Consider the following 57671-nt stretch of genomic DNA (forward strand, 5'->3'; position numbering starts at 1 on the left):
GTGCGGTCTCCTGAATAAACCAACGGTTTAAGGTTGGATCCAAGAATACCCGTCATCCACGGCTTTTGTCAGGCGCCAAGGCGTCTTCGGCGCGCTGGATATCGGCCATGAACCCCTCGGCCGGCAATGGGTGACCCAGCAGGTAGCCTTGCAGCGCGTTGCACCCCAGCCGGGTGAGGAAACTTTGCTGCACATCGGTCTCCACGCCTTCGGCGACAATGCGCAGCCCTAGCGCCTGGCCGAGGGCGACAATGGCCGAGACGATGGCGGCGTCGTCGCTGTCGTGTTCAAGGTCGCGCACAAACCCGCGGTCGATCTTCAGCTCGTTGGCGGGCAACCGTTTGAGGTACATCAGGCTCGAATAACCGGTGCCGAAGTCGTCTATGGACAGGTCCACGCCCATGTCCGACAGTTGCTGCAGCACCGTCATGCTCGCATCGGCATCGCTCATGGCAGTGGTTTCGGTGATTTCCAGGGTCAGGCTGTTGGCCGGCAAGCGGTGACGCTCCAGCGCCTGCGCGACACTTTTAACCAACCCTGCATGGCAGAACTGCAACGCCGACAGGTTGACTGCAATGCGCCAGTCTTCATAACCCTGCGCGTACCAGACAGCCATCTGGCGGCAAGCCTCGTTGAGCACCCACTCGCCGATGGGAATAATCAACCCGGTTTTTTCCGCCAGCTCGATGAACATCGCCGGCAACAACAGCCCCTGTTGCGGGTGCTCCCAACGCAACAACGCTTCGGCGCCGACCGCAATACCGCTGAGCGCGTCGAACTTGGGCTGGTAGTACAGGCGGAACTGTTGGTGCTCAACGGCGTTGCGCAGGTCCTGCAACAACTGCAGCTGTTTGCGCGCATTGGTGTTCATCGACACATCAAAGAAGCTGTAACCGTTCTTGCCCATGCCCTTGGCGTGGTACATGGCGGCATCAGCGTTCATCAGCAGTTCCTGAGGGTTAACGCCGTTACCGGGGAACATGGCAATGCCGATGCTCGCGGAAATCTTCAGTTCATGCTCGGCTACCTTGAACGTACGGTTGATCAAGCCAACCTGGCGCTCGGCCAGGCCCATGGCGTCGTCCGGCTGGGTCAACTGCACCAGCAGCACAAACTCATCGCCACCGATGCGCGCCAGGGTGTCCTGGCTGCGCAGGTCCTCGCGCAGACGCAAACCCACCTCGCGCAGCAATTGGTCACCCATGTGGTGGCCAAATGCATCATTGACCGGCTTGAAACCGTCCAGGTCGATAAACATCAACGCAAAACAACCACCCTGCTCCCTGACCGCCTGTATGGCTTGTTGAATGCGGTCGGCGAGCAAGGTGCGATTAGGCAGCCCGGTGAGCATGTCATGCAGGGCCAGATGGGTGAGTTCCTGGTTGGCCAGGGTCAGTGAGTCTGCGAGCACGGCAGTGCGGGCTTCAAGCCGGGCGTCGAGCAATGAGGTCAATAACGCGATGATCAAGACCGCCAGCGAAGTGACCAGCACCAGGTTATCCAGGCCCTTGCCACTCAGTCCCGTCAGCGCGGCGCCGCAGAAACTGTTGTCATCAAAACGCGCGGCAGCCATGCCGGTGTAGTGCATACCAACGATCGCAATGCCCATCACCACCGCGGCGCCCCCCCGCGCCAGGCGTACGTAAGGCGTGTTGCGCCGTAAGTTGAAAGCGATCCACAAGGCCGCGCCGGACGCCAGCACGGCGATCAACAATGAGGCGCCAAACAGGGCGGGGTCGTAATCGATGCCCGGGGTCATGCGCATCGCGGCCATGCCGGTGTAGTGCATGCAGGCAATACCAGCCCCCATCACCAACGCGCCAAATGCCAACTGCCAAGCCGGCAGACGTGGCTGGCTGACCAGCCACAGTGCAAAGCCACTGGATAACACGGCGATCAATAACGACAGCGCGGTGATACCCAGGTCAAACCCGAGGGCAAAGGGCAGGCGCAACGCCAGCATGCCGATAAAGTGCATGGACCAAACGCCCACGCCCATGGCCAATGCCCCGCCGGTCATCCACATGTACGCTGCGCGGCCCCTGGCGGTCGCAATACGGCCGGCCAAGTCCAGCGCGGTATAGGACGCCAGGATCGCGACGCACAGGGAGATGACGACCAGAGAGGGGGAATAACTACCGATCAGCATGGGACTTCTCAAGACTGACGGGCCTGAAAACGCCCGTGCCAAGTGGCAAAGCCGGCGATTGTAGCGAGAATAATTATTGTCGGTTTGATTAATTATCACGGGGCCATTAGTGGCATTTTGACGCCAATCTACTGACCTTGAAATGCCACCTGCTTCAGCCCGCTGAGCAGGATCATCTGCTTGAAAATCAGGCCGTGGGCGATTGAACAGGCGCGGGCGGATTTTGATCAGCAATGTGCCGAGGAGTAACAAGTGCGGGCTGTTGTGGCGAGGGTGCTTGCTCCCGCTAGGGTGCGCAGCGCCCGCAAGTTTTATGGGGCTGCTGCGCAGCCCAGCGGGAGCACGCTCCCTCGCCACAGTGACAGTGCCCAGCCTTGATTGGGAAGGTGCTTGAGTTGTTTTTAAAAGCTACCCAGTCACTGCTTCTCAGCCAAAGACGTCTGCCCGTCCCAGCCGCCACCCAACGCCGCAATCAACTGCACACTTGCCACCAACCGCGTCTGCAACAGGGTCAAGACCGTGCGCTCATTGCTCAACGCAGTGGCCTGCACCGTCACCACATCCAGGTAGGCGATCAACCCGGCCTTGTACTGATTCTGCGTCAAGCGCAGGGACTCACGCGCGGCCTCCAGGGCTTCATTGCTGACCACCGCCTCATCTTCCAGCACCTTCAACTGCACCATATAGTTTTCCACTTCGCGGAAACCATCCAGTACGGTCTGGCGGTACTTGGCCACCGTCTCGTCATAAGACGCCACACTACGGTCGACCTCAGCCGAACGCTGCCCACCGTCAAACAAGGTCATCGCAAGCTTGGGCCCCACCGACCAGAACCGGTTCGGCAAACTGATCCAATCAGCATAGGTGCTGCTGGAGTACCCGCCCGCCAGGCTCAAGGTCAGGTCCGGGTAATAAGCCGCCTTGGCCACACCGATATTCGCGTTGGCCGCAATCACTGAGCGCTCCGCCGACGCAATGTCCGGGCGCCGCTCCAGCAATTGCGATGGCACACTCAGCGGAATCTGCGGCAAGGCAGGTATGTCTTTGCTCACCGCCAGATTGAAGTTGGCCGGCGCTTCGCCGATCAACACTGCGATGGCGTTTTCCAACTGCGCACGCTGCCAGATCAAGTCGATCAAACTGGCCTGGGTCGTCTTCAGTTGGGTCTGTGCCTGAGCAATCGCGGCTTTGTCGGAAACCCCCGCCCGGTACTGGTTTTCAGTCATCTTCAGGGAGCGCTGATAAGTCTCCAGCGTGGCCTGCAGCAAACGTGTCTGCTCGTCCATCACGCGCAGTTGCAGATAGTCCTGCACCAACTCCGACTGCTGGCTCAAACGCATCGCCGCCAGATCCGCGGAACTGGCCTCAGCCGTCGCCTCATTCGCTTCAAGACCACGGCGCAACTTGCCCCACACATCGGCCTCCCAACTCACGCCCAACTGGGTATTGAGCGTGTCACGAATACCACTGCTGGAACTGCTGAGGCTGGCGTTACTGCTGCCGGTGCCCTGACTGGCACGGGTTTTACCGGCACTGAAGTCCACCGTTGGGAAAAACGCCCCGCGTGCGCTGCGCACCTGGGCCTGGGCCTGGCGAAAGCGCGCTTCGGCCTGGGCCACGGTTTGGTTGGAATTGTTAAGGCGCGTGACCAGCTCGTTAAGTTGACGGTCACCGTACAACTCCCACCAGGCGCCACGGGCCAGGGAATCGCTTGGGTTGGCCTGACGCCAGCCCTGGGCTTGCTTGAACTGCGCGGGTTCGACCACCTCCGGGCGCTTGTAATCCGGGCCGATGGCGCAGGCGCTGAGCAAGGCGCCGCACAACAGCATCGTTACCCCCTTCACACCCTTGCCGATACGTGTGGCGTGGCGAGGTCGACTGTCTGGGGCCGCTGCGCAGCCCAGCGGGAGCAAGCTCCCTCGCCACAGTGTCTGGGCATTCGTTGAATCGGTCATAGCGCAGTATCCAAGGCAGCATCGGTACGCACGCCACGCCAGGCGTTGAAGCGATGGCGCGCGCGGTCAAGATAAAGGTAAACCACCGGAGTGGTGTAAAGGGTCAGGATCTGGCTGAACACCAGCCCACCGATAATGGTCAGGCCCAGCGGCTGGCGCATTTCGGCGCCATCGCCGGAACCGAGCAGCAACGGCAAGGCGCCGAGGATGGCGGCGAGCGTGGTCATCAAAATCGGCCGCAGGCGCAACAGGCAGGCGCTGCGGATCGACTCCAACGGGCTCATGCCATCGTGGCGCTCCAGCTGCAGCGCCAGGTCAATCATCAGGATCGCATTCTTCTTCACCACGCCGATCAGCAGGAACAGACCGAGCAAGGATATCAGGCTGAATTCACCGCCCAGCAGGTAGATCGACAGCAGCGCGCCGACACCGGCCGACGGCAAGGTCGACAGGATGGTCAGCGGGTGAATATAGCTTTCATACAGAATGCCCAACACCAGGTACACCGCCACCAGCGCGCCAAGAATCATGAACGGCTGGCCCTTCTGGGTCGCCGCAAACGCATCGGCGGTGCCGGCCATCTTGGCGATCACGTCTTCGGGCAAACCGACCTTGGCAATCGCCCGCTCGATAGCGGCCGTGCCCTGCTCCACCGTTACGCCGGGCGACATGTCGAAGGCAATATTTTCCGAGGCAAACTGGCCTTCATGGCTGACACGGTCGTCGGCCAGGCTGTTTTCGTAATGGGCAATGGTCGACAACGGCACCCGCGCGCCCGTGGAGGTGATCACCTGCATCTGGTTCAGGGTGATCGGGTCCTGGGCGTATTTCGGGTTGACCTCCATCACCACCTGATACTGGTTGAGGCTGTCATAGATAGTAGAAATCTGCCGCTGACTGTAGGCGTTGTTCAACACCGAGGTGACCATGCTCATGTCGATGCCCAGGCGCTTGGCCTGGTCGCGGTCGACCACCAGCGTCACCTGCGCCGCACCGCGACCTTCGCGGGCGTCGATGGCGGTCAGCTCCGGTAGCTCGCGCATGGCAGCGACCACTTTCGGGTACCACAAGCGCAACGCAGCCAGGTCGCCGCTTTGCAGGATGTAGGAGTATTGGGCGCTGGTCTGGTCACGGCTGCCACCAAATTGCAGGTCCTGGTCGGCCATCAGGAACAGCCGTCCGCCCGGCACCAGCGGCACTTCCTTGCGCAGACGCTCGATCACTGCCTGGGCCGAGAGCTTGCGTTCGGCAATCGGCTTGAGGCGCACCAGCATCACCGCATTGTTAGTGCCATTGTTGCCACCGATAAAGCCGGCCACGCTGAGCACCGCCGGGTCTTTGAGGACCGCCTTGCGGAAGGTTTCCATTTTTGGCTGCATCACATTGAACGACAGCCCATCATCGCCGCGCACAAAACCGATCAACTGCCCGGTGTCCTGCTGCGGCATGAAGGTTTTCGGCACCACCACGTACAGCGCGATGTTCACGCCCACGGTGATCAACAGGCTCAGCAGGGTCAGGCGGCGATGGCGCAGCACCCAGTCCAGGCTGGTGGCGTAGGCTGCAACCATGCGGTCGTTGACCTTCTGGCTCCAGCGCTGCAAACCGGTCATGTGCCCTTTGACGTGCGGTTTGAGCCAGCGCGCGCAGAGCATCGGGGTCAAGGTCAGCGAGACGATCAGCGACACTATGATCGCCGCCGACAAGGTGATGGAAAACTCACGGAACAGGTTGGTGACGATGCCGCCCATAAACAGGATGGACAGGAACACCGCCACCAGCGACACGTTCATCGACAGCAAGGTAAAGCCCACTTCCTGGGCGCCCAGGTACGCCGCCTTCATCGGCGGCACACCGTCGTCGATATGCCGGGAAATGTTTTCCAGCACCACGATGGCGTCGTCCACCACCAGGCCGGTGGCCAGGATCAACGCCATCAGCGAAAAATTGTTCAACGAAAAACCAAACAGGTACATCACCGCAAAGGTGCCGACCAGCGACACCGGCACCGCCAGGGTCGGGATCAACGAAGCGCGGAAGTTACCCAGGAACAGGTACACCACCAGCACCACCAGGGCCACGGCAATCAGCAGGGTCATCTCGGCTTCATGCAGGGTCGCGGTGATCACCGGCGAACGGTCCATGGCCAGGTTGAGCTTGACGCTGGACGGCAGCACCGCCTGCAACGCCGGCAACTGGGCCTTGATCTGCCGGACGGTCTCGATAATGTTGGCGCCGGACTGGCGGTTGATGACCAGCAGCACCGCCGAATCATTGTTGAAGAAGCCGCTGTTGTAGCGGTCTTCCACGCCATCGCTGATCTTGGCGACATCCCCCAGGCGCAAGGCCGCGCCGTTCTGGTAGCGGATCAGCAGCGGCTCGTAGTCCTTGGCCTTTTCCAGCTGGTCATTGGCCTGGATCTGCCAGTTACGCTCGCTGTCTTCCAGGGAGCCCTTGGGCCGCCGCTGGTTGGCATTGGCGATGGTATTGCGCACATCGTCCAGGGCCACGCCATATTGGTCCAGGGCCTTGGGTTCCAACTCGATGCGCACTGCCGGCAAGGAGCTGCCACCGATCTGCACTTCGCCTACCCCCGGCACCTGGGACAGGCTTTGCGAAAGAATGGTGGAGGCCAGGTCGTACAGTTCGCCCTTTTGCAACACGTCGGAGGTCAGTGACAACACCATGATCGGTGCCTGGGACGGGTTGATCTTCTTGTAGGTCGGCATGCTGCGCATGCCACTGGGCAGCAGGTTGCGCGATGCATTGATGGCCGCCTGCACTTCCCGCGCCGCACCGTTGATATCACGGTCGGAGTCGAATGCCAGAATCACCCGCGTAGAGCCCTGGCTCGACGAACTGCTCATGGTGGTGATGCCGGCAATCGCGCCGAATGAGCGTTCCAGCGGCGTCGCCACGGTAGACGCCATGACCTCGGGGCTGGCGCCGGGCAAACTGGCCGACACCACGATCACCGGGAAGTCGATCTGCGGCAACGGCGACACCGGCAGCAAGTTGAAGCTCACGCCACCGAGCAACATAATCGCCAGGCTCAGCAGCATGGTGGCTACTGGCCGGCGAATGAAAGGTCCGGACAGGTTCATGACTCAGCCGGCTCCAGGCTTTGTGGCTCTTTGCGCCAGCGACGGCCCAGGCGGTCGAAATACAGGTAGATCACCGGCGTAGTGAACAGCGTCAGCACCTGGCTCACCAGCAGGCCGCCGACCATCACCAGGCCCAGCGGTTGGCGCAACTCCGCGCCGGAACCCGTGGCCAGCATCAATGGCACCGCACCAAACAAGGCGGCCAGGGTGGTCATCAAAATCGGCCGAAAACGCAGCAACGCCGCCTGATAAATTGCCGTTTGCGGGTCCAGGCCCTGGTTGCGTTCGGCGTCGAGGGCAAAGTCGATCATCATGATCGCGTTCTTTTTGACGATACCGATCAGCAGGATAATGCCGATGATCGCGATCATGCCCAGGTCATTGCCACTGAGCAGCAACGCGAGCAAAGCGCCGACTGCGGCGGATGGCAGCGTGGAGAGAATCGTGATCGGGTGAATGTAACTCTCATACAACACGCCGAGCACGATGTACATGGTCACCACCGCCGCCAGGATCAGCAGCAAAGTGCTCGACAGCGAGGCTTCGAACGCCTGGGCCGCGCCCTGGAACTGGGTCTGCACGCCCACCGGCATGCCGATGTCCTTCTGGGTCTGGTTGATCAGCTCCACGCCTTTGCCCAGCGCGACGCCAGGGGCCAGGTTGAACGACATCATCACCGCCGGGAATTGGCCGATATGCGCGATTGCCAGTTGCGCCTGACGCTGCTCCACATGCGCCAGGCTCGACAACCGCACCTGGCCGCCGTCGGTGGTTTTCACATGGATCTGGTTGAGTGCCGCCGGCCCCAGGGTTTCACCGGACTGGGCCTGCAATACCACACGGTACTGGCTGGCCTGGGTGTAGATGGTGGAAATCTGCCGCTGGCCGAAGGCGTCATAGAGTGCGTCGGTGATGGTTGACACACTCACGCCCAGCCGCGAGGCGGCGTCACGGTCGATCACCAGGAACACTTGCAGGCCCTTGTCCTGCAGGTCGCTGGCCACATCGGTGAGTTCCGGCAACTGGCGCAAGGCGTGCACCAGCTTGTCGCTCCACAGCGCCAGCAGGTCGGCGTCCGGCGAGGACATGCTGAACTGGTACTGGGTGCGGCTCACGCGGTCTTCAATGGTCAGGTCCTGCACCGGCTGCATGAACAGGCGAATGCCCACCAGCTTGTCGATCTGCGGTTGCAGGCGCGTGATGACCTGGGCCGCGCTCACGTCGCGCAGGCCGTGGGCCTTGAGGTTGATCAGCAAACGGCCGCTATTGAGAGTGGCGTTATCACCATCCACACCGATATAGGACGACAGGCTTTCAACCGATGGGTCGGCCAGGATCACCTTGGCCAATTCCTGCTGGCGCTGGCTCATGGCGGCAAACGAAATCGACTGCGGTGCTTCCGATATGCCCTGGATCACCCCGGTATCCTGTACCGGGAAAAAGCCCTTGGGCACCACCAGGTACAGCACCACGGTTAGGCCCAAGGTGGCGATGGCCACCAGCAGGGTCAGCGGCTGGTGCTTGAGCACCCACTGCAATTTGCGCCCGTAGGCTTCGATCAACCAATCGATCCAGGCGCCGCTGGCCTTGTAGAAACGACCTTGTTCTTCTTCCTTGGGTTCGCGCTTGAGCAAGCGCGCGCACATCATCGGCGTCAGGGTCAGGGACACCACCAGGGAAATCAGGATCGCCACCGCCAGGGTGATGGCAAATTCGCGGAACAGCCGCCCGACCACATCGGCCATGAACAGCAGCGGAATGAGTACCGCGATCAGCGACAGGGTCAGGGAAATCAGGGTGAACCCGATTTGCTTGGCGCCCTTGAGCGCAGCCGCCATGGGCGTCTCGCCTTCCTCGATGTAGCGCGAGATGTTCTCCAGCATCACGATGGCATCGTCCACCACAAACCCGGTGGCGATGGTCAGGGCCATCAGCGTCAGGTTGTTGATGGAGAAGCCTGCCAGGTACATCACGCCAAAGGTGCCCACCAGCGACAGCGGCACGGCGATCGACGGAATGATCGTGGCACTGACCCGGCGCAGGAACAGGAACGTCACCATCACCACCAGGGCAATGGCGATCAGCAATTCGTGCTGTACGTCTTTCACCGAGGCCCGAATGGTCTGGGTACGGTCGGTAAGCACCGTCACATCCAGGCCCGCCGGCAGGTTATCGGTGATGCTCGGCAGCAGCGCCTTGATACGGTCCACTACCTCGATCACGTTGGCGCCGGGCTGGCGCTGGATGTTGAGCAGCACGGCCTGGTTTTCATTGGCCCAGGCAGCGAGGCGCTCGTTTTCGGCGCCGTCAACGATCTGTGCCACGTCTTTGAGGCGCAGCGGCGCGCCATTGTTGTAGGCCAATATGAGTTCGGCGTATTGCTCGGGCGAGACCAACTGGTCGTTGGCATCGAGCATCGATACCCGTGTGGGGCCGTCAAAGTTACCCTTGGGCTGGTTGACGTTGGAGGCGGCGATCAGGGTGCGCACGTCCGACAGGTTCAAGCCGTTGGCCGCCAGGGCCTCGGGGTTGACCTTGATACGCACGGCCTGGCGCTGGCCACCGGCGATGCTGACCATGCCGACGCCGCTGATCTGGGCAATTTTTTGCGCCATACGCGTGTCAACCAAGTCGTTGAGCTTGGGCAGCAACATGGTCTTGGAGGTAATTGCCAGGGTCAACACCGGGGTATCTGCCGGGTTGACCTTGTTGTACACCGGCGGCGCCGGCAAATCCTTGGGCAACAGGTTGGTCGCGGCGTTGATCGCGGCCTGCACCTGTTGCTCGGCGACATCCATGTTGATGTCGAGGTTAAAGCGCAGGGTCAGCACCGAGGCGCCGCCCGAACTGGTCGACGCCATCTGTGTGAGGCCGGGCATTTGCCCGAACTGACGCTCCAGCGGCGCAGTCACTGCGCTGGTCATCACGTCCGGGCTGGCGCCGGGGTACAGGGTCATCACCCGGATGGTCGGGTAGTCCACCTGGGGCAAGGCCGAGACCGGCAACAAACGGTAAGAAATAATGCCGGCCAGAACAATGGCCAGCATGCTTAGCGTGGTGGCAACCGGGCGAAGGATAAACAGTCGCGACAGGTTCATGAACCGACCTTTTGCGCCTTGCCGGCGTTAGCGCCGGTCTCCCCTTTCGCCGCAGGCTTGCCTTGCAGGTGTTCGGTCGGCGTGGTCGGCACTTCGCTGCTGTCGTTGACCACTTCAATGTCGCTGCCGTCCTTGAGGCGATCAGTGCCTTCCAGGACCACGCGGTCACCGGCCACCAGGCCTTCCTTGATGACGGTGTTATCGCCATCGGTATCACCGACCACCAACGGCTGCATCTTGACCTTTTTGTCACCGTCGAGCTTGTAGACGAAGGTGCCGCTGTTACCGAACTGGATCGCCGCGGACGGCGCCAGCACTACGTTGTGCAAGGTGTCGGCCAACAGGTGCACGTTAACGAACTGGTTGGGGAACAGCGCCTGGTCCTTGTTATCGAAACGGCCTTTGAATTTGAGTGTGCCGGTGGTCACGTCGATCTGGTTGTCCAGGCTCTGCAACACGCCGACCGCCTGCTGCTTCACATCGCCACGGTCCCAGGCTTCAACGGGCAGCTTGTTGCCGGCGTGGTAACGGGTGAGTACGGTGTCGAGGGTGTTTTCCGGCAGGGTGAAGACCACGCTGATCGGCTGGGTCTGGGTGATCACCGCCAGGAAGGTGGTGTCGTTGGCCGCCACCAGGTTACCGACGTCAACCTGACGCAGGCCGACGCGGCCGCTGATCGGCGCGCGGATCCTGGTGAATTCGAGGTTGAGCTTGGCGTCGTCTACCGCGCCCTGGTTGGTCTTGACCGTGCCTTGGTACTGCATGACCAGGGCTTCGGCGGTGTCCAGGGTCTGTTTGGCGATACTGTCCTGGGCATACAGGTCACGGTAACGCTGCACGTCAACCTGGGCGTTTTTCAGTTGGGCCTGGTTCTGCAAGAGCGTGCCTTGGGCCTGGAGCAAGGCGTTCTGGTAGCTACGCGGGTCGATCTCCGCGAGCAGGTCGCCTGCCTTGACCATCTGACCCTCTTCAAACGCGATCTTGACCAGCTCACCACCCACCCGGCTGCGTACATTAATGGTGTTGAGCGCGGTCACCGTGCCCAAGGCCTTGTAGTACACCGGGAACTCGCCCAGTACCGCTGGCGCTACGCGCACCGGGATCGGGCCGGTGGCCCCCCCGAAACCTGGGCGCGCCATCCCCGTCTTGCCGGTATGCCCGGCCGGTTTCTGCGCGCTGGCATCTGTATGGCCTGCGGGCCAGAATTTCCAGCACAGGCCGGCGATAACCAACAGCACGAGCAGGCCGAACAGCCAGCGGCGGGAATTGCGGGGGGAGGATTGCATGGAGTGATCAACCATTGGGCGCGAGAGCTTCTTCTTTGGGAGGCTGAAAGATAAGCACTGGGGCGCATTAAGAAAAGCGCCTTTACCGGCTATTTACCTTGGATTACAACTTTTAACTTCTGAGCTTAGTCCGTTGGCTATTTCGCTAAGCGTTTGAGCCGCAAATAAAAACGGCCTGGACTAGGCCAGGCCGCAATCTTGCATCAAGCGTGCTACTGCAAAATGACAGTAATGCGCCGAAACAGTTACTTCAAAACAGCCAGGGCTGCTTCGTAGTTTGGCTCTTGGCCGATTTCAGGCACCAGTTCGCTGTGCAGTACGTTGTTGTTTTCGTCCAGTACCACCACGGCACGGGCGGTCAGGCCTTGCAGCGGGCCATCGGCCAGGGATACGCCGTAGTCTACGGCGAAGTCGGCGTTGCGAAAGTCCGACAGGCTCAGCACGTTGTCCAGGCCTTCGGTGCCGCAGAAGCGCTTCTGGGCAAACGGCAGGTCAGAGGAGATGCACAGTACAACGGTGTTGCTCACGTCGTTGGCCTGGGCGTTGAATTTGCGTACCGAAGTGGCACAGGTCGGGGTGTCGACGCTTGGGAAGATGTTCAGCACTTTGCGCTTGCCGGCGAACGTTTCCAGGGTCGCCTCTGACAGGTCGACGGCGACAAGATTGAATTCTGGAGCGGTGGAACCGGTTTTCGGCAATTCGCCTTCAACCTGGACAGGGTTACCACGAAGGGTGACTTGAGCCATGAACGGAATCCTTATGCTGGGTTTTGGTTAAACGAATTCGAGAGGCCGAAGTTAACCACAAAGTGCAGTGACTACCTACCACCGGACACAAATTGTCATGCCCCGCAGGTGTGGTTTAATTGCGCGTTTTTTGCCCGCCCTTCAAGGATCTGCTTTAGATGAATCAGCCCGCCACCAAAGTCCTGGTCATAGGTTATGTCTGGCCGGAGCCCCGCTCCTCAGCCGCCGGCGGGCATATGATGCAGATTCTGCAGAGCTTTCTGGACCAGGGTTGGGACATTACCTTCAGCAGCCCGGCGACTATTGGTGAACACAAGGCCGACTTGCCTGCCCTGGGTATCGCCGAGTGCGCCATCGAGCTCAACAACAGCAGCTTCGACGATTTTATCCGCGCGTTAGCCCCGGATATCGTGTTGTTCGACCGTTTTATGATGGAAGAACAGTTCGGCTGGCGTGTGGAGCAATGCTGCCCCGATGCCCTGCGCGTGCTTGAAACCTCCGATTTGCAAAGCCTGCGCGATGCGCGCCATCAGCGTTTCAAGGCCCACCTCAAGGCTCACCCCGACAGTGACGACTTCAGCGCACTGTTCAAGCCGGCCCTGCAGGAAGCGTTCCAGTGGATGGCCGACACCGACCTCGCCAAGCGCGAGATCGCCGCCATTTACCGCTGTGATATCAGCCTGATGATTTCCGATGTGGAAATCCGCCTGCTCACCGAACAATTCAAGGTGCCGGCCGCCCTGCTCCACTGGTGCCCATTGATGCTGGAACCGCCGGTTGAAGCCTTTGCGCCGTTTGAAGACCGCGCGCACTTCCTGAGCATCGGCAATTTCCGCCACGCGCCCAATTGGGATGCGGTGCTGTGGATGAAGAGCAGTTTGTGGCCGTTGATCCGCCAGCAACTGCCGGGCGCACAGCTGCATATCTACGGTGCCTACACGCCCCCCAAGGCCACCGCCCTGCACAACCCGGCGCAGGGTTTTCACGTGATGAATTGGGCTGAAGATGCGCTGCAGGTCATGGCCGCGGCCCGTATCTGCCTGGCGCCACTGCGTTTCGGCGCCGGCATCAAGGGCAAACTGATGGATGCCATGCTCTGCGGCACGCCAAACATCACCACGCCGATTGGCGCCGAGGCCATGGGCGACGATCAGCCATGGCCCGGTACCATCGAGCAAAGTGCCGAGGCCCTGGCCGCTGCCGCCGTGGCGCTGTATCAAGACCGCGAGCGTTGGACCCAGGCCCAGCAAGACGGCCGCCGATTGCTGGCTCGGCGCTACGACCAGAGCCTGCATGGCCCCGCCCTGGTGGCTTGCCTGGAACACTGCCGCAGCCGCCTCGCCGCCCATCGCCGGGACAACTTCACCGGCAGCATGCTGCGTCACCATGCGCATAAAAGTACCCAGTACATGTCGCAGTGGATCGAGGCAAAAAACCGCAGCGTATAAAGGATGACGCTAGCGAGGTTGCGCGCAAGGGGGCATTATCCTACGCAGCAACCACAATAAAGCGACGGCAGCATGACCCGAGCAATGCGCATTACCGACCCTTCCTACGAGTTGATGGACGATCACAACGGTCTGTCCATCATCTATCGCCAGCATGGTTTCCCCTGCCCGTTGGTGCGCTGGCACTTCCACAAGGAATACGAGCTGCACCTGATCGTCGCCAGCTCGGGCAAAGTGTTTATCGGCGACTACATCGGTAACTTCTACCCCGAAAGCCTATTCCTTACCGGCCCCAACCTGCCCCACAACTGGATCAGCCAGGTGGAGGAAGACGAGGTGGTGCCCAAGCGCGACATGCTGGTGAATTTCACCGACGAACTGTTTGAACAGGGCAGTCCCGTGTTTGCCGAACTCAAGACGCTGGCGCCGATGCTGGAACGGGCGCAGTACGGCATCGAGTTCCGTTGCAAAAAAACCATCGCCCAAGCCATGACCCTGATGCAGCGCATCGAAGACGCCCAAGGTATAGCGCGCCTGGGGCACTTCTTTATTCTGCTGGAGGTGTTGAGCGCCTGTGAGGATTACCAACTGCTGTCCGGCGGGACGACACCGCAAGTGGCCGACGAGCACAGCATCGATCGCACCAACCGCGCGGTGGACTATATCTTTGCCCACTACGCCCGCGAATTGTCGCTGGAGGAAGTGGCGCAGTACCTGGGGATGAAGCCGACGTATTTCTCACGGGTGTTTAAACAAGCCACTGGGCGCACGTTTATAGAGTTTGTTAACCGGCTACGCATCAGCAAATCTTGCGAGCTGCTGGCCGATGGCGACAAAGCCGTGACGGATGTGTGCTTTGAGTCGGGTTTTAACAATATTTCCAACTTCAACCGGCGTTTTCAGCAGCTCAAGGGCATGACGCCGTCCCATTACCGACGTCTGGCGGTGCAACGGCTCACGGATCAGAACCTGACGCCGATAGGCGCTTAGCACTTCAATTCGAGGGCAGCAGGCCTTAATGGGCCATTTGCTGAGATACGCCTCCCGCCCGTCTCGTTTAAATCCCGCAATACAAGGGGCGGAACACATTCCTTCTCGCGACCAACAAGCTACCAGCCCGCAGCCTGACTGCTTGCTCACCCAACGTCGCCAAATCGGAATGCCCCATGAGAAGTTACCTGACGCACTCACCCCTGACCTTTGCTGCCCACCCCCCAAGCCCATCCCCTGCGCCCGTTGAGGGGCAACCGAATAAAGCGCGGACACGGCGCAGCACATCGGCTGACGTAATCTCCCTGGAAGTACAAAAAGCCGCCCAGACCTTGGTACGCCAGGCGGACGCCGACCTGGCCGGAAAATTCGCCACCGCCTTGATGGAACAGGTCAATTCAAATAGCACAGGCCGCCAGCAGCCCATCGCCTCCGGGGTAGTCTCTGCTATTCCCGCCAACTCCACGTTCGGACAACTCTGGGCACAGCTTACTCACACACTCAAGAGCGAGCCGTTTGCCACGTTTGCAAAAAATAACCACATTGATCTTTCAAACCTGAAAGTGACGCCCAGCGGCTGGCTGGATTGCACCGTTAACGGCAAGCGCAGGACCTTTTCCAATTACGAAACAGGCTTTGAGCAAGCCACTGTCGACGTTTTGATCGCTGCCCGCAAACTGAGCCCTGACAACAAGTCGTTTGTATACGTAGACGAACACAGCGCCACTACGCGTGCTGTCGGTAATTTTTACGGCGTACAGGTTCCCAATACAAAAGCCGCGACGCTCGCGGATATCCGTCAATTGCAGGAGAACATGAGGTTCCCCTCCGTGTTTTCTCCTGACGCCAACGCACCACGCCCCCGTCGACACGAATACCGGCACGCCAGGCAAATGCAGGACGAAGCAGAGCAGGACCTCGCACTTCAGATGGTTCGGGAGCCGGGGAAATTTCCTCCCCAGCAGGGTCAAGCTGGCATTCCTCAGCTCGCGCCGCCAAACCCTGCGCAACCGGCCACAACGCCGGCGCAAACGCCAACCGCCACCACTGACCCGGTGGCCGCCATTGCGCGCCGACAGTTTGCCGGTGAGCCCAATGTTTACTCGGTGGTCGCGCGCGCGCTAAGCGATAGGATAAAGGAGGCGGCCCCCGCACTGGACGTCGACGTCAACCAGATCTCTATCGAAACGCCCGATCCGGACACCCCTGGTGCATTCAAGCGAACACAATTAATGGCACGTGTCTTCGACTACTTGACGGGTGGGGAGGCCCCGCGCTTCACAGGCACCGATAGAGCTTTTGACACACGTCCTGATCTGCTGGCACGGACGGGCAACTCTGCCGACACCCCGCTCGATCTGGATTTGTCAGCGTTGAGCAGTATCATAAATGCATTGCCGGCTCGACTGAACCACTACTACGAAACGGCCATGGGTGAATATTGGGATAAGCCGGCCTTCGCTGGAGGCACTGATGCGGGTGCTGCCTTTACCGGCAGCCACAGGGCATTGGTTAGTCGAATTCTGCGAAGCAACTTGCAACTGGCCAGTCTGAAACAACCCGGCCTGGATGATGAGCAGCGCAAGACCATAGACATGGTCGCAAGACATCCCGAAGAAGCCACACGCCCCGCCCCAACTGACCCCAACTCATCAGGGGCCACCGTCTATAGCCTGGTCGGTACAGCGCCAAAGATGGTGATTCATCGCTACTTGGCGAACATAAATCGCGACATTCTTCTATTAGTGGAGCCCAGCGGGAAAATCACCCCGTTTAAGAGCTGGGATGAACTCAACAGCTTGGGTGCTCTGAATGACAGGCTGACCGGCAATATGTTCAGCGCCCAGGCCGACATCATCATCGATCAGCACCTGGGCGACAGTTTGTCTGCGCCTTCAACGCCCTCAGGCACAGACGACTCGACGAAGGAGACCATCCCTCTGCCCGACTGGATGAGCAAAGCCGGCGAAGCCGAACGTTTTGTCATGCATGAACTCAGCCTGGGATTGGCAAGCACTCACCAAACTAACCAAGGCCGCAGCTACAACAGCGGCATTGAGGACATTCGCAGTTTTGCGCAGCATCGATTTGACAGCCTGCCCGAAAACCAAAAGCTGACGGCGCACGCGGCCGCCAACCTTGAGGTGGTCTTCAAAGTGCCTTATGGAACGCTGAACTCCGGCTTCATTGACCGGCAAACCATGAGCCTGACGGACATGCTCCTCAATAACTTATCGGGGCTGCCTAATGGCCAGATAGAAGTCTTTTTCAAGACAGGGCTCAAAGATGAGAACGGTGCAGAAATAAAAGTCAGAGTGCCCACACTGGAAAAAGAAGGTGTGCTCAAGCAGCTAGTTGACGAGCTCGATATTGGCAAAACCTATACGGATTTGCTCAAAAAACAATTGCTCGACGACCCCAGCGAAAAAGCGCAGCGCCAGTCACTTTTCGCTCAGCAAGTGCCGCTCGAACTACAGTTCAAAGCCCTGGAACTGAGCATCAAGGGAGCGTCCGGTTTCAACGCAACAGGTTTCAGGTACATCCAGGAAGTGTTCAAGCCTGGCCTTGGCCCCAGGGTCGTTGATGGCAAGGAAATCGTCATCCGACCGCTGGCGTTTGATAATCAAGCCAATGGAAAGCCCGATGGGGTGGAAGGTGCCTATCTGATCGAACCCAAAGACACTACGACCGGCCCGCATATTCTGTATAGGCCGCTGATCAGCGATGCTCCGCTGCTGCAATTTCCAACCCGCCAGGCACTGCTGGAAGCCATACAGAACAAAGGCAAGCTGCAAAATGACATCCTCGCCTGGCTCCCGGATGAAAACACTCGAAAACTCTACAGCGGCGACGGTTTCAAGCATCCCAACCTGGTGATATTCGGTTTGAACCTGGGGTCCGTTCCCCTTAACAAGGCCCACCCTCTGGCCATCGATACCCGACTGCAGCAAACGTTACAGGAGGGAAAATTGCTGGAGCATCTGTACGAGGCCAATGCCCGGAACTTGATCACCCTGGCTGAGCACCAATCAACAACAGACGCTCAAAGCCGGTGGGCATCCCTCAAGGAGGGTGGTTTCCTGCTGCTCAATTCAGTGCTGCCTGTGCTGCGCGGCCCCGGCGCCATACTCGGCTTGATGATGCAGGCTCAAGGCATTATCAGCGACTTGGGCATCCTGCTCGACGATGACGCACAAAAGAAACAAGCAGCCCTGACCGATCTGCTGGTCAACCTGGCAACGTTGTTTATCCACTTCAAGGCACGCTCATTGTCGGAGCCCTCTTCCGTTACGTCGACAAGCCCGGCAACCGGCGCCAGCGTGATGGTAGATGAAGCAGTACCGCTCACCCCGCCCCTACAGCGCTTTCGGATGGGGGGGCCGCTGGAAAGGATCATACCTGTGGACGGGGAAATCCAGACCAACGTAGACACTTACAATCGTAAAGGCCAGGAAGTGAAGCGGCTGAATATCATTGGTCATGCCGCTAAGCCTGAGGGAGAGCAATCAGCGGTGATTGTCGCTGAAGGTGAACAAGTCTATACGGCTGAAAAACTCGATAATGAACTCTTTGGTCGGGGCATTAATATTCGAGATTACCCGGAAGTTCGCTTGCTGGTGTGCTACTCCGCCAAAGGGGGTGACAACTCTCTGGCGGCACAACTGCACTCGCTCACTGGCGTCCCGGTAAAGGGATATGAAGGCACAGTCGACGTAGGGTATATATCTGGTGTAGGCGTGGACCCGGAAGATATATACAAAACAGCCCTTGAAAAACTCAGAACCCAGCGTCCAGAATTTTCTGAAGCCGCCAGGAAAGAACTGGCAGAGATAGCGCTGAACAACCAATTAAGAGACATTGATATTTTTAACCATGTGGAAAAGAAGAGTGGTAAAAAAGTAAAAGTAAACTGGGGAACGCTTCAAAATCCAATCTATGAAGAGGTGTCAGTCGACTACCGTCCCAAGCGCTTCGGACCGTCAAAGACCCGAACAATTGCGGGCACTGCAGAGGTTCAAGACACCTCAAAAGAACTGCATAACATGGGTGAATATAAAGCCTTCAAGGCGTTGCCCGAGGCTGACAAACTGAAAAACAGCATTGCTTTTACGACCTCGGAAGACGGTCAGTATGAGTACTTTCTGGACCGGACAGTGGGCAGCACGGAAATCAGACTAAACATCATCGGGCATGGTGATAAAGGCGGCGCTACATTCAAAAGCGATCTGAAAGGCGCAGCGTCCCACTCGCCTGAAGCATTTGCAAAATTGATTGCCCCCATGCTGAAAAAGACCGGGGCTACCCATATCAGGATGATCAGTTGCAAATCAGGCAGCACCGGCTTTTCGGAAGAACTCTCAAAACGCTTGAACGTGCCCGTCAAAGCGCCTGTGGGCACCGTCACTCAATTTGAAGTCATGAAAGACAGGTACTGGATTCTGGAGAAATTCCCGAACCCACGTCGCCCGCACGATCATGAGTGGAAGACATTTACACCTGCCACACCGGCCTAGTAGACCTCAACGCGCCAGTCCCCACTTATGCCAAGCCGTTGAATCACCCGGTTCAAGCCCCTGGTGGTTCAGCGGCTGACCAGGCCGGGCGTTGCTGAAAGGTTTCATGCAATCGATTGCCGAGTGCAAAAAAGTATCAGCTCAAGTGTGCCCAAGGATTTGTCACACGCCCATTTCAAGGCTGTAATCAACGCACACTCTTCCTGACACCTTGTGGGAAGACACAACAACAATAACTGTCATTCTGTAGCCCTCTGGGCACGGAAATGGAGTGCGCGATGAAGTTCACAGCAAAAGCACTGCTTGTCTCCACCTGCATGACCACCTGCATGACCCTCAGCGCCGTCAGCTTTGGCGCGCAAACCCTGACCATTGCCACCGTCAACAACAGCGACATGATCCGCATGCAGAAGCTCTCGAAAACCTTCGAGACCGAGCACCCGGACATCAAGCTGAACTGGGTGGTGCTTGAAGAAAACGTACTGCGCCAACGCCTGACCACCGACATCGCCACCCAGGGCGGCCAGTTTGACGTGTTGACCATCGGCATGTACGAAGCTGCACTGTGGGGCGCCAAGGGTTGGCTGGAGCCGATGAAAGACCTGCCGGCGTCCTATGACCTCGACGACGTGTTCCCTTCGGTGCGTGACGGCTTGTCGGTCAAAGGCTCGTTGTATGCCCTGCCGTTCTACGCCGAAAGCTCGATCACCTACTACCGCACCGACCTGTTCAAGGGCGCCGGGCTGAGCATGCCCGAGCACCCGACCTGGACTCAGATCGGTGAATTCGCCGCCAAACTCACCGACAAGAGCAAAGAGCAATACGGCCTGTGCCTGCGTGGCAAAGCCGGCTGGGGTGAGAACATGGCGCTGATCACCACCCTGGCCAACGGCTACGGCGCGCGCTGGTTCGATGAAAAATGGCAACCGGAATTCAACGGTCCGGAATGGAAGGACGCGTTGAACTTCTACGTCGACAACATGAAGAAATCCGGCCCGCCGGGTGCTTCCAGCAACGGTTTCAACGAAAACCTCGCGCTGTTCAACAGTGGCAAGTGCGCGATCTGGGTGGACGCCAGCGTGGCCGGTTCGTTCGTCACCGACAAGTCTCAGAGCAAAGTCGCTGACAGTGTCGGCTTCACCTTCGCGCCGCACGAGAAGACCGACAAGGGCACCTCGTGGCTGTACTCCTGGAGCCTGGCCATCCCGACCAGTTCCAAAGCCAAGGATGCCGCCAAGGTGTTCACCACCTGGGCAACGTCCAAGGAATACGGCGAACTGGTAGCCAAGACCGACGGCATCGCCAACGTACCGCCTGGCACGCGCAAATCGACCTACAGCGACGAATACCTCAAAGCCGCACCGTTTGCCAAGGTGACCCTCGAATCGCTGAAAGTCGCTGACCCGACCAAACCGACGCTCAAGCCGGTGCCGTATATCGGTATCCAGTTGGTGACCATTCCTGAATTCCAGGCGATTGGTACCCAGGTCGGCAAGTTCTTCTCAGGCGCGCTGACCGGTCAGCAAACGGTGGACCAAGCCTTGACCGCCGCGCAGACCACCACCGAGCGTGAGATGAAGCGGGCGGGTTATCCCAAATAACTCAGCATCACCGCGATAAATGCTTTGTGTGGGAGCTGGCTTGGCTGCGATGCGGGCGACTCGGTCGGTCAGCCAGACCGATGTGATGCCATCGCAGGCAAGCCAGCTCCCACATTGAGCGCGCTCCGATTCTAGTTTTGCATGCCCCCGACTGGTCTTGATCCTAATGAATACAACACCCAAAAACCGCCTGGCCAACCCCGGCTGGTTCCTCGTCAGCCCCTCGGTGGCCATGCTGCTGCTATGGATGATCGTGCCACTGGGCATGACCCTGTACTTTTCGCTGATCCGCTACAACCTGCTCTACCCTGGCGAAAACCAATTCGTGGGGTTGGAAAACTTCACCTACTTCATCACCGACTCGGGCTTCCTGCCTGGCGCCACCAACACCCTGTTACTGGTGGGCAGCGTGTTGCTGATCAGCGTGGTGTTCGGCGTGTTGATCAGCGCGTTGCTGGAGGCCAGTGAGTTCCTGGGCCGCGGCATCGTGCGGGTGATGCTGATTTCGCCGTTCTTCATCATGCCCACCGTCGGTGCGCTGATCTGGAAGAACCTGATTTTCCACCCGGTGTCGGGGATTCTCGCCGCCGTGTGGAAGCTGTTCGGCGCCGAACCCGTGGACTGGCTGGCGCACTACCCATTGCTGTCGATCATCATCATTGTGTCGTGGCAGTGGCTGCCCTTCGCCATCCTGCTGCTGATGACCGCCATGCAGTCCCTCGACCAGGAACAAAAAGAAGCCGCGCGCCTGGACGGTGCCGGCGCCATCGCGATCTTCTGGCACCTGACCCTGCCCCACCTGGCCCGCCCGATTGCCGTGGTGGTGATGATCGAAACGATCTTTTTGCTCTCGGTCTTCGCCGAAATCTTCACCACCACCAACGGTGGCCCCGGCTACGCCTCGACCAACCTCGCCTACCTGATCTACAACCAGGCGCTGGTGCAGTTCGACGTGGGCATGGCCTCGGCCGGCGGCTTGATCGCCGTGGTCATCGCCAATATCGCGGCGATCATCCTGGTGCGGATGATCGGCAAAAACCTGACTGACAAGCCTTGAGGGCCGCGCCATGACGCTTCAACAATCCCGCCGCCTGCAAAGCCTGCTGCTTGGCACGTTGGCCTGGGCCATCGCAATCCTGATTTTCTTCCCGATCTTCTGGATGGTGCTGACCAGCTTCAAGACCGAAATCGACGCGTTCGCCACGCCGCCGCAGTTCATCTTCACGCCGACGCTGGAGAACTACCTGCACATCAACGAGCGCAGCAACTACTTCGCCTACGCCTGGAACTCGGTGGTGATTTCGTTCAGTGCCACTGCCTTGTGCCTGCTGATCTCGGTACCGGCCGCCTACTCCATGGCGTTCTACGAAACCCAGCGCACCAAGGGCACCTTGCTGTGGATGCTGTCCACCAAGATGTTGCCGCCAGTGGGCGTTTTGATGCCGATCTACCTGCTGGCCAAGAGCCTTGGCCTGCTGGATACGCGCATTGCGCTGATCATCATCTACACCCTGATCAACCTGCCGATTGTGGTGTGGATGGTGTACACCTACTTCAAGGACATCCCCAAGGACATCCTCGAAGCCGCGCGCCTGGACGGCGCCACCCTGTGGCAGGAAATGGTCCGCGTGCTGCTGCCGATCGCCAAGGGCGGCCTGGCCTCTACCGTGCTGCTGTCGCTGATCCTGTGCTGGAACGAGGCGTTCTGGTCGCTGAACCTGACCTCCTCGAATGCCGCGCCGTTGACCGCGCTGATCGCCTCTTACTCCAGCCCCGAAGGTTTGTTCTGGGCCAAATTGTCCGCCGTTTCGACCCTCGCCTGTGCGCCGATCCTGATCTTTGGCTGGATCAGCCAAAAACAGCTGGTGCGTGGCTTGTCCTTCGGCGCAGTTAAATAATAATTCCAAGCGGAGGCCCATCATGGCCAACCTGAAAATCAAGAATTTGCAAAAAGGCTTCGAAGGTTTCTCGATCATCAAGGGCATTGACCTGGAAGTGAACGACAAGGAATTTGTGGTGTTCGTCGGCCCGTCGGGCTGCGGTAAATCCACCCTGCTGCGTTTGATCGCGGGCCTTGAGGAAGTCACCGAAGGCACCATCGAACTCGATGGCCGCGATATCACCGAAGTCACCCCCGCCAAGCGTGACTTGGCCATGGTGTTCCAGACCTACGCGCTGTACCCGCACATGAGCGTGCGCAAGAACATGTCGTTTGCCCTGGACCTGGCCGGCGTCGACAAGAAGCTGGTGGAGAGCAAAGTCAGCGAAGCGGCGCGCATCCTCGAACTCGGCCCGTTGCTGGAGCGCAAGCCCAAGCAGCTTTCCGGCGGCCAGCGTCAGCGCGTGGCAATCGGCCGTGCGATCGTGCGTAACCCAAAGATTTTCCTGTTCGACGAACCGCTGTCCAACCTCGACGCCGCCCTGCGCGTGCAGATGCGCCTGGAACTGGCGCGCCTGCATAAAGAGCTGCAAGCCACCATGATTTACGTGACCCACGACCAGGTCGAGGCCATGACCCTGGCCGACAAGGTGGTGGTACTCAACAGCGGCCGAATCGAGCAGGTCGGCTCGCCGCTGGAGCTGTACCACCAGCCGGCCAACCTGTTTGTGGCGGGCTTTCTGGGCACGCCGAAAATGGGCTTCCTCAAGGGTAAAGTCACCCGTATTGAAAGCCAGGGCTGCGACGTGCAGTTGGACGCCGGCACCCTGATCAGCCTGCCATTGAGCGGTGCCAGCTTGAGCGTGGGCAGCGCGGTGACCCTGGGGATTCGCCCGGAGCACCTGGAAATTGCCTCGCCTGGGCAAACCACCCTGACCGTCACCGCCGACGTCGGCGAGCGCCTGGGCAGCGACACCTTCTGCCACGTCATCACCGCCAACGGCGAGCCGCTGACCATGCGGATTCGTGGCGACATGGCCAGCCAATACGGCGAAACCCTGCACCTGCACCTGGACCCGGCGCACTGCCATCTGTTCGACACCGATGGCGTGGCCGTGGCTCGTCCACTGCGCGCTGCCGCCTGATTTCGCGAGACTTGTGATGAAACTGAATAAACAGAACCTCACCCAATTGGCGCCGCAAGTAAAAATTCCGGCCTACGCCATTGCGAGCACCTCCCAGGGCATCGCGCATATCGGCGTCGGCGGTTTCCACCGTGCGCATCAGGCGTATTACACCGATGCGCTGATGAATACCGGCGCTGGCCTGGACTGGAGCATCTGCGGCGTCGGCCTGCGCAGCGAGGACCGCAAGGCCCGCGACGACCTGGCCGGCCAGGATTACCTGTTCACCCTGTATGAACTGGGCGACACCGACGACACCGAAGTGCGCGTGATCGGCGCCATCAGCGACATGCTGCTGGCCGAAGACGGCGCCCAGGCGCTGATCGACAAGCTGGCCAGCCCTGAGATTCGGATTGTCTCGCTGACCATCACCGAAGGCGGCTACTGCATCGATGACAGTAACGGCGAGTTCATGGCGCACCTGCCGCAGATCCAGCACGACCTGGCGCACCCTAATGCACCGAAAACCGTGTTCGGGTTTATCTGCGCCGCATTGACCCAACGCCGCACCGCCGGGACCCCGGCGTTTACCGTGATGTCCTGCGATAACCTGCCGCACAACGGCGCCGTCACGCGCAAGGCCCTGCTGGCATTTGCCGCCCTGCACAACGCCGAGCTGCATGACTGGATCAAGGCCAACGTGAGCTTCCCGAATGCCATGGTCGACCGCATCACGCCGATGACCAGCACCGCCCACCGCCTGCAACTGCACGATGAGCACGGCATCGACGACGCTTGGCCGGTGGTGTGCGAGCCGTTTGTGCAATGGGTGCTGGAAGACAAATTCGTTAACGGCCGCCCGGCGTGGGAAACCGTCGGTGTGCAGTTCACCGATGACGTCACGCCTTACGAAGAAATGAAGATCGGCCTGCTCAATGGCAGCCACCTGGCCCTTACCTACCTGGGTTTTCTCAAGGGTTATCGGTTTGTGCACGACACCATGAATGACCCGGTGTTTGTGGCCTACATGCGTGCCTACATGGACCTGGACGTCACGCCAAACCTGGCGCCGGTGCCGGGCATCGATTTGACCCAGTACAAGCAGACGCTGGTGGATCGTTTTTCCAACCAGGCGATTGCCGACCAGTTGGAGCGTGTATGTTCCGATGGCTCGTCGAAGTTTCCCAAGTTCACCGTACCGACCATCAATCGCTTGATTGCCGATGGGCGTGAGACTGAGCGCGCGGCGTTGGTTGTCGCCGCCTGGGCGTTGTACCTCAAAGGCGTTGATGAAAACGGCGTGACTTACAAGATCCCCGACCCACGCGCCGAGTTCTGCCAAGGGCTGGTGAGTGACGATGCGCTGATCAGCCAGCGCCTGCTGGGTGTGGAAGAGATTTTTGGCAAGGCTATTCCCAACTCGGCTGAGTTTGTGGCAGCGTTTGAGCGTTGCTTTGTCAGCTTGCGCGACAACGGCGTCACCGCAACACTGCAGCAACTGCTGAAAACACCCGATTAAAAATGTGGGAGCTGGCTTGTGTGGGAGCTGGCTTGCCTGCGATAGCATCACCTGGGTTTGACTGATAGACCGAGGTGCTGGCATCGCAGGCAAGCCAGCTCCCACACAGACCAGCGTCCACATTTAATCGGGCTATCAATCCAAGAATAATACTGCTGAGCACTCCTTCATGACCCAGCAAAACCTGTACCTCGGCATCGATTGCGGCACCCAGGGCACCAAAGCCATCGTCCTCGACGCGTCCAGCGGCAAGGTCCTGGGCCTGGGCGCCGCCGCGCATACGCTGATCAGCGGCGCCAATGGCCGTCGCGAACAGCACACCCAGGAATGGCTGGATGCCTTTACCGAAGCCACTCACCGCGCCCTGCAACAGGCTGGCGTGGACGGCCAGGACATTCTCGGCATCGGCGTCTCCGGCCAGCAGCACGGGCTGGTGCTACTGGACGAGCACGGTGAGGTGCTACGCCCGGCCAAACTCTGGTGCGACACCGAAACCGCCCCGGAGAACGACCGCCTGCTGGCGTACCTGGGCGGCGAAAGCGGCTCGCTGGAACGCCTCGGCGTGGCGATTGCGCCGGGCTATACCGTGTCGAAACTGCTGTGGACCCGCGAACAACACCCGGACGTGTTCGCACGCATCGCGCATATCCTGCTGCCCCACGACTACCTCAACTACTGGCTCACCGGCCGCGCCGTGGCGGAATACGGCGATGCGTCGGGCACCGGCTACTTCAACGTGCGCAGCCGCGAGTGGGACGTGGCACTGCTTACGCACATCGACCCGAGCGGGCGCCTGGAAAAAGCCCTGCCCGCGTTGATTGCGGCGGATCAAGCTGTCGGCAGCATCTTGCCGGCCATCGCCGAACGCCTGGGGATCAACCCCAATGCCAAGGTGTCCAGCGGCGGCGGCGACAACATGATGGGCGCCATCGGCACCGGCAATATCGCCCCCGGCGTGATCACCATGAGCCTGGGTTCGTCCGGCACCGTCTACGCATTTGCCGACCAGCCGAATGTCAGCCCGCAAGCCTCGGTCGCGACCTTCTGTTCGTCCAGCGGTGGCTGGCTGCCGTTGATCTGCACCATGAACCTGACCAACGCCACCGGGGTGATTCGCGAGCTGTTCGAGCTTGACCTTGCGACCTTCAACAGCCTGGTTGCGCAAGCGCCGATTGGCGCCGATGGCGTGAGCATGCTGCCGTTCCTCAATGGCGAACGCGTGCCCGCCCTGCCCCACGCCACCGGCAGCCTCCACGGGCTGACCATGACCAACCTGACCCGCGCCAACCTGTGTCGCGCGGTGGTCGAGGGCACCACCTTCGGCCTGCGCTACGGCCTCGACCTGCTGCGCCAGACCGGCCTGCAAAGCCATAGCATCCGCCTGATCGGCGGCGGCTCGAAAAGCCCGGTGTGGCGGCAGATGGTCGCCGATATCATGAACACCGAAGTGGTGTGTACCGAACAAAGCGAAGCCGCTGCCCTGGGCGCGGCGATCCAGGCGGCGTGGAGCCAGTCCGGCGACACCCTGGCCAGCCTGTGCGACAAATGTGTGAGTGTCGACCCAAGCAGCCGCACGCTGCCGGTGGCGGCCAATGTCAGTGCCTATCAACAGGCTTACGAGCGCTATCAGCAGCTCGTGGCAACCCTTTAAGAGCGAACGACTATGTATCTGGTGTGTGGCGAAGCGCTGTTCGATTTTTTCAGCGAGGAGGATGCCAGCGGGCAGGCTTCCAGGGTCAATTACAAGGCCATTGCCGGTGGTTCGCCGTTCAACGTGGCCGTGGGTTTGCGCCGCCTGGGCATTGAGTCCGCGCTTTTGGGTGGCGTGTCCAACGACTTCCTTGGCCAGCGCTTGCTGCAAGTGCTCAAGGACGAAGGCGTCAGCCAGCAGTTTCTGCTTGAGTTTGCCGCGCCAACCACCCTGGCGATGGTTGCCGTGGGCGCCAACGGCTCACCGCAATACAGCTTTCGCGGCGAAGGCTGCGCCGATCGGCAATTGACGCTTGAGCATCTGCCGACCTTGGGCGATGAGGTTCGTGGCGTGCATATCGGCTCGTTTTCGCTGGTGGTGCAGCCGATCGGCGACACCCTGCTGAGCCTGGTCAAGCGCGAAAGCGGCAAACGCCTGATCAGCCTGGACCCCAATGTGCGGCTCAACCCGCAACCGGATATCCAGCTGTGGCGTGAGCGCGTGGCCGAGTTGGTCAAGCATGCCGACCTGATTAAAGTCAGCGATGAAGACCTGCACCTGCTCTACCCCGACCAGTCGCCCGAGAGCGTGCTGCAAGGCTGGTTGCAGCACCGTTGCCAATTGGTGTTCCTCACCCGTGGCGGCGATGGCGCCAGCGTGTTCAGCCGCCAGCACGGCAGTTGGTCGCAACCTGCGGTCAAGGTGGTGATGGCCGATACGGTGGGCGCCGGCGACACCTTCCAGGCCGCGTTGATTGCCTGGTTGACCGAGCAGCAGCTGGATTCCATTGACGGCCTGCAACAGCTGACACGCGCGCAAATCGACAGCATGCTGGGCTTCGCGATCCGCGCCGCCGCGCTGACCTGCAGCAAGACCGGGCCGGACCTGCCATATCGCCAGCAGTTGGGCTGAAGCCTGGGTTTCATGAAGGTTTTGTCAGCCAAGGCAAAATTAATCGATGGTTAATCCCGCAAGCCGAGAGTGAAATTGAACTCACTTGCGGAGCACCACCATGAAACTGCGTACCTTGTTATTCACCGCCACCTTGGCCCTTGCCGCGGTGTCGGGGATGGCCCAGGCCGACACCGCCGTCAAGCCTGTGCAGTATCAATACGGCATGCCCTTGAACGTCGACAAAGTGATCGCCATGCACGAGGAAGACACCGACGTGTGCAAGGTGATCAACGCCGATATCAAGTTCGTGGACAAAGCCGGGAAGATCGAAGATGTGGGCTACCGAAAAATGTCCGAAGCCTGCGATTTTCAGAATTGAAACACACCGCATTGGGCCTGGTGTTTACCAGGCCCACAGGTCGTCGGTGAATCACTCTCAAACACTTGGCTGACTAGTAGCCGCGCCCCGCCACTCTTTGCTGAGCAGGCGCTTGAGTGTGCTTGAGGTCTTCGCGCAACCCGCTGATCAGGTTGCAAATGGCTCGACTGCTGTCGAGTTTTTCCGCGTTGATACCTTTGACTTCCAAATCCACCCGGTCACGGTCGCGGTCGTCATACACCTTGATCGTCAACGAGGCGTCTTCGGCTTTGGTACATTCACACCGCTTGGGCAGGAAACTTCCTTCAATAATGCTGCGTAGCTCTAGTTCCGAAAGCATGGCCAACCTCTCCTTTTTTGAGACTGCCAACAGATTTTTGTGTGTCCGGCAGGCGCAGGCCCACCACGTCTTACCGACCTTGGCAGACGTTTATAGTCAACAAGCCTACTCGGCAAAGTCCGTTGCTGTTGTAACTTTTCCTCATAAGCACAACGGCGCGTTATATAAGCCGGTTCGTGTAACCAGCATCCTCGTCGAACTGCGTCGATTAAACGTTTATGCACTAAGTTACACTTTGCGCCGCTACTCTCTCTGCAACATGTCGCAAACTATCAAAGTTGATATTGGCCCCGGAGTTCACTGCCACCAAGGTCTGCCCGCGCACGCCGTTTTGGGTGACGTACTTGCGAACGCCCGCCACCGCCAGTGCGCCTGAAGGCTCAGTGATGGAACGCGTATCGTCGTAGATCAACTTGATGGCGCTGCACAGTTCGTCATTGCTGACGGTGATCACTTCATCGACCCAATCGCGGCAGATCTCAAAGCCATAGGCGCCGATCTGCGCCACCGCGGTGCCATCGGCAAACCAGTCGACACTGGGCAGCACCACCCGCTCACCGACGCGCAAGGCTGCCAGCAGGCAACTGGAACCCTCGGGTTCGACGCCGACAATGCGCACCTCGGGCCGCAGGTATTTGACATAGGCGGCAATCCCGGCGATCAGGCCGCCGCCGCCCACCGGCACGAAGATCGCGTGCAGCGGGCCTTGCTGCTGGCGCAGTATTTCCATGGCCACTGTGCCTTGGCCGGCGATCACATCGGGGTCATCGAACGGCGAAACAAAGGTGCAACCCGACGTCTCGGCCAATTGCAACGCATGGGCCAAGGCAAACGGAAAGCTTTCGCCATGCAACACCGCCTCGGCGCCACGGGAGCGCACGCCCAGCACCTTCAATTCCGGCGTGCTGCACGGCATGACGATGCGGGCCTTGATGCCCAGTTCCCGCGCCGCCAATGCCACGCCCTGCGCATGATTACCCGCCGAGGCGGTCACCACCCCACGGGCTTTCTGCTCATCGCCGAGTTGCACCAGCTTGTTGTAGGCGCCACGGATCTTGAAGGAAAACGTCGGCTGCAAATCTTCCCGCTTGAGCAGCACTTGGTTGCCCAATAGCGCCGACAACGCAGGCGCCGATTGCAAGGGCGTGCGCACTGCCACGTCGTAAACCGGGGCGGCGAGGATCTTTTTCACGTAGTGCTCAAGCAGCCCGGTATTGGCGGTTTGCGCGGCGCGGTGGGTACTCATGGGCGTCTCCTGGTGTTGGTGTGCTGCCCAGGAGTCGGAAAAACAAAACCCGCCTCTAGGGCGGGTTTGGGTGCAGCCGTGTGCTATCCCGCCAAATGAGGAATGGCGGTAATAATAATGCTCGACTGGCGGCGCAAGGCTGGAAAGGTCATGCACCGAAATTAACCGGCGGTGACTGGGCAAGTCAATGGCCTGTGGCCATTTAGCGGGTTGGGGTTTACGAGCGATATACGAAACGTATACGCTTTGTATATCCATCTAACACAGTGAAACCCATGGGCATCGTCAAGATTACCGACCAACTGCACGAACAGCTTCGCCTGGCCAGCGCCGCCATGGACCGCTCCATCAATGCCCAGGCCGAGTTCTGGATCAAGATCGGCCTGTTGGCCGAACTCAACCCGCACCTGCCCTACAACGAGCTGATCAACAAGCTGTTGCTGGACAAACCCGACCTGATCCGAGGGCGCGGCTGATGATCAAGACACCCGCACAACTGGCCGTGATGCGCGAATCCGGGCGCCTGCTGGCCCAGGTATTCAGCATGCTCGACGGCTTTGTCGCCGCCGGGCGCTCGACCCTGGAGCTGGACAGCGCCGTCGAAACCTTCATCCGTAACGAACTCAAAGCCCGGCCGGCGAGTCTTGGGCAATACGACTACCCCTTTTGCATCAACACCTCGATCAACGAAGTGGTGTGTCATGGCATGCCCAGTGCCAAGGATGTGTTGAAAGACGGCGACATCATCAACATCGACATCACCCTGGAAAAAGGCGGTTTTATCGCTGACTCCAGCAAGATGTACATGATTGGCAGCGTGGCGCCCAAGGCCCGGCGCCTGGTGGAACAGACCTTCGAAGCCATGTGGGCCGGCATTCGCCAGGTTCGCCCCGGCGCACGCCTGGGCGATATCGGCCATGCGATCCAGAGCCATGCGCAAGCCAACGGCTACAGCGTGGTGCGTGAGTATTGCGGCCACGGCATCGGCCGGCAGATGCACGAGGAACCCCAAGTGCTGCACTTCGGCCGCCCCGGCACCGGGCTGGAACTGCGCGAAGGCATGGTGTTTACCATCGAGCCGATGCTCAACCAGGGCAGCGCCAAGGTGCGCGACCTCAAGGATGGCTGGACGGTGGTGACCAAGGACAACAGCCTGTCGGCGCAGTGGGAGCATACCGTGGCGGTGACGGCGGACGGCTTTGAAGTGCTGACACTGCAACCGTAAACCTGTGGGAGCTGGCTTGCCTGCGATAGCATCGACTGTGTGTCACTGACACACCGAGGCGCCGGCATCGCAGGCAAGCCAGCTCCCACAGGAGGAATCCGTGTTCACGCGCGGCTGGCGCCGCCTGCGATGCGCTTTAGCCCGAACACCATCAACCCCGCCCCAACGCCCATCGCCACCATCAACAGCGGGTACGACACCCACCACGGCGTGCCCGCCGTCATCATGCTGAACTCCGACATGCCGCCCACGCTGGCGATCAGGTTGAGCGGCAGAAACACCACGTTGATCAACGTCAGCTTGCGCAGCAGGTTGTTCATGCTGTTGTTCATCAGGTTGCCGCGTGCATCGATCAGCCCGGAAAACACGTTGGAGTAGATCTCCGCCTGCTTGTAGCACTGGTGGTTCTCAATGATCAGGTCATCGATCAACCCCAGCACCTCGGCGCTGAAATGCTCCTTTTCCGCGTGGTTGCGCAACCGCGACAACACCGCGCCATTGCTGTGCAGCGCGTTGATGTAATAGATCAGGCTTTCACTGAGGTTAAACATCTGCATCAGGTGCTGGTTGCTCATCGACGCATTGAACTGTTGCTGCAACTCCCGCGCCACCAGCTTGATCACCTTCAGGTGGCCCAGGTAGTGGTGAATGTTGTTAAGCAGCAAGTCGAGCAGCACATCCAGCGGCGTATGCAACGGCCGACGCGCGCCGAGCCCGGAGAGTGGGGTGTCATCCGTGGCGATCACCAGCAGGCGGCCGGGTGAAAACAATAGCCCGCAGGAGGCCACTTCGAACATCAGGCTGCCGCCGCCCGAGTAGTTCTCCGGGCGTTTCCAGATCAGGAACAGGTTATCGGGGTGAAACTCGATGCGTGAGACTTCATCTGGGTCAAGCGCCGAAGCCAGGGCGTGCTCGTCGAGTTTGTGATGGTCGCGCAACCACTCGCGCTCGGCCGTGTCCGGGTTGTTGAACAGCATGATTGCAGCGTCGTCCTTGTCCGCCTTGCACAGTTTTCCGTCGGTCAGTTCAAAGCGCTGAATCATCGCGCGTCACCAGCCCTGGCCCTGGCGTTTCAACTCCAATCTCCGTACAAACTCCTCGAGCACCAGCGCATACAGGTCGTCTTGCAAATAGGCATCTTCGATACCGGCGTCCATATTGGGGTTGTCGTTGACCTCGATCACCACCACTTTGTCGCCGGACTGCTTGAGGTCGACACCGTAGAGGCCGTCGCCGATCAGGTTGGCGGTTTTGACCGCCAGTTCCACCACTGCCTTGGGCGCTTCATGAACCGCCAGGGTGCGGCATTCGCCGTTGATGTCCTGGCCGATAGCCTTGTGGTTATAAATCTGCCAGTGGCCCTTGGACATGAAGTATTGGCAGGCAAAGATCGGCTTGCGGTTGAGCACACCAATGCGCCAGTCGTACTCGGTGTAGAAAAACTCCTGGGCCAGCAACAGCACCGAATGTTCGAACAACTCGGCGGTGGCCTTGAGCAGGGCTTCCTGGCTTTCCACCTTGATTACGCCGCGCGAGAAGCAGCCGTCGGGGATCTTCAACACCAGCGGGAAACCCAGGCGCTCGCCGACCCTTTCGAAATCTTGCGGTCGCTCCTTGTAGAGAATCTCGGTGGCGGGCATGCCCAGTTGATGGCTGTTGAGCAGGTCAGTGAGGTAGACCTTGTTGGTACAGCGCAGGATCGATGCCGGGTCGTCCATGACCACCAAGCCTTCGCTTTCGGCTTTTTTGGCAAAGCGATAGGTGTGGTTGTCGACACTGGTGGTCTCGCGGATCAGCAAGGCGTCGTACTCGGCCAGCCGTGAGTAATCCTTACGCTCGATCAGTTCCACATCGATGCCCAGCCCTTTGCCGACCCGCACGAAGTTTTCCAGGGCGCGAGCATTGGACGGCGGCAGTTGCTCCTTCGGGTCATGAAGAATCGCCAGGTCATACCGCGCCAAGCGGCGTGAGCGCGGCTGGCGCCAGATCTTGCGGCTGAAGTTGTCGAGGGCGTGGGCGAACTGGTCTTCCTGGTCATCGCGCAACTTGTGCAAGACCCCGGACTTGACCCCGTCGATGTGCCAGCCATTGTGTTTGCGAAACTCAACTAACAAGATCGGGCACGGGAAGGTTTCAAATAACTGGCGGGCCAATTCTTGCAGCGGCTCTATATTGGTTCGACCAAAATAAAGTGTCAGGGTAAAGCCTTCGGTATTGCTGTAAAGGTGATGACTCAAGGCTTTATCGAGGGTTTTATCCAGGTCATCCAGTGACAAGCCATACAGCGACTTTTTAGTCAGTTCACTGATGGTGCGTACCGACGGAATCACCTTGTGCCCGCGCGCTTCGGCCAACAACGAGCAGTAGTAGCCGTGGCCCAGGTACTTGTAACTGCGGCACAGGTTGATCACCTGAACACGCTTGCCCGTCTCGCTTTCACGGGTTTGTTCAAGGTATTCCTGGGCGGTCACGATGTCTTCGCTGGGGAAGTAAGAGGCCCAATCTTCCTTGCGTTCGACAATGATCACCACTTGGCTGGAACCTTTGCTTGCGACCGAAAAATAACCGCTGGAAGTTATTGTCGCCGCGACGTTTTGCTCGGATACTTCACGCCAATGACCTTGTACCGCTGACATAATATTTGATCCGCTTTAGAGAACTCGACCTTTTCTATTAAGCACGATCTTTTAGAGAAGTCCCGTTTCGTTACGCAACTTTTACGGCGGTTATATGGCTCTTTCCTTTCGCGTTGCAACCCCTGCTGATGTGCCTGAATTGGTCGCACTGGAACAGCACTGTTTCACCACCGACCGGCTCTCGTTGCGCAGTTTCCAGTGGATGATCAGCCGTGCCCATGGCCAGTTGCTGGTGGCGGAAAATGATGCGCAGTTGCAAGGTTATGCACTGGTGCTGTTCCATCGCGGCACTTCATTGGCGCGCCTGTACTCCATCGCCATCGCCGAGCGTGCGCGCGGCATGGGCTTGGGCAAGCAATTGCTGACGCGCATCGAGGCCTGCGCCCTGGAACATGATTGCGCCTATCTGCGCCTGGAAGTACGCACCGACAACCCCGGCGCCCTGGCGCTGTACGAGCGCAACGGCTATCGCCGCTTTGCGCTGATAAATGACTATTACGAAGATCACACCGCCGCTATTCGCCTGGAAAAACGCATCCTCCAGCACCAGGTCGCACGCCCCCAGAGCGTGCCCTATTACCAGCAGACCACCGACTTCACCTGTGGCGCCGCGTGCTTGCTGATGGCCATGGGCGCGTTGCTGCCTGGGCGCGTGGCCGGGCGGCGCGAAGAACTGCAGATCTGGCGTGAAGCCACCACCGTGTTCATGACCGCAGGCCATGGCGGCTGCAGCCCGCAAGGCTTGGCTTTGGCGGCCTGGCGCCGGGGTTTTCGGGTGCGTATGCAGGTGAATGTGCGCGGGCCGTTGTTTCTGGATGGCGTGCGCGACCAGCACAAAAAGGACGTGATGCGCTTAGTGCATGAGGCGTTTGAAGAGGAATTGGTCGGCAGCGACGTCGAACAGGTATTCGGCGGCGCCCTGGATTTACCGCAGGTATTGCAGGCCGGCGGGCAGCCGCTGGTACTGATCAGCAGCTACCGCCTCACCCGTTCCAAGTCGCCACATTGGGTGATGGTCACCGACTGCGATGAAGAGTTCGTCTACCTGCACGACCCCGACGTGGACCACAGCCAGCATCGCCAATCCCTGGACTGCCAGCATCTGCCGGTCAGCCATGGGGAGTTCGAGCGCATGTGCCGTTTTGGCAATAACAAATTGCGCGCGGCCGTCGTGTTGTTTAAGCCACCTGCTTGACGCCGGCCTTGGCTTCCAGCTCGCGCACCAGCGGCAGGACGCGCTGGCCGAAGTATTCGACCTCTTCCTGAAAATGCAGGAAGCCAGCCAGTATCAGGTCCACGCCCACAGCCTTGAGCGCGACTATGCGCTCGGCGATCTGCTGCGGCGTGCCAATCAGGTTGGTCTTGAAGCCGTCGTTGTATTGCACCAGGTCCTCAAAGCTGGACTTGGCCCAGTTGCCCTCGCCTTCCGGTGAGGCCTTGCCCGCCTGTTTGGCCGCATCGCCAAACGCATTCACCGCTTCGGGGTCGGCCTTGTCGATGATTTCGGCGAGCACGGCGCGGGCTTCTTCTTCGGTGTCGCGGGCGATCACAAACGCGTTTACACCGACTTTCACCGAGTGGTGATTGGCCGCGGCCTTGATGCGGAGATCGTCAACCTGGGCCTTGATACCTTCGGGCGTGTTGCCGTTGGTGAAGTACCAGTCCGACACGCGTGCCGCCATGTCCCGCGCCGCCCGTGAGCTGCCGCCCTGGAACACCTCCGGCTGGCCGAGTGGCTTGGGTTTGAGGCTGTAATTGTTGAAGCGGTAGAAGTCACCCTTGAAAGTGAAATCGTCCTGGCTCCAGATGCCTTTGAGGGCACGGATAAACTCCTCGGAACGGCGATAACGTTCGTCATGTTCCAGCCAGGGTTCGCCAATGGCCTGGAATTCGCCCTTGAACCAACCGCTGACGATATTCACCGCGATGCGCCCATTGGTGAGCTGGTCGATGGTCGCCAGCTGCTTGGCCGCCAGCGCCGGCTGCCAAGGGCCAGGCAGGATCGCGGCGATCACCTTGAGCCTAGTGGTCGCCGCCAGCAACGCATGGCTGAACGCTACAGACTCATGCTGATTGTCGGCACCGTAGCCGGCGGTGAAGCGAATTTGCGTCAGGCCATATTCGAAGCCGGCCGCCTCGGCCAACTGCGCGAGCTTGCGGTTGTAGTCGATGCCCCAGTGCGTGCGCTGTTCGATCTTGCTGACCACCAGCCCACCGCTGACGTTGGGCACCCAATAGGCAAATTTCACGGCTTGCTGACTCATCTGGCAGTACCTCGCACGAAAGAAGGATGTAACCAGGCTTGAGCAGCAAGCGTGCCAGACATCATCAAAGCGCCACCCCACGGGCGTTGCGGCGTATATCGCTGTGGTTTTTGCCAAGCCGGCGAATGTCGCGGATAGCCTTGTTTTGTCGATTTACTGTTGCTGGGGCAACAGCAGTTTGGATCCATCCCCAGTAAATACGGGCTGCGCCGCCCGGCACGGACTGTGCAATCCGCTAAGCATTGATCACTGCCCAGGAGCCGTATCCCATGACCGAGCAACATGTCATCAACCCGCTGTCCATCGGCGTCGATTACCCCACACTTGCCGCGCGCTTTCGGCCCATTTTCCAGCGCATCGCCGAAGGTGCCGTGGCACGTGAACAGGCGCGCGCCCTGCCCTATGAGCCGATTGAGTGGCTCAAACACGCAGGGTTCGGCGCGGTGCGGGTGCCGGTGGAATACGGCGGTGGCGGCGCGTCCCTGCCGCAATTGTTTGAGCTGCTGATCGAACTGGCGGCGGCCGACTCCAATGTGCCCCAGGCGCTGCGCGGGCACTTCGCCTTTGCCGAAGACCGCCTGAACGCGCCACCCAGCGCGGGTCGCGACCTGTGGTTCAAGCGGTTTGTCGACGGCGATATCGTCGGTTGCGCCTGGACCGAAATCGGCACTGTGGCCATCGGCGATGTGGTCACTCAGGTCAGCCCGGATGGCGATCACTGGAAGCTCAACGGCGAAAAGTTCTACAGCACCGGGAGCATTTTCTCCGACTGGATCGACGTGTACGCCCAGCGCAGCGACACCGGCGCCGACGTGATCGCCGCCACCCGCACGCACCAGCCCGGCGTGGTGCAACGTGATGACTGGGACGGGTTCGGCCAACGCACCACGGGCAGCGGCACTACACGGTTTACCGATGCGGTGGTTGAGGCCGACAACGTGATCGACTTCGCCACCCGCTTCAAATACCAGACCGCGTTTTACCAGTTGGTGCTGCTGGCGAGCCTTGCCGGTATTGGCCGTGCGGCGCTCAACGACGTGGCGCAGCAGGTGCGCAGCCGCAAACGCATCTACAGCCATGGCAATGCCGAACATGTCAGCCAGGACCCGCAGGTTCAGCAAGTGGTGGGCGAAGTGGCCGCGCTGGTGTATGCCGCCGAGGCCAGTGCGTTGAAAGCTGCGGTGCCGGCGCAACGGGCTTACTTGGCAAGATTTGCCGGGGATGAGGTGGCTGAGCGTGAGGCAAACGTGGCTGCCGAGATTGAATCGGCGACAGCGCAAGTGGTGGTGTCGGAGTTGATTCAGCGGGCTACCAGTGAGCTGTTCAATGCACTGGGGGCGTCGGATGTGCGCCAGGGTAAAGCGCTGGATCGCCATTGGCGCAATGCGCGGACCGTGTCGTCGCATAACCCGGTGATCTACAAGGCGCGGATCGTGGGGGATTGGGTGATCAATGGAACCGAGCCGCCGTTTGTGTGGCAGATCGGGAATGGGCCTGGCAAAGCGTAATTGATCGTTCCCACGCTCTGCGTGGGCATGCATCCTGTGACGCTCCGCGTCACGGCTTCAAGAGCGGGACGCAGAGCGTCCGGGGTGGCATTCCCACGCAGAGCGTGGGAACGATCCTGTGTACCACTCAGAACGCGAGCTTATACCCGATGGTCATCAACATAATCGCCAGACACGGTCGCAACACGCCGTCCGGGACTTTGCCGGTCATGTGGCTGCCCAGGTAAATCCCCGGCAACGACCCCATCAGCAAAAAGCCCAGCAAGTGCCAGTCCATATTGCCCATGCTGGCATGCCCCAGGCCCGCCACCAGGGTCAGCGGCACGGCGTGGGCGATCTCGGTGCCGACCAGACGCCGCGTGGCCAGGAACGGATACAAGATAAACAACGCCACAGTCCCGAGGGCACCCGCGCCGATAGAGGTCAACGCAACCATGGTGCCCAGGATCGCGCCGGTGACGACTGTGAGTGCGTTGAGGTTGCGCGGGCTCATGTGGTAATCATCGCCCGCATGCCGCTGGGCGAACGCCAACAGGCTTTTCTTGAACAGGATTGCCAGCGCCGTCAGCAGCAGCACAAAGCCCAGCGCCTGCTTGATCACCGCATTCATCGCGCTGGGATCAGTGTGCAGGCTGGCCAGGAACCACAGCGTCAAAAGCACCGCCGGAACGCTGCCCAAGGTCAGCCAGCCAGTGATGGTCCAGTCGATATTGCGGTTTTTGCTGTGTACAAGCACCCCACCGGACTTGGTGATGGCGGCGTATAACAAGTCAGTGCCCACGGCGGTGGCCGGGTTGATGCCGAACCACAACAGGATCGGCGTCATCAGGGACCCGCCGCCAACACCGGTCATGCCGACGATAAAACCAACGATCAGGCCAGCGACTACAAAACCAAAATTGCCCACATCCATTACAACTACCCGCGGCCTTATAAAATTCTGGCCGCAGGATAGCGATTTTTCTTATAACGACTTATATCAATATGATCTGACTTTATGCTTTTTCTGTCAGACGATGGCAGACATAGGCCTGGGTCTGATACGGAAACGCCACAGTGTCACGCCCGCGCAGCGCCGGGTGAGTGTTGATCAGCCCGCGTAATTGCTCGGTCACCGTGGCCTTTTGCGCGGCCGGTAGCGCCGCGATAAAGCTCACAGACAGAAAGCGATCCATGATCACTTCCTGGGGGCTGCCCACATGCTGATAGGCAAAACAGCTCATTTGCGGCGCGGAAAAATACCCACCGGTGAAGGCTTCGCGCCAATGCCCTGTATGAAAACGCGGCGTGTCGCCTTCATAGGGCGTAATGATTTCGGTGATGGCCGCAACCCAGTCCACCGACTCATCGCGCACATTCCACACCAGCCCCAGGCGCCCGTCAGGCTTGAGCACGCGGTGGATCTCTGCCAGTGCGGCCTCGGTTGCGAACCAGTGGAAGGCTTGCGCGCACACCAGCGCATCGGCGCTGGCCTCCGGCAAAGGGATAGCGTCAGCGGTGCCGCTGAGCAGGCGTACATCCGGCAACAGTTTGCTCAGTTGCGCGCCCATGGCCTCGACCGGCTCGACGGCAATCAGGCTGGGCGCCAGGGTGCTGAGCAAACGGGTGAACTTGCCGGTGCCGGCCCCCAGGTCGATCACGGTCGACTGTGCGTTGATACCCAGTGTATCGGTCAGCCAGCCGGTGAGTTGGCGTGGGTAGTCCGGTCGACCTTGGGCGTAGGTGGCGGCCTGGGTCGAGAAACCTTGTTGAGCAGACGTGTGAACACCAGTCATTGCGAGGTTCTCCTCGGGGGCGGGCGCACAGTGTGCGCCCTCTGAGGTTTATTTTCTAACCCGTGCATCCAATCGTGCGCCTCGCGTGTAGTCCTTGCAGTCACCCCGCTGTTTTACTCAAATGGAGCACTACCCATGAACGCTAAAACACTGTTCTGCCTCGCGGCTGCACTCACCGTCGCGCCTGCGGCTTTCGCCCAGACCGGCTTGCCGGACAGCATCAAGGTGCCGGACGGGCACAAGATTGCGATGGAAACCACCGGGGTCGGCGAAATCACCTACGAATGCCGCGACAAAGCCAACGCCGTCGGCCAGACCGAATGGTTCTTTGTCGGCCCCAAAGCCGTGTTGAATGATCGCAGCGGCAAGCCGGTGGGCAACTACTTCGGCCCGCCCGCCACCTGGCAGGCCCAGGATGGCTCGAAAATCACCGGCACCCAACTGGCGGTAGCGCCTTCGAGTGCAGGCAACCTGCCCTATCAACTGGTCAAGGCCAACCCGGCCGAAGGTAAAGGTGCCATGAGTGGCGTCAGTTACATCCAGCGTGTCGCCCTTAAAGGCGGCGTGGCGCCGAGCAGCGAATGCACGGCGGCGAACAAAGGCCAGCAGGCCGTGGTGAAGTACCAGGCCGACTACATTTTCTGGGCAGCCAACTGAGTAAACTCGGCTACGCTGCCTGTGGCGAGCGCGCTCGCCACAGGACTCAGCCCTTTAAGGATGCCGTGTTTGTTTGATTACAAAACCTGCCTGGCGGCGTGTGCCCGTGGCGACCAACGCGCCTTGCGCCAACTCTATGCCGAGGACAGCAGCCGCTTGCTCGGCGTGGCGTTGCGCATTGTGCGTGACAAAGCCCTGGCCGAAGATGTCGTGCATGACGCGTTTATCAAGGTCTGGCGCGGCGCCGGCAGTTTCGACCCAAGCCGTGGTTCGGCGCGGGGCTGGGTGTTCAGCGTCACCCGGCACCTGGCGCTCAATGCCGTGCGCAATCACTCCCGGGAGGTGGCATTGAGCGACGAACACGAGCAGCTCGCCGCCCCCAATGACAGCTTCGAATTCAGCGCCCGAGAAGGTCAGGTGTACCGCTGCCTGGAACAACTCGACCCGACCCGTCGCTCGTGCATCCTTCACGCCTATGTCGACGGTTATTCCCACAGCGAAATCGCCCGGAAACTGGACACGCCCCTGGGCACTGTCAAAGCCTGGATCAAACGGAGCCTCGTCGCGCTGCGCGAGTGCATGGCATGAGCAACCCACTGGATGAACTCGCCAGCGAATACGTGCTGGGCACCCTGCCCGCCGAGCAACGCGCCGAGGTCGAGCAACGCCTGAAGCATGACATCGAGCTGCGTGCGGCGGTGGATGCCTGGGAGCAGCGCCTGCTGCCACTGACCGCCTTGGCCGAACCCGTGCCGCCGTCCGCGCAACTGTGGCGGCGCATCGAGCGCAGCACGGCAAACAACCAGGACGCCGGTGTGCCTTGGTGGAACCTGCTGGCACTCTGGCGTGGGTTGGCCGGCGCAGGCCTGGTGACCACACTGGTGTTGGCGGCCCTGCTGTTGACCCGCCCGCCCGTAGCCGACCCGACGTTTGTGGTGGTGTTGGTTGCGCCACAGAACCAGGCACCCGGCTGGGTGATCCAGGCCAGCCATGACCAGCAGATCCAACTGATTCCGTTGGGGATGATGGAGGTTCCGAGCGACAAAGCCCTGCAATTCTGGACCAAGGGCGATGGCTGGCAGGCTCCGGTGTCATTGGGGCTGGTCAAGCCTGGGCAAACGCTCTCGGTGCCGCTGGACAAGCTGCCGCCGCTCACGCCCAACCAGCTGTTCGAGCTGACCCTGGAAGACCCTCGCGGCTCACCGACCGGCAAGCCGACCGGGCCGATCCAGGCCATCGGCCGCGCGGTCAAAGTGCTCTGATCAACCTGCGCTGGGCAACCACACCCTGAACCGTGCCCCGCCCAGGGGCGACGCCAGGGCCGTCAATGTGCCGCCCTGGGCTTCCATGGCGCGCCGGCTGATCGCCAGGCCAAGGCCAAAGCCGCCAGTGGCGCGGTCGCGGCTGCGGTCCAGGCGATAGAAGGGTTCGAAGATACGCTCGCGCTGTTCCACGGGAATGCCGATGCCGTCATCGTCCACCCATATTTCACAGCCATCGGCACACACCTTGACCCCAACCTGAATGCGCTTGTCGCAATAGCGCGTGGCATTGCGCAACAGGTTCTGCAATGCCCGGGCCGTGAGGCGCGGGTCGAGGCTGAAACGCTCCACCGCGCAGTCAAGCGCCACGTCGATGACGATCTCGGGGTTTTCCAGTTCGTCATCGACGCTGCCCAGCACGCTGTCGATAAACTCGTCGAGCACCACGTCCACCCGCTCCGGCAACTGCGCCGGGTTTTGCAGGCGGCTGTAGGAAAGCAATTCCAGCACCAGCTCGTCCAGCTCGCGTATATGCGCCACCAGGCTTTGCAGGCGCTCGCGGCTGGCCTGGGGCAAGTCTTCGGACAGCGCCAGGGCCAGGCCGAAGTCCAGGCGCGTCAGCGGCGTGCGCAGTTCATGGGACACCGCGTTGAGCAAGTCTCGCTGCTGGTTGAGCAGGCCTTCGATGTCGTCGGCCATGGTGTCGAACACCGACGCCAGGCTGCCGATGTTGGAGCTGGCGGGAATCTGTGTGCGCTCACTGAGGTTGCCCCGGCCCAATTGCGCGGCGGTGCTTTTCAGGCGCTCCAGGTCACGCCAGTGCGGGCGCAGCCAGAACAGCAGGCAGGCGAGCAAGGCCGCGCCAATCAGCACGTTCATCGACCAGTACAGCAGGTTCATGTCCAGCGGGTCCGGGGGGATGCTCAGTTTCACCGCAAACTGCTGGTTGATCGGCGAACTGATGTCTTCCATCCAGCCCCACTCGCCCAGGCGGATCACCGGCTTGCCGTGCTCCAGCAGTTGCTCCTCCTCGGGGGTATAGCTGGCGTCCTGGCGCAGCAGCAACTTGACTTGCAGCGGCGCGAAATCCCGGTTCAGTTGCTCGGTCACGTGCGACCAATGCTCCACCGGCGCACGCAGATACTGCTTGACGATAAGCTTTTGCAGGCCACGGGTCTGCTCGATGTTGTAGTCCATGTAGCGGTGTTCAAACAGCTGGATCACCAACTTGGGAATCAGGAATATCGCGGCACTGAAGGTAATGATGGTGACCAGGTAGAGGCGCAGCAGTACACGAAACATGGATCAGCATTCCCACTCGGAACGGCTGAACAGGTAGCCCTTGCCCCATACGGTCTTGATCTTGCGCGCCTCCCCGGCGTGGTCGTCAAACTTGCGGCGCAGCTTGGAGATGGCCACGTCCACCGAACGGTCGGTGCCGTTGAACTCGATACCGCGCAAACGTTGCAGGATCTGGTCGCGGCTGAGCACTTCACCGGCGTGCCGGGCCAGCACCACCAGCAGGTTGTACTCGCCGCTGGACAGCTCCACCGCCTGTTCACGCCAGGTCACGGTGCGTTCCGACAGGTCGATGCACAGGTTGCCCATGACGATCTGGTCGTTGGCCACCTGTGGCTCGGACAAACTGCTGCGGCGCAGCAAGGTGCGTACACGGGCGAGCAGCACACGTGGCTCGCAAGGCTTGGTGACATAATCGTCGGCGCCCATCTCCAGGCCCAGCACCTGATCGTGGCTGTCATCGCGGGCGGTGAGCATCAGAATCGGCAGGCCCGCCGAGTCGGCACGCAGCAGGCGGCACACCTGCAAGCCGTCGAGACCGGGCAGCATCAGGTCGAGGATCACCAGGTCCGGCGGGTTCAGGCGCGCCCGTTCACGCACATGGTCGCCGCGGCTGAGCACATTGACGTGGTAGCCATTGCGTTCCAGGTAGCTGGCAATCAGCTCGGAGAGTGCGGCGTCGTCTTCCACCAGGAGGATGTTGGGCATGGTGTTTCCAAATAATACTGTTTGTCGGCGGTACGCAGACCCTTGTGGGAGCGGGCCTGTGTGGGAGCTGGCTTGTGTGGGAGCTGGCTTGCCTGCGATAGCATCGCCTCGTTCTCTATGAAAGACCGAGGTGCCTGCATCGCGGGCAAGCCCGGCTCCCACATAAGCCCGGCTCCCACACAGGCCCGGTTTTCACATTTGATCTTTGCTGTTTGCAGGATTGTGCAAGGATATACGCCCTCAAGCGACTATGGGCCGCACCTTACACTTCTTCACACACGGCCTACACAGCTTCACAGCACCACGGCGCAGGTGTCTTTAGGATGCGCCAGTCAATATTGGGATATGAGCATGTCGAAGAATCTGTTTGCGCCATTTTGCCTGCTGGCCCTGACGCTGGCCCTGAGTGGCTGTGGCCAGTCGGCCGATGAAGCGCCAGAGGCGCCACTGGCCAAAGTGCGCATCGAAACCCTGCAGGCCAAACCTCTCTCGATCACCAGCGAATTGAGCGGGCGTATCGCCGCGCCGCGCATTGCCGAAGTGCGCGCACGGGTCGCCGGCGTGGTCATGCAGCGGGTCTTCAAGGAAGGCCACGACGTAAAACAGGGTGACGTGCTGTTTCGCATCGACCCCGCGCCGTTCAAGGCCGACCTGGACAGCGCCCAGGCCAACCTGAGCAAGGCTGAAGCCAACGCATTCCAGGCGCGCCTGCAGGAGCAGCGCTACAGCCAGTTGGTCGAAGGCAACGCCATCAGCGGCCAGGACTACGACAACGCCCGCGCCGCCGTGCGCCAGACCAACGCCGAAGTCGCCGCCAACAAGGCCGCGGTCGAGCGCGCCCGGTTGAACCTGGGCTACGCCACCGTCACCGCACCGATTTCCGGGCGCATCGGCCGTGCGTTGGTGACCGAAGGTGCGCTGGTCGGCCAGAACGAGGCCACGCCGCTGGCGATTATCCAGCAACTGGACCCGATCCACGCCGACCTCACCCAGTCGACCCGCGAACTCAATGACCTGCGCCGCGCCTTCCGCGCCGGCAGCTTGAAGCAGGTCGGCCAGGACCAGGCCAAGGCCACGCTGATCCAGGACGACGGCAGCCTGTACCCGTTGCCGGGCAAGCTGCTGTTTGCTGAAATCAGCGTCGACCCGGGCACCGGGCAGATCATCCTGCGCAGCGAGTTCCCCAACCCGGACCTCGACCTTTTGCCGGGCAGCTTTGTGCGTGTGCGCCTCGAACAGGCCGTGGACAAGCAAGGTATCAGCGTGCCGCAACGCGCCATCACCCGTGACAGCGCCGGCATCCCGATGGTGCTGCTGTTGGATGCCGAACAGACCGTCAGCCAGCAGCCGGTAGAACTGGGCGCGGTGATTGAAGACCGCTGGATCGTCAGCAGCGGCCTCAAGCCCGGTGACCGCATCGTCGTCGAAGGCCTGCAACACGCGCGCCCCGGTGAAAAAGTCGAGGTGGATGACAGCCCCGCCTCCGGCCAGCCAGTCAAGGAATAACCCGCCATGCCGCAGTTCTTTATTGACCGCCCGATTTTCGCCTGGGTGGTGGCCCTGTTTATCCTGCTGGCCGGTGCGCTCGCCATCCCGCAGTTGCCGGTGGCCCAGTACCCCAACGTTGCGCCGCCGAAGGTGGAGATCTACGCGGTGTACCCCGGCGCCTCGGCCCAGACCCTGGATGAAAGCGTGGTCAGCCTGATCGAGCAGGAGCTTAACGGCGCCGATCACCTGCTGTACTTCGAATCGCAAAGCAGCCTGGGCTCGGCCACCATCACCGCGACCTTCCAGCCGGGCACCAACCCGGAAATGGCCCAGGTGGATGTGCAAAACCGTCTTAAAGCGGTAGAACCGCGCTTGCCGCAAGCCGTGACCCAGCAAGGTTTGCAGGTGGAGAAAGTCTCCGCCGGCTTCCTGCTGTTGGTAACCCTGACCTCCAACGACGGCAAGCTCGACGACGTAGCGCTCAGCGATTACCTGGCGCGCAACGTGATGAACGAACTCAAGCGCCTGGACGGCGTGGGCAAGGCCCAGCTGTATGGTGCCGAACGCGCCATGCGCATCTGGATCGACCCGCAGAAGCTGATCGGTTTCAACCTGACGCCAGCCGACGTGAACGCCGCGATCAGCGCGCAAAACGCTCAGGTCTCGGCGGGCAGCATTGGCGATTTGCCGGGCACCAAGACCCAGGAAATCACCGCCGCAATCCTGGTCAAGGGCCAACTGTCGACCCCGGCGGAATTTGCCGACATCGTGCTCAAGGCCAACCCCGACGGTTCCACCGTGCGCATCGGCGATGTGGCGCGGGTGGAAGTCGGCAGCCAGGAATACCAGTTCTCCACGCGCCTGAATGGCAAACCGTCCACCGCCGTCAGTGTGCAACTGTCGCCCGGCGCCAACGCGCTGAACACCGCAACCCTGGTGCGGGCAAAGATGGACGAGTTGTCGCGCTACTTCCCGGCCAACGTGGAGTACAAGATCCCTTACGACACGTCGCCGTTCGTCAAAGTCTCGATCACCAAAGTGGTCTACACCTTGCTGGAGGCGATGGCGCTGGTGTTTGCGGTGATGTTCCTGTTCCTGCAGAACGTGCGCTACACCTTGATCCCCACGCTGGTGGTGCCGATTGCACTGATGGGCACTTTCGCCACCATGTTGTTGCTGGGTTTCTCGATCAACGTGCTGACCATGTTCGGTATGGTGCTGGCGATCGGCATCCTGGTGGACGATGCGATTGTGGTGGTCGAAAACGTCGAGCGCATCATGGCCACCGAAGGCCTGTCGCCCAAGGACGCAACGAAAAAAGCCATGGGCCAGATCACTGGCGCCATCGTCGGTATCACGTTGGTGCTGGTGGCGGTGTTCCTGCCGATGGCGTTCATGCCGGGTTCGGTGGGTGTGATCTACCAGCAGTTCTCACTGTCGATGGCCACCTCGATCCTGTTCTCGGCGTTCCTGGCCCTGACATTGACGCCGGCGCTGTGCGCCACCTTGCTCAAACCGATTGCCAAGGGCGAGCACCACGCCAAGGGCGGTTTCTTCGGCTGGTTCAACACGCGTTTTGAGCGCCTCACCGACCGCTATGAAGGCTGGGTGGCCTATGCCCTCAAGCGCAGCGGCCGCTACCTGTTGATCTATCTGGTGCTGCTGGTGGGCCTGGGGTGGATGTTCAGTCGCCTGCCCTCCTCGTTCCTGCCGGTGGAAGACCAGGGTTACACCATCACCGATATCCAGCTGCCACCGGGCGCGAGCAAGAACCGCACGGTGCAGGTGGCCGAGCAGATCGAAGCGCACAACGCCGGCGAACCTGGGGTGGGCGATACCACCATGATCATGGGCTTCAGTTTCTCCGGGTCCGGGCAGAACGCGGCGCTGGCGTTTACCACGCTCAAGGATTGGTCGCAGCGCAGCAGCGACGATTCGGCCTCGGCAATTGCCGAGCGTGCCAACGAAGCGTTCAGCGAGCTCAAGGATGCGATTGCCTACGCGATCCTGCCGCCACCGGTGGACGGCCTTGGGACTTCCAGCGGCTTCGAGTTCCGCTTGCAGGACCGTGGCGGCGTCGGCCATGCCGCGTTGATGCAAGCACGTACCGAGTTGCTGGCCGCCGCCGAAAAAAGCCCGATCCTGGCCAACGTGCGCGAAAGCGCCTTGGCTGAAGCACCGCAAGTGCAATTGCAAGTGGATCGCAAGCAAGCCAACGCCCTGGGCGTGTCGTTTGCCGATGTGGGCAATGTGCTGTCCTCGGCCATCGGCTCGGCCTATGTCAACGACTTCCCCAACCAGGGCCGCATGCAGCGCGTGGTGGTGCAGGCCGAAGGCGACCAACGCAGCCAGGTGGCGGACTTGATGAAGATCAACGTGCGCAATAACGCCGGCAAGATGGTGCCCTTGTCATCCTTTGTTGAAGCCAGCTGGACCCAGGGCCCGGCGCAGCTGACGCGCTACAACGGCTACCCGGCCATCTCCATCAGCGGCGAAGCGGCACCGGGGCACAGCACCGGTGAGGCCATGGAAGAAATCCAGCGCCTGGTCAGCCAACTGCCGGCCGGCCTGGGCCAGGAGTGGACCGGGCTGTCGTTGCAGGAACGCTTGTCCGGCTCCCAGGCGCCGTTGCTGTTGGGCCTGTCGCTGCTGATCGTGTTCCTGTGCCTGGCGGCGCTGTATGAAAGCTGGTCGATACCCACCTCGGTGTTGCTGGTGGTGCCGCTGGGTGTGCTCGGCGCCGTATTGGCGGTGGGCTTGCGTGGCATGCCCAATGACGTGTTCTTCAAGGTCGGTTTGATCACCATCATCGGTTTGTCGGCGAAGAACGCGATTCTGATTATCGAGTTTGCCAAAGACCTGGTTGACCAAGGTGAGGATCTGATCGACGCCACCCTGAAAGCCGCGCGGCTCAGGTTGCGGCCGATCATCATGACCTCGCTGGCGTTTATCCTTGGCGTGGTGCCCTTGGCGATTGCCACCGGCGCCAGCTCGGCCAGCCAGCAGGCGATTGGTACAGGCGTGATCGGCGGGATGATCACCGCGACGCTGGCGGTGGTGTTTGTGCCGGTGTTCTTTGTGGTGGTGATGAAGCTGGTGCGCAGGCGCAGCGACTAGCATTAAGCGGCAAGTGGCAAGCTTCAAGCGGCAAGTAAGAGCTGGCTTGCCTCTAACTTGCAGCTTGCCGCTTGCCGCTTGCCGCTTGCACCTTGTAGCTTGCAGCAGCGCAACATAAGGTGCTCACAACCTCCCCTGTTGTGAGCACCTATGGCCTTCCTCGCCCGCACCCACCCTCGCCTCTCATCCGCTGCCGTGCTTGGCCTTGCCGTGGGCATCCTGGCGCCGGCCGATACGCTGATCAGCAAAATCCTGATTGGCTGGAACGCCGGGGTCTGGACCTACCTGGCGCTGATGCTGTGGCTGACCAGCCGTTCACGTGCCGATGACGTAAAACGCATCGCCGAGATCGAGGATGAAAACGCCGGGCTGGTGCTGTTCATGGTGTGCATTGCCGCGATAGCCAGCCTGGCTACCATCACAGTCAACCTGGTAGGCAGCAAAGACCTGGACAGCACGGCGCGCCTGCTGCACTACGGTTTTACCGGCATGACGGTGATTGGTTCATGGTTGCTGACCGGAGTGATTTTCAGCGTGCATTACGCCCGCCTGTTCTACACCTGGGAAGGCGACGAGCCCGCACTGCGCTTTGCCGAAGGGCTGCGTAACCCCAATTACTGGGACTTCCTGTACTTCTCGTTCACCATCGGCGTGGCGGTGCAAACCGCGGATGTGGGGGTTGCTACACGCGCAATGCGCAAAGTCGTTTTGGGCCAGTCGTTGATTGGGTTTCTGTTCAATACGGCGATTCTGGGCTTCTCGATCAATATTGCGGCCGGGCTGTTCAGTTGAACCCTGATGGTATGGCGGCAATCCTGATCTAACCGAAAAAGGCTATTGAAAAGCGCTTTTGCGTTCAAAAAAAAAGCCCTGATCTTTCGATCAGGGCTTTATAGGGCGCCGGTTTATTTAGAACGCATAACGCAGGCCAACATTGACAGCGGCTTTTTGCTTGATTTTGTCACTGGTGCTGGTCTCCAGGTCGACATGCGCCTGCAGGTCCTGGGTAAACGACACCGCCACACCGGCACCGTACTTGGTGCGCGAGCCCGACAAATCATTGTTGAAGGTCTGGTTGTTGACCGTGACCTTATTGTTGTTGGCAAACTCGTGGACCATTGCCGCACGCAGGTAAGGCTTGATCAGCGTGCCATCATCGAGTTGGAACTCATGACCAACGGTCGCACCGGCCTCGGCGGTCCTTGAGCGGGTGCGCTCACCGTCCACTTGCAAACCGTTTTTCAGGCTGTACGTGCCACCCTGGACCACAATGGTCGACAGTCGGCCGTAAGGTTCAACAAAGGAACTCTCACCGAACTTGATATGACGGCCGAGTTCAGCCGATACACCACCGCCTACGTTGTTGTAGCCACCCTTGGTCGACGTGTTGTCACTGAGTGTTGCCTTGGCCTGGTTCTGGAACCGGTTGGCTTTGGCCACGGCATCAAAATAGAAACCGCTTTCTTCGTCCATCCAGGTGGCATAGGTACCCAGGAAGTAGCTCTTGACGGTACCGGCAGCGCCGCGAGCCGGGTTTACGTCAGAGTTACTGTGGCCGCCAAATACACCCACCTTCCATTGGCTGTCGCCCAGCGGCGTATCAGCACCGATGGAAAAACCTCGCAGGTTCTGCGAGTAGCCGGTGCCCGAACTCTGGGACACATCATATTGACTGCCGATACCACGGACCCAAAGACCGGTGCTTTTCGAGTAACGCAACTCACCCATACGTTGGCGCAATGAGCCCTCTTCGGCGGTCATGATGGTCACCGGGGTGTTGAACAATGCCGTCACCACGCGGGCACTGCGGCTGATCACACGGGTTTGCGTGTCCAGAAACCAGTCATTGCCTTCCTGTTTCAGGTTATAGGCATAGGCACCCATGTCGACCGGGCCGCCCTCCAGGGAGAACGCCGCGTCACCGCCGCCGGTGTGCACAACCTGGGTTTTGACCAGTTCGCTGCCGCTGGCTGCGAGTGCCAGGCTGTGGTTGCCCGTGGCTTCGCCGGTGACATTGATAAAGTCGGTTTTGCCTTGGTCGAAATCGGTGCCCATGACAAAGGTGCCGTTACCCGAAAGCGTCTGAAGGTTCAGTTGGTAAAACTCATTCGCCGCGCCCATGGTCACCGTACCACCGGCCATGTTCAGTGCGCCCACCTGGCTGTCACCGGTCATGTTCCAGTTGGAAGCATTGCCTACGCTCAGGGTGGAGACGTTCTGCAACTGGCCCGTCAGCTCGGCGTTGTTTTGCAGGTTCAAATGCACGGTGCTGGTGGCATCGGCGATTACATTACCGGCCAGGTTTCGGCTGTTATCCACATTCATCGTTGCCGTGGCACCGCCAGACACCGACAGTAGATTGCCATTACCGCCTTTCAACGTAGAACCGTTGAGTACATCGATAGACACCACTGGCACTCGATTTGGCGTGCCCCTGACCGAGATGGCCGAACCGCTGCGACCCTCAACCACGGACTGGTCCAAAACCAGTTTGCCATCCGTCAGGTCCCCCCGATTACGGGTGAACGACACGCCATGACCATTGCCGATGATAGTACTTTGCGTGGCAGTCGCCGTGGCACCTGCGAGGGAGAGCCCAAAGGCCCCTACTCCCGTGCCCTGCACCAGCGAGTTTTGTTTAAAGTGTAACTGACTGCCGGTGAATGCTTCCGCACCGCCGATAGCGCCACTGATCGTAGAGTTGCTGACCTCAGCGGACGAGCCGCTCGACGTGCCTACAAAACCAAACGCCTGCAACCCTACGCCGCTGGTATTGGTGAGGGTACTGTTATTAATAACCGCCTTACTGCTGTCCAGCCGCACGGCGCCGTATAGGGAATCGCTCGAAGTAACACGTGCAGCGTCCATGTTTACTGTGGAGCCCTGCACAGCATGTACACTATTCGCCATACTGCCGCTGTTCATGTTCAACGTGGAATTTGAAAGGTTGATCGTGGTGGCTGTTGCACGGTTCATCGTCAACGCTGATTGGCCCGACAATTGCCAATCCGTTGTTTGCTCAGTTGCGTCAATGGTTCTTTGCTCACCGCTACCTATCACAACCGCCTGAGCTTGCCCCTGCATCGCGGCAAACAAACAGAATGTAATGGTGGGGACTTTCATCATTGCACTCAAGGGTTTGAGTTCGAACGTGTTCAGTGCCGACATGGTCAATCACTCTTTTGGTAAGGCCTACAAAAGCGGTTCGGCTCACTTCCTGAAAGTGACGCCTTACCTGTGCGGCACGTAGAGTAAGTATTAAACACTCACTCTTATGTAGGATTAATCTGCAACCTATTGGTAAGTAGGCAGCACTTTGGGTCATCTAATCGGTAGGGCACTGTCAGGGAAACCCCCTCTCAGGTTGAGAGGGGAACCCTGCAGCGTATCAATGACGCCTCTAAGGGACGATGATTGCTCCCACGTTATCGCACCGTGTGTAACTCAACGTCGTACGTACGTTAACGCCCGCGGTACCACGCCCCAGCGTGCCGTTGTTCAGCGGCACGGTGTAAGTCGCCTCCGCACGCCCTACTTGGGCATGTTCAAGGAAACCCGCGTAGGGAACCCGGAAGATATGGCCGTTATCTCTAATGGTAGGGGTAACGAGTACGTTGAAACTTTGCGTTTGGTCAAAAAGCCGAGGTGTGCCCGTGCGAGGTCTGAACGCCTCCAGTACCAAGGTCAGTAGCTGACCAACCTCCATTCTCGGGTCACCGTCCACAGCTACCCTGCCTTCCCAGTTTGTCGGCGCCGGTGCTACTAGCGCTTGGCAGGCCCATTGACCATACGGCCCCGTCGTCGCACCGATATATCTGGCCGCCGGCAGGGGTGTAGTTACCGCATCCCGCACTTCAACCTCTCTAGGTAACGCGCGATTGAGGTTAGTGGCAGACGTTGGCGTTGCCGTTGGTGATACGACATAGCTGATGTTATGTCTGCCATTGCCCAGTTTTTGAAAGACACTCCAGTCGATGTCCCAGGTGACAAAGTCTCCAGGTATCTCATTGCTTATTTCCTTAGCGGGCGCGATGAACGTACCGTCAGGGTTGACAAGGATAAGAAACATGCCTGGCGCCGGCAGTTCAGCAGGGTCAGAGGTTCGCCATAACTCGACCGTAACGGTGACCGGCTTGCCAGCCTGTGCAAACTCCATTATGTTCGCTGCCGCCGCGCCGGTCCCACGGAACGATGCTGGAATCAGTCGGGTATTGATACTGCCTGGTATTCCAGGATTGCTCGGCCCCGTCACACTAAAGTCCACTCTGAACGGCGTGGTCGGGCCAGGGACAGTGTCACCATTTTTGCGTATTTCATAGGCGATACCGACCGATTTCGGACCTTTTGCATTGGCATAGTCCGCTACAGCCAGGGGGCTCAGAAAGGCCTGATCCAACGTGATTGGAACCGAGAGAACGCGAGACCATGGGCTCCAAGCTCCATTGTTGTATCGAACCCGATACTCGTCCTTGGTAGTGTCAACGTTCGTATAGGTCGGTATTTCGCCCGTTGGGCCTGATTTCAAGTCTTCAATAGTGACCAAGTCATCAACGAGGTCTGGCGCCTGGTGAATGATAATCGGCTGTAAATTTTCGGGTGCCGGATCCAGCGCGATCGTGAAGGTAATCGAAGGCGCAGAGACCAAACTTGCATTGCCCTGCGAGTCCCTGATTTGGTAAGTAAAGAAGCACGGCCCCCCTTGCGTAATCTCATTGGCGAGCACTGTCAGCATGTTGCCGGTTTGGGCCATGGGCCGGGGTGGAGTCTGCCGGGCTACTTCTGTGGCTGTCACGGGGGTGCCGTGGTTATAGAAATAGGTCAGCGTATCTCCTGGCTTCCAAGCCCCGAGGCCCGTCGTTACGTTGTCAGGAATAGAGAATGGCAAATTGAACTGCGTCAGTTGTGCCAGACTAATAACCTGGCCCGGCGGAAAGGCCCCCGTGTATTGCGGCGCAGGTGGCTGAACCCTTAAATAGGGTGGATCCAAGTCTATTTTATACGTCGAAATGGGTGAGGACTGGCCGAGAGAACCAGGCCTGTCTACGGAGTCTGGAATAGTTGGATCCGCCCCCTCATTCTGGTGCAAGTCAAAACGTACTTGAAAATCACCCGACTGCTGCACTCCCGAGCTCGTAACGACAGGAATACTCGCCGAAAATTTGTCACCTGGGGCGTTGATTACAAATTGCACTTGAGCCACTAACGTCCATGAGTCAGGCAAGTCATTAATGACGTCTCTTCGATAGACTAGAGCCCAGTCACCCGCGTCTGAACCTTTGCCGGAAGTGATGATCAACACCACAGGTTTGTTCCCGTCAGCCGCTGAAATATACCCTGTTACAGGGTCTACTCCTTGGATTTCGGGAGCAACTGCTCCAGGGCTGGGATCTGCCTTTACCGTAATTTTTTTACCGATCATGTCCTATTCTCCATCCGCAATTATATTTTTACCGAATAAAACCAAACGACCAGGGACCTCTGGATACTGAAGCCCCCTCACGCCACTTACCTCACTGCCACCTACACTTCGATCTTCATGAATGGGTTTATGCAACGCTAGGCCGGCCCACAATACTTCCCAGTCGGATATTTAAGGTCAACTTGTACATACCCGACTTTCGATACGCCTATTAATCCGTGGTTTCGAAAAACACTATATTTTGCAGAGGCGCCGGCATAGTCCCTCAGCGGTTTGATTATGTTTTGATAATCTGTAATTTCAAAAGTATGGGACACTTGATTGACGCCCCACGTATGACTCAGGATAAGGGCTGTCGACGCTATCGGGTTGCGATCCGGGTAATTAGCGTACCCCTGGAACGACAGCGTACATACATCCCCTGGGGCTATACCGACTCCGGGCGTCACCTGCATCTGAAATACCTCCCAGGGAAGCGGGATTGGTTTGCCGTCGGGGCCAAAGCCAGGTGTGCAACTAATAATTTTATTAGGATGATTTATATTTTGAGGGAACGTGGGCTTTGGAAAACTTATAGGCGGCGTGATGGTTACGACAACACTTTGATTACCCGATCGTTGCTCGTTAACGCCGTTAGTGCTCACGTAATACACGGGGGCAGTCGTATTACCACCGCCCTGTATGATCGACCAGCTAATGCGATTATCAAAAACGATAAGGGCGCCAGCGGTGTCACCCAACTTGACGGTATAGGTTGCCACCGGCGCTGCCTGCCCCGGCCAGTACAGCAACAGCATGTCACCGACTTGCGGGTTACCGGACAGGCGCGCTTCCACTCTGACAGCGTCGATACTGTCGCGACTGTCCAGTTTATTGGCTGTATTGGACACCGCGCCATAGAGATTGGCCAAGTCCAACAGTGGGTTAAGTAACGCTGGCGCCTGATTGTGATCGCGGCCGAATACCGTGAAATCCATATTGAGCAATTTCAGCGGAGACAGCGTCCCAGGGCCCACCGTGTCGGAAGCACGTCTAATGTAATAGCGAAACGGCACCTTGTCCTTTCGTTGCAGGTCGGAGCCGTTGGCAATCAGCTGCTGCCAGGTCAAGGTTCCGGTAAACGGAAATGAAGTGACAGGTATCGGCGGAAGTTTAACACCCGCCAATTCAGGGATACAGAGATCCCCAGGTATAAAATTGGTGTAGCTGCTGATGCCAAACGAGACGATATTACGCGCATCGTCACGTTTGATGAGTTGATCAAAATCAAACGCAGGCACCGTAGGCACGGGCAAATTGCCGGGCAGTGGCGTTAGGCTCAGCAATACACTTCCGGGCGTGGAAAGTTGACTGATGTTACCCGCCTCATCCTTGACCCGGTACACCGCAAACAATTTTTGCGCACCTGAAAACTTGCGAAATTCCGACACCAGCACCTTTAGAATAATTGCACCTGTAGTAGCAACTATTTTTTCAACGTGAATCGGTAAGCCCGTCGGATCTGAATTGCTGTCCATAAACCACAGGAAGATTTCGTCAAGCGTGGCGCGAACCTTATAATCGCCCGGCACCACGACATCCAGTGTCAAATTATTATCCAGATCAGGATTAGTAATAACTGCACTTGAAAACACCGGCGCCTTAAGCACCTCGCCTTTACCCGGCGCACTGCGGTCGATAATAATCCTGACTGGGGGCGAGAAATTGGCCACCGGTGCGTCGGGCTGGTCAATGTGTATGCGATAAGAAAGATTGAAGACACCGTCATTCATCAGCAAACCGCTAGGAATATACGCCGGCAGTGGAAAGTCGCCGGGAAACAACTCTCCCACGACCGGTATCGGTTCAACGTAAACAGGCAGCGCTAACCCGACGACATGCCAAACAAACACAATATAATCAGTGCTCCCCGGCTTGGTCAGTTCAATCCATGGGCCGGGTATCCATACGAGAAGATCATCATCCAATAAGCGTTTTGGAATCACACCACTTGCCAATCGTCCCTCAACGATTGGCAAGGGGGCTTGAGGCACGGCGGTCACAACTGTGCCGTCGGGCAAACCTGTGGCGCTATTGGTTTGAACATTGCTATTAGTTGGGGGGGGGCTCATATCATTCTCCGTAACAGCAACATTGCGCCGGTCACTGGTTTTTATTGAAGGCTGTGACGTTGATTGAATACCCGTTGGTAACTTCCCGATACTGTCAGAACTAACAGGTCTTACCGCCATTCGTCGGTTGCACGCGCGAATGAGCGCTTGCCGCGCGCTGAATGACACTTGACGTTGTTTCGTGAATGAGGTCTCCTGAAACCGGTTTCAGAACGTCACCACCTCCAATAAGAAAGGCCTGCCACCGTGACTCCTTTTTCCGCCGCCCAGCGCAGCCGCGTGACCATGCTCGACGTCGCCGAACGCGCCGGCGTGTCCAAAGCCAGCGTGTCGCGCTTTATCGGCGAGGACCGCGCCCTGCTCTCCGACGCCATTGCCTTGCGCATCGAACAGGCGATCAGCGAACTCGGCTACCGCCCCAACCAGATGGCACGCGGGTTGAAACGCGGCCGCACACGCCTGATCGGCATGCTGGTGGCCGATATCCGCAACCCCTACTCCATTGCCGTAATGCACGGCGTCGAAACCGCCTGCCGCCAGCATGGCTACAGCCTGGTGGTGTGCAACACCGACCGCGATGACGAGCAAGAGCGCCAGCACCTGGCGGCGCTGCGTTCGTACAACATCGAAGGGTTGATCGTGAACACCCTCGGCCACCACCTTGACCAACTGCTGGAGTTGCAGCGCGAAATGCCCCTGGTGCTGGTGGACCGCAAGGTCGAGCCATTGCACAGCGATATGGTCGGCCTGGATAACCCGGCGGCGGTGCGTGTTGCAGTGGAGCACCTCGCACAGCAGGGTTATCGCGACCTGTTGCTGGTGAGCGAAAAGGCCGATGGCACCAGTTCACGTCTGGAGCGTCAGGCGAGTTTCAATGCCGAGATTGCGGCACGCCCAGGGTTGACCGGCGCCGTGCTGGAACTCGATGGCACGCTGGAAAACGGCCTGCACAGCTTTCTTGCCAAGCCAGGTCCCAAGGCGTTGTTCTGCGCCAATGGTGTGGCTGCGCTGGCCTGCACCCACGCACTCAAAACGCTGGGCTGCACGCTGTTTGATGATGTTGGCCTGATCGCCCTGGATGACCTCGACTGGTACCCGCTGGTGGGCAACGGCATCACCGCCCTCGCCCAACCCACCGACGCGATTGGCGCCAGCGCCTTTGACTGCCTGCTTAAACGCTTGCGCGGCGATGACGCACCACCGCGTACCCTGGATTTTTTGCCCGAACTGATCGTCCGTGGCTCCACCCAATCCCTTGTGGGAGCTGGCTTGCCTGCGATGGCGGTCTGTCAGACGAAGCCGTAGTCGACTGACCCACCGCCATCGCAGGCAAGCCAGCTCCCACATTGGTTTTTCGTATAAAAATGAAACCGGTTTCAGAGGTACATAACAATGCATAAATACCCCGTCTCCATCAGCCTTTCCAGCTACGGCGCCGATCTGGTACGCCAGCAGGGCCAATTAGGGTTTGTCGAACTGTTGGTGGCTGCCGGCGCCCAGCGCATCGAGTGGCGCGAAGAACTGCTGACCACCGAACAACCCACCGACCTCGCCCAGGCCGCTGCCGAAAACGGCCTGGAATCGGTGTTCTCGTCGCCTCTGGAGCTTTGGGTCGCCGGGCGCGCCCAGCCCAACGCTGAACTCAGTGCAACCCTGGACCGCGCCCAAGCCTTTGGCTCGCGCTGGCTGAAGGTTTCCCTCGGTTATTTCACCGACACCAACGACCTGCAAAGCCTGCACGCCCTGCTCAACCGCCACCCGGTCAAACTCCTGGTGGAGAACGACCAGACCCTGCACGGTGGGCGCATCGAGCCAATGCAACGCTTCTTCACTGAGGTGGAACGCCTGGGCTTGCCGGTGAAAATGACCTTCGACATCGGCAACTGGCAGTGGCAGGACCAATCCGCGCTCACTGCCGCGCGGCTGTTGGGCCGCCATGTGGATTACCTGCACTGCAAGGCCGTGGCGCGTCGCCAGGACGGCAAGCTGGTGGCCTTGCCGCCCGGCGCCACCGACCTGCATCTGTGGGAACAACTGCTCAAACATATGACTCAAGGTATTACCCGGGCCGTGGAATTCCCGTTGCAAGGCGATGACCTGGTTGCAGTCACCGCACAGCAGGTCGCCGCCCTCGCCCTCCTTGGCCAACCCCGCGCGGAGAATGCCCATGTCTGAGATCGATATCCTTTCGTTTGGTGAAACCATGGCGATGTTTGTCGCCGAACAGACCGGCGACCTGG

Annotated in this window: 43 protein-coding genes (1 of these 43 only partly in view); 25 read left to right on the plus strand and 18 right to left on the minus strand. The window is 59.7% G+C overall.

Features of this window, described 5'->3' with window-relative positions; translation table 11 throughout:
- Nucleotides 1-52 precede the first annotated feature (52 nt).
- From HBO41_RS27545 to tpx, 6 genes are all read right to left on the minus strand, one after another.
- Nucleotides 53-2149 (minus strand): bifunctional diguanylate cyclase/phosphodiesterase, encoded by a 2097-nt coding sequence (locus tag HBO41_RS27545; protein WP_138453877.1) that lies wholly within the window; start codon nt 2147-2149, stop codon nt 53-55.
- 416 nt (nt 2150-2565) lie between these two features.
- Nucleotides 2566-3978 carry an efflux transporter outer membrane subunit gene (locus HBO41_RS27550; RefSeq protein ID WP_236447120.1) on the minus strand — a complete coding sequence of 471 codons (1413 nt, stop codon included), beginning with the start codon at nt 3976-3978 and terminating at the stop codon, nt 2566-2568.
- Between the two features lie 122 nt (nt 3979-4100).
- Nucleotides 4101-7208, minus strand: a complete 3108-nt coding sequence (locus HBO41_RS27555) for an efflux RND transporter permease subunit (protein ID WP_099548270.1) — start codon at nt 7206-7208, stop codon at nt 4101-4103.
- Complete coding sequence (locus HBO41_RS27560) at nt 7205-10306, minus strand: MdtB/MuxB family multidrug efflux RND transporter permease subunit (protein WP_017135060.1); 3102 nt, start codon at nt 10304-10306, stop codon at nt 7205-7207. Before HBO41_RS27560 ends, HBO41_RS27555 begins: the two co-directional genes overlap by 4 nt.
- Nucleotides 10303-11607, minus strand: a complete 1305-nt coding sequence (locus HBO41_RS27565) for an MdtA/MuxA family multidrug efflux RND transporter periplasmic adaptor subunit (protein ID WP_169988515.1) — start codon at nt 11605-11607, stop codon at nt 10303-10305. Before HBO41_RS27565 ends, HBO41_RS27560 begins: the two co-directional genes overlap by 4 nt.
- A gap of 230 nt (nt 11608-11837) precedes the next feature.
- Nucleotides 11838-12338, minus strand: a complete 501-nt coding sequence (gene tpx / locus HBO41_RS27570) for a thiol peroxidase (protein ID WP_017135058.1) — start codon at nt 12336-12338, stop codon at nt 11838-11840.
- A 158-nt stretch (nt 12339-12496) separates the two neighbouring features.
- Between tpx and HBO41_RS27575 the strand changes: the two genes are divergently transcribed.
- The 11 genes from HBO41_RS27575 to HBO41_RS27625 all read left to right on the plus strand — a co-directional run bounded on the left by HBO41_RS27575 (nt 12497) and on the right by HBO41_RS27625 (nt 28376).
- Nucleotides 12497-13786 (plus strand): glycosyltransferase, encoded by a 1290-nt coding sequence (locus HBO41_RS27575; protein ID WP_099548266.1) that lies wholly within the window; start codon nt 12497-12499, stop codon nt 13784-13786.
- A gap of 72 nt (nt 13787-13858) precedes the next feature.
- A complete protein-coding gene (locus HBO41_RS27580) occupies nt 13859-14776 on the plus strand; it encodes an AraC family transcriptional regulator (RefSeq protein WP_099548264.1) in 918 nt (305 codons plus the stop codon).
- 176 nt (nt 14777-14952) lie between these two features.
- Nucleotides 14953-19290 carry a dermonecrotic toxin domain-containing protein gene (locus HBO41_RS27585; RefSeq protein WP_099548263.1) on the plus strand — a complete coding sequence of 1446 codons (4338 nt, stop codon included), beginning with the start codon at nt 14953-14955 and terminating at the stop codon, nt 19288-19290.
- Nucleotides 19291-19607: 317 nt separating this feature from the next.
- On the plus strand, nt 19608-20891 hold the full coding sequence (locus tag HBO41_RS27590) for a sugar ABC transporter substrate-binding protein (protein ID WP_370589435.1): 1284 nt from the start codon (nt 19608-19610) through the stop codon (nt 20889-20891).
- Between the two features lie 166 nt (nt 20892-21057).
- Nucleotides 21058-21948: a carbohydrate ABC transporter permease gene (locus HBO41_RS27595; RefSeq protein ID WP_017135054.1), complete on the plus strand. Its 891-nt coding sequence runs from the start codon at nt 21058-21060 to the stop codon at nt 21946-21948.
- A 10-nt stretch (nt 21949-21958) separates the two neighbouring features.
- Entirely contained in the window at nt 21959-22789 is an 831-nt protein-coding gene (locus tag HBO41_RS27600) for a carbohydrate ABC transporter permease (protein ID WP_017135053.1), read from the plus strand.
- Nucleotides 22790-22811: 22 nt separating this feature from the next.
- Nucleotides 22812-23915 carry an ABC transporter ATP-binding protein gene (locus tag HBO41_RS27605; RefSeq protein ID WP_017135052.1) on the plus strand — a complete coding sequence of 368 codons (1104 nt, stop codon included), beginning with the start codon at nt 22812-22814 and terminating at the stop codon, nt 23913-23915.
- A gap of 16 nt (nt 23916-23931) precedes the next feature.
- On the plus strand, nt 23932-25413 hold the full coding sequence (locus tag HBO41_RS27610; protein ID WP_099548262.1) for a mannitol dehydrogenase family protein: 1482 nt from the start codon (nt 23932-23934) through the stop codon (nt 25411-25413).
- Nucleotides 25414-25582: 169 nt separating this feature from the next.
- Complete coding sequence (xylB, locus tag HBO41_RS27615; protein WP_169988517.1) at nt 25583-27064, plus strand: xylulokinase; 1482 nt, start codon at nt 25583-25585, stop codon at nt 27062-27064.
- A gap of 12 nt (nt 27065-27076) precedes the next feature.
- A complete protein-coding gene (locus HBO41_RS27620) occupies nt 27077-28015 on the plus strand; it encodes a carbohydrate kinase (protein ID WP_017135049.1) in 939 nt (312 codons plus the stop codon).
- A 100-nt stretch (nt 28016-28115) separates the two neighbouring features.
- Nucleotides 28116-28376 (plus strand): DUF2790 domain-containing protein, encoded by a 261-nt coding sequence (locus HBO41_RS27625; RefSeq protein ID WP_169988519.1) that lies wholly within the window; start codon nt 28116-28118, stop codon nt 28374-28376.
- Between the two features lie 73 nt (nt 28377-28449).
- On the opposite strand, the gene HBO41_RS27630 is transcribed toward HBO41_RS27625, so the two are convergent.
- Entirely contained in the window at nt 28450-28716 is a 267-nt protein-coding gene (locus tag HBO41_RS27630; protein WP_017135047.1) for a DUF1652 domain-containing protein, read from the minus strand.
- A gap of 223 nt (nt 28717-28939) precedes the next feature.
- Entirely contained in the window at nt 28940-29962 is a 1023-nt protein-coding gene (ilvA, locus tag HBO41_RS27635) for a threonine ammonia-lyase, biosynthetic (RefSeq protein ID WP_169988521.1), read from the minus strand.
- A 275-nt stretch (nt 29963-30237) separates the two neighbouring features.
- Here ilvA and HBO41_RS27640 point away from each other — a divergent pair, with 275 nt between their 5' ends.
- Nucleotides 30238-30438, plus strand: a complete 201-nt coding sequence (locus tag HBO41_RS27640) for a ParD-like family protein (protein ID WP_017135045.1) — start codon at nt 30238-30240, stop codon at nt 30436-30438.
- Nucleotides 30438-31187: a type I methionyl aminopeptidase gene (map, locus tag HBO41_RS27645; RefSeq protein ID WP_099548254.1), complete on the plus strand. Its 750-nt coding sequence runs from the start codon at nt 30438-30440 to the stop codon at nt 31185-31187. The genes HBO41_RS27640 and map overlap by 1 nt, the downstream gene beginning before the upstream one ends.
- A gap of 104 nt (nt 31188-31291) precedes the next feature.
- On the opposite strand, the gene HBO41_RS27650 is transcribed toward map, so the two are convergent.
- Nucleotides 31292-32230 carry a magnesium transporter CorA family protein gene (locus HBO41_RS27650; RefSeq protein WP_099548253.1) on the minus strand — a complete coding sequence of 313 codons (939 nt, stop codon included), beginning with the start codon at nt 32228-32230 and terminating at the stop codon, nt 31292-31294.
- A gap of 6 nt (nt 32231-32236) precedes the next feature.
- Nucleotides 32237-33823: a RimK family protein gene (locus HBO41_RS27655; protein WP_178111053.1), complete on the minus strand. Its 1587-nt coding sequence runs from the start codon at nt 33821-33823 to the stop codon at nt 32237-32239.
- Between the two features lie 94 nt (nt 33824-33917).
- Between HBO41_RS27655 and HBO41_RS27660 the strand changes: the two genes are divergently transcribed.
- Nucleotides 33918-35018 (plus strand): GNAT family N-acetyltransferase/peptidase C39 family protein, encoded by a 1101-nt coding sequence (locus HBO41_RS27660; RefSeq protein WP_169988523.1) that lies wholly within the window; start codon nt 33918-33920, stop codon nt 35016-35018.
- Here HBO41_RS27660 and sfnG read toward each other — a convergent pair.
- Nucleotides 35002-36087 carry a dimethylsulfone monooxygenase SfnG gene (sfnG, locus tag HBO41_RS27665; protein ID WP_099548248.1) on the minus strand — a complete coding sequence of 362 codons (1086 nt, stop codon included), beginning with the start codon at nt 36085-36087 and terminating at the stop codon, nt 35002-35004. The two genes, HBO41_RS27660 and sfnG, sit on opposite strands and share 17 nt — an antisense overlap.
- 269 nt (nt 36088-36356) lie before the next feature.
- Between sfnG and HBO41_RS27670 the strand changes: the two genes are divergently transcribed.
- Nucleotides 36357-37595 (plus strand): acyl-CoA dehydrogenase family protein, encoded by a 1239-nt coding sequence (locus tag HBO41_RS27670; protein WP_099548246.1) that lies wholly within the window; start codon nt 36357-36359, stop codon nt 37593-37595.
- Nucleotides 37596-37722: 127 nt separating this feature from the next.
- Here HBO41_RS27670 and HBO41_RS27675 read toward each other — a convergent pair whose 3' ends face one another.
- Nucleotides 37723-38508, minus strand: a complete 786-nt coding sequence (locus tag HBO41_RS27675; protein ID WP_017135039.1) for a sulfite exporter TauE/SafE family protein — start codon at nt 38506-38508, stop codon at nt 37723-37725.
- 82 nt (nt 38509-38590) lie between these two features.
- Nucleotides 38591-39370, minus strand: coding sequence for a class I SAM-dependent methyltransferase (locus HBO41_RS27680; RefSeq protein ID WP_017135038.1), 780 nt, complete (start codon nt 39368-39370; stop codon nt 38591-38593).
- Nucleotides 39371-39505: 135 nt separating this feature from the next.
- Between HBO41_RS27680 and HBO41_RS27685 the strand changes: the two genes are divergently transcribed.
- Genes HBO41_RS27685 through HBO41_RS27695 form a run of 3 tightly spaced genes read left to right on the plus strand, consistent with a single transcriptional unit; the run spans nt 39506 to nt 41289 of the window.
- Nucleotides 39506-40027, plus strand: coding sequence for a DUF3455 domain-containing protein (locus HBO41_RS27685; protein WP_017135037.1), 522 nt, complete (start codon nt 39506-39508; stop codon nt 40025-40027).
- A gap of 60 nt (nt 40028-40087) precedes the next feature.
- Nucleotides 40088-40615, plus strand: a complete 528-nt coding sequence (locus HBO41_RS27690; RefSeq protein WP_169988525.1) for a sigma-70 family RNA polymerase sigma factor — start codon at nt 40088-40090, stop codon at nt 40613-40615.
- Complete coding sequence (locus HBO41_RS27695) at nt 40612-41289, plus strand: anti-sigma factor domain-containing protein (RefSeq protein ID WP_099548241.1); 678 nt, start codon at nt 40612-40614, stop codon at nt 41287-41289. The genes HBO41_RS27690 and HBO41_RS27695 overlap by 4 nt, the downstream gene beginning before the upstream one ends.
- On the opposite strand, the gene HBO41_RS27700 is transcribed toward HBO41_RS27695, so the two are convergent.
- Entirely contained in the window at nt 41290-42591 is a 1302-nt protein-coding gene (locus HBO41_RS27700; protein ID WP_099548239.1) for an ATP-binding protein, read from the minus strand. It lies immediately after the preceding gene.
- A 3-nt stretch (nt 42592-42594) separates the two neighbouring features.
- Entirely contained in the window at nt 42595-43296 is a 702-nt protein-coding gene (locus HBO41_RS27705) for a response regulator transcription factor (protein ID WP_017135033.1), read from the minus strand.
- Nucleotides 43297-43647: 351 nt separating this feature from the next.
- Here HBO41_RS27705 and HBO41_RS27710 point away from each other — a divergent pair, with 351 nt between their 5' ends.
- From HBO41_RS27710 to HBO41_RS27720, 3 genes are all read left to right on the plus strand, one after another.
- Nucleotides 43648-44802 carry an efflux RND transporter periplasmic adaptor subunit gene (locus tag HBO41_RS27710; RefSeq protein ID WP_026013522.1) on the plus strand — a complete coding sequence of 385 codons (1155 nt, stop codon included), beginning with the start codon at nt 43648-43650 and terminating at the stop codon, nt 44800-44802.
- A gap of 6 nt (nt 44803-44808) precedes the next feature.
- The gene (locus tag HBO41_RS27715; RefSeq protein WP_169988527.1) at nt 44809-47901 is read left to right on the plus strand and encodes an efflux RND transporter permease subunit; all 3093 of its coding nucleotides are present in this window, start codon (nt 44809-44811) and stop codon (nt 47899-47901) included.
- Nucleotides 47902-48051: 150 nt separating this feature from the next.
- On the plus strand, nt 48052-48693 hold the full coding sequence (locus tag HBO41_RS27720) for a DUF1345 domain-containing protein (RefSeq protein WP_017135030.1): 642 nt from the start codon (nt 48052-48054) through the stop codon (nt 48691-48693).
- A gap of 117 nt (nt 48694-48810) precedes the next feature.
- Here HBO41_RS27720 and HBO41_RS27725 read toward each other — a convergent pair whose 3' ends face one another.
- Nucleotides 48811-50769, minus strand: coding sequence for an autotransporter outer membrane beta-barrel domain-containing protein (locus HBO41_RS27725; protein WP_262380547.1), 1959 nt, complete (start codon nt 50767-50769; stop codon nt 48811-48813).
- 241 nt (nt 50770-51010) lie between these two features.
- On the opposite strand from HBO41_RS27725, the gene HBO41_RS27730 reads away from it, so the two are divergent.
- Complete coding sequence (locus HBO41_RS27730) at nt 51011-51151, plus strand: hypothetical protein (RefSeq protein ID WP_158235122.1); 141 nt, start codon at nt 51011-51013, stop codon at nt 51149-51151.
- A gap of 150 nt (nt 51152-51301) precedes the next feature.
- On the opposite strand, the gene HBO41_RS27735 is transcribed toward HBO41_RS27730, so the two are convergent.
- Together HBO41_RS27735 and HBO41_RS27740 are read right to left on the minus strand one after the other, a co-directional pair.
- Nucleotides 51302-53320: a hypothetical protein gene (locus HBO41_RS27735; protein WP_169988531.1), complete on the minus strand. Its 2019-nt coding sequence runs from the start codon at nt 53318-53320 to the stop codon at nt 51302-51304.
- A 137-nt stretch (nt 53321-53457) separates the two neighbouring features.
- A complete protein-coding gene (locus HBO41_RS27740; RefSeq protein WP_169988533.1) occupies nt 53458-55431 on the minus strand; it encodes a hypothetical protein in 1974 nt (657 codons plus the stop codon).
- Nucleotides 55432-55677: 246 nt separating this feature from the next.
- Here HBO41_RS27740 and HBO41_RS27745 point away from each other — a divergent pair, with 246 nt between their 5' ends.
- The 3 genes from HBO41_RS27745 to HBO41_RS27755 all read left to right on the plus strand — a co-directional run.
- Complete coding sequence (locus HBO41_RS27745) at nt 55678-56736, plus strand: LacI family DNA-binding transcriptional regulator (RefSeq protein WP_169988535.1); 1059 nt, start codon at nt 55678-55680, stop codon at nt 56734-56736.
- Nucleotides 56737-56823: 87 nt separating this feature from the next.
- On the plus strand, nt 56824-57606 hold the full coding sequence (locus tag HBO41_RS27750; protein ID WP_169988537.1) for a sugar phosphate isomerase/epimerase: 783 nt from the start codon (nt 56824-56826) through the stop codon (nt 57604-57606).
- Nucleotides 57599-57671, plus strand: partial view of a sugar kinase gene (locus tag HBO41_RS27755; protein ID WP_169988539.1) — the start only. Its footprint extends 869 nt past the window's final position; only the first 73 of its 942 coding nucleotides appear in the window; its start codon is at nt 57599-57601; the stop codon falls past the right edge of the window. The genes HBO41_RS27750 and HBO41_RS27755 overlap by 8 nt, the downstream gene beginning before the upstream one ends.

The sequence above is a fragment of the Pseudomonas sp. WS 5146 genome (genome assembly GCF_012985495.1).
Classification (GTDB): Bacteria; Pseudomonadota; Gammaproteobacteria; order Pseudomonadales; family Pseudomonadaceae; genus Aquipseudomonas; species Aquipseudomonas edaphica.

Excerpts from the sequence above, each read along its gene's own strand:
- HBO41_RS27705 (WP_017135033.1), bottom strand. The coding sequence starts at position 43,296 with ATGCCCAACATCCTCCTGGTGGAAGACGACGCCGCACTCTCCGAGCTG.
- HBO41_RS27650 (WP_099548253.1), bottom strand. The coding sequence starts at position 32,230 with ATGATTCAGCGCTTTGAACTGACCGACGGAAAACTGTGCAAGGCGGAC.
- tpx (WP_017135058.1), bottom strand. The coding sequence starts at position 12,338 with ATGGCTCAAGTCACCCTTCGTGGTAACCCTGTCCAGGTTGAAGGCGAA.
- HBO41_RS27670 (WP_099548246.1), top strand. The coding sequence starts at position 36,357 with ATGACCGAGCAACATGTCATCAACCCGCTGTCCATCGGCGTCGATTAC.
- HBO41_RS27555 (WP_099548270.1), bottom strand. The coding sequence starts at position 7,208 with ATGAACCTGTCCGGACCTTTCATTCGCCGGCCAGTAGCCACCATGCTG.
- HBO41_RS27680 (WP_017135038.1), bottom strand. The coding sequence starts at position 39,370 with ATGACTGGTGTTCACACGTCTGCTCAACAAGGTTTCTCGACCCAGGCC.
- HBO41_RS27550 (WP_236447120.1), bottom strand. The coding sequence starts at position 3,978 with ATGCTGTTGTGCGGCGCCTTGCTCAGCGCCTGCGCCATCGGCCCGGAT.
- HBO41_RS27735 (WP_169988531.1), bottom strand. The coding sequence starts at position 53,320 with ATGATCGGTAAAAAAATTACGGTAAAGGCAGATCCCAGCCCTGGAGCA.
- HBO41_RS27560 (WP_017135060.1), bottom strand. The coding sequence starts at position 10,306 with ATGAACCTGTCGCGACTGTTTATCCTTCGCCCGGTTGCCACCACGCTA.
- HBO41_RS27575 (WP_099548266.1), top strand. The coding sequence starts at position 12,497 with ATGAATCAGCCCGCCACCAAAGTCCTGGTCATAGGTTATGTCTGGCCG.
- HBO41_RS27660 (WP_169988523.1), top strand. The coding sequence starts at position 33,918 with ATGGCTCTTTCCTTTCGCGTTGCAACCCCTGCTGATGTGCCTGAATTG.
- HBO41_RS27625 (WP_169988519.1), top strand. The coding sequence starts at position 28,116 with ATGAAACTGCGTACCTTGTTATTCACCGCCACCTTGGCCCTTGCCGCG.
- HBO41_RS27685 (WP_017135037.1), top strand. The coding sequence starts at position 39,506 with ATGAACGCTAAAACACTGTTCTGCCTCGCGGCTGCACTCACCGTCGCG.
- map (WP_099548254.1), top strand. The coding sequence starts at position 30,438 with ATGATCAAGACACCCGCACAACTGGCCGTGATGCGCGAATCCGGGCGC.
- HBO41_RS27720 (WP_017135030.1), top strand. The coding sequence starts at position 48,052 with ATGGCCTTCCTCGCCCGCACCCACCCTCGCCTCTCATCCGCTGCCGTG.
- HBO41_RS27580 (WP_099548264.1), top strand. The coding sequence starts at position 13,859 with ATGACCCGAGCAATGCGCATTACCGACCCTTCCTACGAGTTGATGGAC.
- HBO41_RS27630 (WP_017135047.1), bottom strand. The coding sequence starts at position 28,716 with ATGCTTTCGGAACTAGAGCTACGCAGCATTATTGAAGGAAGTTTCCTG.
- HBO41_RS27640 (WP_017135045.1), top strand. The coding sequence starts at position 30,238 with ATGGGCATCGTCAAGATTACCGACCAACTGCACGAACAGCTTCGCCTG.
- HBO41_RS27565 (WP_169988515.1), bottom strand. The coding sequence starts at position 11,607 with ATGGTTGATCACTCCATGCAATCCTCCCCCCGCAATTCCCGCCGCTGG.
- HBO41_RS27655 (WP_178111053.1), bottom strand. The coding sequence starts at position 33,823 with ATGTCAGCGGTACAAGGTCATTGGCGTGAAGTATCCGAGCAAAACGTC.
- HBO41_RS27715 (WP_169988527.1), top strand. The coding sequence starts at position 44,809 with ATGCCGCAGTTCTTTATTGACCGCCCGATTTTCGCCTGGGTGGTGGCC.
- HBO41_RS27605 (WP_017135052.1), top strand. The coding sequence starts at position 22,812 with ATGGCCAACCTGAAAATCAAGAATTTGCAAAAAGGCTTCGAAGGTTTC.
- HBO41_RS27750 (WP_169988537.1), top strand. The coding sequence starts at position 56,824 with ATGCATAAATACCCCGTCTCCATCAGCCTTTCCAGCTACGGCGCCGAT.
- HBO41_RS27600 (WP_017135053.1), top strand. The coding sequence starts at position 21,959 with ATGACGCTTCAACAATCCCGCCGCCTGCAAAGCCTGCTGCTTGGCACG.
- HBO41_RS27590 (WP_370589435.1), top strand. The coding sequence starts at position 19,608 with ATGACCACCTGCATGACCCTCAGCGCCGTCAGCTTTGGCGCGCAAACC.
- HBO41_RS27620 (WP_017135049.1), top strand. The coding sequence starts at position 27,077 with ATGTATCTGGTGTGTGGCGAAGCGCTGTTCGATTTTTTCAGCGAGGAG.
- xylB (WP_169988517.1), top strand. The coding sequence starts at position 25,583 with ATGACCCAGCAAAACCTGTACCTCGGCATCGATTGCGGCACCCAGGGC.
- HBO41_RS27725 (WP_262380547.1), bottom strand. The coding sequence starts at position 50,769 with ATGGACGCTGCACGTGTTACTTCGAGCGATTCCCTATACGGCGCCGTG.
- HBO41_RS27595 (WP_017135054.1), top strand. The coding sequence starts at position 21,058 with ATGAATACAACACCCAAAAACCGCCTGGCCAACCCCGGCTGGTTCCTC.
- HBO41_RS27695 (WP_099548241.1), top strand. The coding sequence starts at position 40,612 with ATGAGCAACCCACTGGATGAACTCGCCAGCGAATACGTGCTGGGCACC.
- ilvA (WP_169988521.1), bottom strand. The coding sequence starts at position 29,962 with ATGAGTACCCACCGCGCCGCGCAAACCGCCAATACCGGGCTGCTTGAG.
- sfnG (WP_099548248.1), bottom strand. The coding sequence starts at position 36,087 with ATGAGTCAGCAAGCCGTGAAATTTGCCTATTGGGTGCCCAACGTCAGC.
- HBO41_RS27710 (WP_026013522.1), top strand. The coding sequence starts at position 43,648 with ATGTCGAAGAATCTGTTTGCGCCATTTTGCCTGCTGGCCCTGACGCTG.
- HBO41_RS27610 (WP_099548262.1), top strand. The coding sequence starts at position 23,932 with ATGAAACTGAATAAACAGAACCTCACCCAATTGGCGCCGCAAGTAAAA.
- HBO41_RS27700 (WP_099548239.1), bottom strand. The coding sequence starts at position 42,591 with ATGTTTCGTGTACTGCTGCGCCTCTACCTGGTCACCATCATTACCTTC.
- HBO41_RS27585 (WP_099548263.1), top strand. The coding sequence starts at position 14,953 with ATGAGAAGTTACCTGACGCACTCACCCCTGACCTTTGCTGCCCACCCC.
- HBO41_RS27690 (WP_169988525.1), top strand. The coding sequence starts at position 40,088 with ATGCCGTGTTTGTTTGATTACAAAACCTGCCTGGCGGCGTGTGCCCGT.
- HBO41_RS27675 (WP_017135039.1), bottom strand. The coding sequence starts at position 38,508 with ATGGATGTGGGCAATTTTGGTTTTGTAGTCGCTGGCCTGATCGTTGGT.
- HBO41_RS27740 (WP_169988533.1), bottom strand. The coding sequence starts at position 55,431 with ATGAGCCCCCCCCCAACTAATAGCAATGTTCAAACCAATAGCGCCACA.
- HBO41_RS27545 (WP_138453877.1), bottom strand. The coding sequence starts at position 2,149 with ATGCTGATCGGTAGTTATTCCCCCTCTCTGGTCGTCATCTCCCTGTGC.